Below are 56,561 nucleotides of genomic sequence, written 5' to 3'. Positions count from 1 at the left end.
CTGGCCGGCGAAGTGAAGGGCCGCCGTCTGCCTGACCTGGGCGGCTGTCGAGAAGTGGATGTAGCCGTCCGTAAGGTCGATCGGCGCGCCACGAAAAACGCCGGCTGCCCTCGCCTCCTGCCAGAGCGTTTCCGTCACGATCTTGTAAAGCGTGGGTGTCAGGGTCATGATAACCTCAGAATGGCTGGTCTTTCCCGGGCTTTGCCGCAAAGCGGCGGCGATGTCCACGCCTCGCCGCGAAAAATGCGGTGGCCACCGAGATTTCCGGAGGAAACCATGAGAAATATCGCAATCGGCCTTTTCGCGCTTCTCCTGCCGCTCGGCGTTCATGCCGCTGAAACCGACGCATTGCGCTTTCAATTGGAGCGTAGCGGCGACCACTTCGTGCGGCTCGACAAGCAGACCGGCGCCATGTCGCTTTGCGAGGAGAAGGACGGCGCGCTCGTCTGCAGGATGGCCGCCGATGAGCGGGCGGCCTATGAGCAGGAACTCGACCGGCTTTCGGCCCGCGTCACGGCGCTGGAGAACAAAAGCATCGTCAACAAGGCGCTTCCCTCCGACGAGGAGATCAACCGTTCGATCGGCATCATGGAGCGCTGGATGCGGAGCTTCATGGGGATAGTCAAGGAATTCCGAAGCGAGGAGGAGCGCAACGCCCTTCCGCAAAAGACATGAATTGATATAGTCACCTCCGAATGGAGGCATGTATCGTGCGGAGGCACGAGGCATGTCTCGGCGATCGAACTCTTGGGAGGGAGCTATCGATGCAGGAACAGACAATCATCATTGCCGACGACCACCCGCTTTTCCGGGATGCGCTGCGCCAGGCAGTGATTGGTATGGAAGGCCATCCCGAGATCGTCGAGGCCGGCGATTTTGCCGCAGCGCGCATGGCGGCTGGAGCACATCCCGAAGCGGACCTGATGCTGCTCGATCTATCGATGCCTGGTGTCAGCGGCTTTTCCGGCCTGATGGCGCTTCGCTCCGAATTCGCCGGGCTGCCGATCGTCATCATTTCCGCGACGGATGACGCCACGACGATCCGTCGCGCGCTCGAACTCGGCGCATCCGGCTTCATCTCCAAATCCTCCGGGATCGACGACATTCGCCGCGGTATCCAGACGGTCCTTGCCGGCGATATCGCGACCCCCGAGACTTATCGGGACGGGCAGGAACAGGATCCTGATGTCGCCGACCTGATCCACCGGCTGCACACGCTGACACCGCAGCAGAGCCGTGTGCTGACGATGCTGGCGGAAGGTCTTCTCAACAAGCAGATCGCCTATGAGCTCGGCGTTTCCGAGGCGACGATCAAGGCGCATGTCTCGGCGATCCTGCTCAAGCTCGATGTCGACAGCCGTACGCAGGCGGTGATCCAGCTCGGCAAGATCAACATGGCCTTGGTCGCCTGAGGCGAGACAGGATTTTATTCCTTTCATCTCTTTACTCCCGCTGGGCTTGCGGTTAATATTTCGTCGTTGAACGATGGCGCAGGCGCGCAGGAATCAGGCGACATGCTGTCACACGAGCAGATTTGGGGGGCGATCGACAGGCTTGCCGAACGGCATGACCTGACGCCTTCAGGTCTTGCCCGGCGCGCGGGGCTCGATCCAACCTCCTTCAACAAGTCCAAGCGGCTCTCCGCCGATGGGCGGTTGCGCTGGCCGTCGACGGAATCGATCGCCAAGGTGCTGGATGCAACGGGCGCCAGCATGGAGCAGTTCCTGACGTTCATGCGGCCGGCAGGGAGCTTTTCCAGTCTTCCGGAAGGCGGCTTCCCGCGGCAGGGCAGCTCGATTCCGCTGCTCGGCTTTGCGCAGGCCGGTGCCGGCGGCTTCTTCGATGATGGCGGCTTTCCGGCTGGGCAAGGCTGGGACGTTGTGGAATTCCCGGCCGCACCCTCGCAGAAGGCAGGCGTCTATGCGCTCGAAGTCCAGGGCGAGAGCATGATGCCGCTCTACCGCGACGGCGACGTCTTGATCGTCGAGCCTGGCGCGCAGGTTCGACGCAATGATCGCGTCGTCGTCAAGACGCGCGAAGGCGAAGTGATGGCGAAGGTGCTGTTGCGCCAGAGCCCGCGATCGATCGAATTGATGTCGCTCAACCCGGAGCATCCCAACCGAACAATTGAACTTTCCGACGTGGATTGGATCGCCCGCATCATCTGGGCCAGCCAGTAGGAAGATATTCCATGCGTCCTGCGGCAATTCTGACCGCTGTTGCAGGGATCGGAATTGTCGCCGACCTGATTGCGGCCGGCGGACAGCGGCTTGGCTCGGCCATTGATCCGGCGGAAACGGCAGCGCCGATGGAAGCGCAAGTGCCGCCCCCCGCTCCGACGGCTCAACCGACCTCAAATCCCGAAGCCAGCATGAATGCGCGGCGTGTCGACGAGGCCAGCCAGTTCTACCCTGCGGTCATCGACGGCAAGCCACTCGAGCGCATCGCGCCCGTTGTGCCGGAGCAACCGGCAAACCCTGCCAAAGACAGGGGCGTGAACCTTGTTCGCCCGATCGCGGAAAGCGCCGGTGTCCTGGCGTTTGGCGACCGTCGCCTGCAGCTTGCCGGCATCGACCCAACGCCGGCGGACAAGACATGCATCGACAGCGGGGGCCGTGAGTGGCCATGCGGGATGCTGGCAAAGACCAATCTGCGGCTGCTGCTGCGCCTCAGGGCCGTCCGCTGCGATCTCGACAGTGCGGAATGGACCGGTACCGTCACGGCCGCCTGCAGGATCGGTACGCAGGAAATTTCACAGTGGCTCGTCGAAAACGGCTGGGCAGAGGCGGCGAAGGGATCTGCGCTCGCCGAGGCCGGCGAGAAGGCAAAACAGGCGGGCAAAGGCATCCATGGCAACGACCCTCGCAGCCTCGCAGAAACCAGCGGTCCTGAGGATCTGCCTTCCGATCTGCCGCCCGACGGCTTGTAATGTCGCTGGGCAACTCCTAGACTCTGGCCTCACTTCGAAGGGATCATCGAGACATGAACAAGCCGCTTTCCGCCCATGACGCCTTGATCTACGTGATGGTGATGGCATCCGCCGTCGACAGCACGATGAACGATCGCGAGATGGAGCGCATCGGCCAACTGATCGGCTTCCTGCCGGTCTTCCGTGATTTCGACGACGAAAAGCTGATTTCCATCGCGCGCGATTGCGCGGGACTGCTGGCTGGTCCCGAAGGGCTCGACATCGTGCTCGAAACCGTCAAGGACACGCTGCCGTCGCGCCTCTACGACACGGCCTATGCGCTCGCGGTCGAAATTGCTTCCGCCGATCTCTCGGTGAAGGCGGAAGAGCTGCGCCTTCTCAGCCTGCTTCGCGACCGCCTCGGCCTCGATAAGCTCACTTGCGCCGCCATCGAGCGCAGCGCGATCGCGCGCTTTCGCAAGGGCTAGAGCCTTTCAGGCTTAATACAGGCCGTAAGGGAAGTAGCGCAGGTAGATTTCCTGCAGGCGGCCACTGCGCGACAGCGCTGCCAGCGCGTGATCGAGCGCTGCCGTAAGGACATCGTCCTTCTGACGGAGCATGATCGTCATGCCTTCGCCGAGAAACTGCTCGGAGAGATAAGGCCCGTCGAACAGCGCGCAGCATTTCGCCGAGGCCTCCGACGAAACCCAGAAGGAGAGCTGGAGGGAATCCGCGAAGACGGCCTCCAGCTTGCCATCCTTGAGTGCTGCAAGAAGGGCGTCCTTGCTGTCGAAGGGTACGGCCTTCACCTTCGGGAAATAGGCCGCCAGCATGGCTTCGTGCGCCGTCGCCTTGACGACGCCGACCGGATGATCGGCCAGAGCGCTGGCATTCTCGCCCTTGATGGAAGCCTTTAAGTTTCGAACGAAGCGGGCGGGCAGCATGAGATAGGGGCGCGAAAAGGCGAACTGTCGCCGCAGCTCCTCGCTGACGGCGACGCCGGCAATCACGGCATCGCCCTGCGAGGCCGCGAGCGCGGCATTCAGGTCAGCGAACGGCAGCGCCTGGATCTGGCATTTGCTGGCAATCTCCAGCTCGTTACAGATCTCGCGGGCGAGATCGACGTTGAAACCGGAAAGCTTGCCATTCTGATCGGTAAAATTGAACGGTGGAAAGTCGATCGTCGTCAGGAAACGCAGGCGGACGAGCGACGAAAGATCCGGTTTGGCAAGGCGCTCCCTGGAATCGAAAAGCAGCGGCAAGCCTGGCATCGCCTCCTGCGCCGACAACGAGAGCGGGCAGAAAAACACAATCAAAGACAGCCAAAAGCTGCATAGCCCCTTAAGATTCAGGGATGCCAGTTTAAATTGCATCATTATGATCGACCTCGGGGAAAGCATGCACTGCCATTCTGGAAACGGTGTATCAGAGTCATGCGTGTCGGGGAATATGCGTCGGGCGGGATCGAAGACCGCACGCTCTTGGATGATGGTTCAATACGCCACGGCGCGCCGCCTGCGCGCGCGGTAAACGATTCCTACCAGAGGTTCTGCTGCAACTCGGCATCGGCAGGCCGACAATCGCCCGCCCGATGCAGGTCGCACGCCGCAACGGCGCGAGCATCGAACAGGAACTCATTGCAAGCGGCTCCATCGATGCCGACAGCTACTACGCATCCCTGGCGCGCGGGCTCCGGCTTCCCTTCCTTTCGGCAATCGACAGCTCCCTCCTCAACGATGACAAGGCACTCGACAGCCAGCTTCTGCAGGCTCGCTGCGTCCGGCCGAACTACATCAGCAAAGGCATGCTGGCGATCGTGCCTGAAGCCCGAAACCTGGTGATGCGCGAGCCAGCGCGCCTCCCGCGCGAGATGGGCGTGGGCGGCTTTCTGGTGTTCCAGTTGCTGATCGGAGGAATGCTGTTTTCCTCTCTCACCCATCCCTGGCTGATCATGCTCCTTGTCACCACCGCCGGCTACCTAGCGCTCGGCTTTCCGCCCGCCGGCAGCAGCGAAGGCGCGCTCTTGCTCCTCGATCTTGCCAATATGGCGGCAAGCTGCGGCCTCTTTCTGCTGCTCGGCAGGGTCGCGATGCTGCGTGAGGAAAAACGCACCATCGGCTGGCGCTGGATCTATGTCCCGCTCTATTGCCTGATGATCTCGGTGGGGGCATGGCGCGCCCTTCTCGAGCTGCCGAGAAAGCCCTTCTTCTGGGACAAGACGCCTCATGTCCCTGTCAGCACCAGTGAGAAGTTGCGCCCCGCTTAGCATGACTCGTCCCTAGGCGGCGGGACCCGAAATTTTTTCCGGGGACAGATCCCAAGCGTTAGGGCCACATTAAGCAATGTCCCATTCTATTCGCCAGGACGACGCCGGCTCACGGGCCGAATGCATGATGCGCATGTCGAGCCTTCCGGGCATCCCACCATGCCGTATCCCGCGACATAAAATGCTTCAATAGTCGGCCCGCCCGCGGTCGGGTCAAGCGACTGGACATAGCCATGCTGAAGAACTTGAAAATCCGGACGAAGATCATTTCTGTCGTCGCGCTTCTCGGGGCGATCGCGCTCGGGGGCCTCGTTTATGTCATCACCGAATTCCGCGGTGCCGATGCCACCTACAGCGCCTTCATCGATAACGAGGCACTGGCAGCCATGCAGGCATCCCGCGCCAGCGCCTCGGCAACCGCTGCCGTGCTGCAGGTCACGCTTATCGCCGGCCTCAAGCCGGAGACGCCGGCTTTCAATACGGCGCTCACGACGCCAAGCAAGATGCCTCAAGCGCGCGAACGCCTGGAACAGGCGGCGGCTTTGGTACCTAGCCGCAAGCCGGCGATTGACGACATCCTCGTCGGCATCGCCGAGATGGAAGCGCTTTCCAGCAAGGTCATCGACCTCGCCAAGGCAAAGGACAGTGCCGGCGCGCAGCTTGCAGCAAGCATGCTCAATGCGAAGCTGAACACGGTCACTCCGAAAATGATCGCCAACAATGATGCGCTGATGGCATTGCTGAACGATGGCGGCGACGCGCTCTCCATTAGCGTCAACCAGCGCATCACTCTCAGTTTCGTACTGATCGGGCTCGCTGTCATGGGCGCGATCGGCCTTTCTGTGTGGGTCGCGCAATCGGGGATCACCACGCCCATGGTTCGTCTGCGTGACCGGATGGCTCAGCTTGCCGAGGGAGATACGCACGGCGCCATCGACGGCCTCGACCGTCGTGACGAGGTTGGCCAGATGGCCGGCGCCGTTGCCGTCTTCCGCGACAATGCCGTCGATCGTATCCGGCTTGAGGGCGAGGCCGAAAAGAGCCGCAATCTCAGCGACAGCGAACGCCGAGAACGTGAAGCTCAGCGCGCAACCGAGGCTGCCGATCTCGCGCGCGCGGTCAGCGCGCTTGGCGACGGCTTACGCCGGCTGGCCGCAGGCGACCTCGCATCTCGGATCGATACGGCGTTTGTCGGCGACCTCGATAGTCTGCGACAGGATTTCAACAACTCGATCCTGCGCTTGAACGACACTATGCAGACAGTCGGCGCCAACGCCCGCGCCATCACTGCCGGCGCAACCGAGATCCGCGCCTCGGCGGACGAGCTTTCGAAGCGCACCGAGCAGCAGGCAGCGTCCGTCGAGGAGACGGCAGCGGCCCTCGAGGAGATCACCACCACCGTGAAGGATGCCGCCAAGCGTGCCGAGGAAGCACGTGGGCTCGTGGCACGCACGCGCGCCGGTGCAGAAAAGTCCGGCGAAGTGGTCAGCAAGGCCGTCAACGCCATGCAGCAGATCGCGCAATCCTCCGCGGAGATCGGCAACATCATCGGCGTCATCGACGACATCGCCTTCCAGACCAATCTTCTGGCCCTCAACGCCGGCGTCGAGGCCGCGCGCGCCGGTGAAGCCGGCAAGGGCTTTGCCGTCGTTGCCCAGGAGGTGCGTGAACTTGCACAGCGCTCGGCCAATGCCGCCAGGGAGATCAAGTCGCTGATCACCACATCGGGCGACCATGTGCAGACGGGCGTGTCGCTTGTCGGCGAAACCGGCAAGGCGCTTGATGCGATCGTTCACGAGGTTCAGGAGATCAACCAGCACGTCGACGCGATCGCCGAGGCCGCCCGCGAGCAATCGACCGGCCTGCAGGAGATCAACACGGCGGTGAACTCGATGGACCAGGGAACGCAGAAGAATGCGGCCATGGTCGAGGAAAGCACGGCGGCGAGCCACAAGCTCGCGACGGAAGCGGCGACACTCAACAACCTGCTCGACCAGTTCAAGCTGACCGGCACTGGCAGTTTCAGCGCTAACATTGCCGCGGCAGCGCCGCTGCAGGGCACTCACATCCATTCGGCGCCACGGCCGGCCGCGCCGCCGGTCGCAGCCAGAAAGGCACCCGTCCGCATCGCCACTCCGGGTGTCACCCGCCCCTCTAGCTCGCCGGCTCGGGCGCTTGGGCAGAAACTTGCAAGCGCATTTGGTGCAAGCAGCGCCTCTTCGAGCCCACGCGACAACGCCGATTGGACGGAATTCTGATCCCAGCAAAACGGTACAAAAGCAAAGGGCGGCTCAATGCCGCCCTTTTCGATTATAGACTTTCGACTTCAAACAGCGAGCCATGGCCCGGCTGCCGCACAAGACGGAAGCTAAAAAGGGTGCTCAGGCAAACCCGAGCGGAATTTGCTCGACCTTGCGGCCGCGACCATAATCGCGCTCATAGGAAGCACGATCGTCATCGCGCGCAGACGCAAGAACCACTTCCGGCGCATAGTAGCCGTCAGCGTAAGTGCCGGTATCGCCATTCTCCCGGATCTCGCGCTTCGCCGTGAAAATCTTCAAAAGCATTCTGCAACTCCTCCTGATCATGCCGACAACGACCAAGGGGTCGCCTGCGTTCCCGTGATATCGGAGAATAGTTAAAAATTAACCATGTTTATTAGAGGATTGTCAACTATTTCAATTTCCTTCGAGGCTACCTCTTAAGGGCGTTCTTCCTCGTGGAGTAAGACAGCGAACGACGGCGGCCCACGTGGGCACCACGCTCAGACCACAGTGCGGCTGAAATCCGCTCAGTCCCAGCAAAACCATCTGAACTTGGAGCGGGTGAAGGGAATCGAACCCTCGTATTCAGCTTGGGAAGCTGCTGCTCTACCATTGAGCTACACCCGCGTTGGAGCGAGATTTCCAATAGATGGGTGCCGCTGTCAAGCGGGTATCGGCGTTGTCAGATGCGGAAGTGCTTCGAGAGTTTCAGGCCCTGGGCCTGATAGTTGGAGCCGAGGCCGGAGCCGTAGAGGCTCTCGGGGTGCTCCTGCATATGCTCATAGACGAGGCGACCGACGATCTGGCCGTCCTCGAGGATGAAGGGAACCTCGTGGCTGCGGACCTCGAGCACGGCGCGGCTGCCGCGGCCGCCGGCGGGGACGTGGCCGAAGCCGGGGTCGAAGAAGCCTGCATAATGCACGCGAAATTCGCCAACCAACGGATCGAAGGGGGTCATCTCTGCCGCGTAGTGCGGTGGCACATGGATGGCTTCGCGCGAGACGAGAATATAAAACTCGTCCGGATCCAGGATCAGTTCGTTGCGACCGCGGCTATAGAGAGGTTCCCAGAAGTCATAGATGTCGTGCTGCGCCTTCTTGTCGACATCGACGACTGCAGTGTGGTGCTTACCGCGGTAGCCGATCAGTCCATCCTTGTCGCCGGCCAAATCAATCGACAGGGCAATGCCGCCGCCGGAGACGTTCGGCAGCTTGCTGGCGACCAGCGTTTCGGCATCGTGGAGCGCGAGCAATTCCGGCTCCCCAAGTATCGAATGGCCGACCCGGAAGCGGATCTGCGACAGGCGCGAGCCTCGACGCACGACGATCGGGAAAGTACGCGGACTGATTTCGAGATAGAGCGGGCCGGAGTAGCCAGCCGGGATTTTGTCGAACTCCTGCGCGTAGTCGGTGATGACGCGGGTGAAGATATCGAGACGTCCGGTCGAGCTTTTGGGATTGGCCGAGGCCGACATGTCGGCCGACAGGTCGAGGCGCTCCATCAAGGGAACGATATAGACACAGCCGGTCTCCAGCACGGCGCCTTCGCTGAGGTCGACGACGTGGAGGCTGAGGCGATCGAGCTTATCGGACACCAAATGGGAAGGACCCGGCATGAAGCTCGCGCGAACGCGGAATGCCTTCGCGCCAAGCCTGAGGTCAAGGCTTGCCGGTTGGATCTGGTCGTGGTCCAAATCGCGCTCGCTGGTGAGACGTCCCGCCTCAAAGAGCGCGGCTATCGCGCGATCCGCCAAAATTCCTGTTTCGCGAGCCATCATGCCCCATCCATATTCGCGGGAGACAAAACCAAACTCAAGGAATTGACGCAAGCATAGAACGGCAGTATTGCACTTTTATCCCGTGGTGATTTGGCCGGTCGGCTTGCAGCCACGTTAAACAAGTGGCTAAAAGGACCGGGTGCAAAACCGGTCTGCTTTCGCGGCCGGTTTTTTTGTTGTTTGAAAGTGGTGATTCATGAGCAAGACTTGGCGCCCCGCAACCCAACTCGTTCACGACGGCTCTTTGCGCTCGCAATATGGCGAGACCTCGGAAGCCATCTACCTCACGCAGGGCTTCGTCTATGAGAGCGCGGAAGCGGCCGAAGCGCGCTTCAAGGGCGAAACGGAAGGCTATATCTACGCTCGCTACGGCAGCCCGACAAACGACATGTTCGAGAAGCGCATGTGCGCACTGGAAGGCGCAGAGGAAGCCCGCGCCACGGCCTCCGGCATGGCAGCCGTCACCGCCGCAATCCTCTGCCAGGTGAAGGCCGGCGACCACATCGTTGCCGCCCGCGCCCTCTTCGGCTCCTGCCGCTGGGTCGTCGAGACGCTCGCCCCGAAATACGGTATCGAATGCACGCTGGTCGACGGTCGCTATCTGGAAAACTGGGAAAAGGCGATCCGCCCGAACACCAAGGTGTTCTTCCTGGAAAGCCCGACCAATCCGACACTCGAGGTGATAGACATTGCCGGCGTCGCCAAGCTCGCCAACCAGATCGGCGCCAAGGTCGTGGTCGACAACGTCTTCGCCACGCCGATCTTCCAGAAGCCGCTCGAGCTCGGCGCCCATATCGTCGTCTATTCGGCCACCAAGCACATCGACGGCCAGGGCCGCAGCCTCGGTGGCGTCATCCTCTCCGACCGGGAATGGGTCAACGAGAACCTTCAGGACTACTACCGCCACACCGGCCCGGCCATGTCGCCGTTCACGGCATGGACGCTGCTGAAGGGACTCGAGACGCTGCCGCTGCGCGTCAAGCAGCAGACCGAAAACGCATCGAAGATCGCCGACTTCCTGGCCGATCAGCCGAAGGTCGCCAAGGTCATCTATCCCGGCCGCAACGATCATCCGCAGGCCGACATCGTCGCCAAGCAGATGAAGGGTGGCTCGACACTGGTCGCCATCGAACTCAAGGGCGGCAAGGAAGCAGCTTTCGCGCTCCAAAACGCCTTGCAGGTCGTCAAGATCTCCAACAATCTGGGCGACGCCAAGAGCCTGATCACGCATCCGGCTACGACGACGCACAAGAACCTGACCGACGAAGCACGGGCGGAGCTCGGCATTTCCGGCGGTACCGTTCGTCTTTCCGCCGGCATCGAGGACACGGACGACCTGATCGAGGACTTCGCCCAGGCTCTCGCAAAAGTGAACGCCTGATCAGCCGACATCGGCCGGATCGACGCAAATCCGGCCGACCGCCACATGCTGCTTTGCCCCACCCAAGACAGGTCAAAGTCAGGCTTAAGTGGCGAAACTTCTTGCCTTTACAGGCATTACGGACGTGATCGACTATCGGTTTATTGACGGATCGGCTGTCGTATAAGATACCGGTAACGTATATTGACTATGGTGTAGGCATGTACCGCGCCCTTACACGAGACATTGAAGTCGTCGTCGAACCTTTTTATCTGGAGGAGCAATCCGATCCGGAAGACGATCGCTATGTCTGGGGCTACCGGATCGTCATCAGCAACAATTCCGACAAGTCCGTGCGACTGGTGAACCGCTATTGGAACATCACCGACCAGAACGGCCTCGTCGATGAGGTCACGGGCGCCGGCGTCGTGGGCGAACAGCCGCGGCTCGCGCCCGGCGATACCTATGAATATTCCTCGGGCTGCCCGCTGGATACGCCGTCGGGGCTGATGTTCGGCCACTACCAGATGGAAACGGACGAAGGCGAGCTTTTCAATGTCGAAATACCCGCCTTCTCACTGGATTCGCCAGGGCTGCTGAGAGTCCTGAACTGATCACTCCGCAGGCTCTGCCACCTCTTCCACTTCGAAACGATAGGTCGTCGAGCAGAATTCGCAGGTGACCGAAATTGCGCCGTCTTCCTGACTGGCATCAATTTCCTCCGCCGAGAAGCCCTTCAGCACCCCCTTGATCTTTTCGCGGGAACAGCTGCACCGATCGAAGACCTCGCGCGGTTCGTAGACGCGAACCCCACGCTCGTGGAACAGACGATATAGCAGCCGCTCGGTGCCGACTTGCGGATCCGTCAGTTCGTCGGCGTCGATCGTGTCGACGAGCGAGCGGGCTTCCATCCAGGCATCGTCTTCCTTGTGGGTGCCGCCAGTCCTATCGCCGTCGCCGCCGTGAAGATCCGGCTGGCGCATGCGCTCCGGCGCTTCCGGCAGGAACTGGGCGACAAGACCGCCAGCCCGCCAGCGGTGGCGCGGCTTGCCCGCGTCGTCGCGATCGAAGAGTTCGGCAGCAGCAAGACGCACCCGCGTCGGGATCTGCTCAGACTGGCGGAAATAGGTGCCGGCAATCTCTTCAAGGGTCGCACCGTCGAGCGCAACGATACCCTGGTAGGGTTGGGAAAACTTGCCCTGATCGATCGTAAAGGCCAGCATGCCCTTGCCGAGAAGCTGTTCGGGCTCGATCTGCCCTGCCGCAACGGCCCTGTCGAGGAGGCCCTGGTTGAAGCGTGCGTAGGCACGCACGTTCTCAGGCGTCGAGAAATCGCAAACAAGCAGGTCCACCGGGCCGTCGCCCTTGGTCTGGACCGTGAACTTGCCTTCAAATTTCAGCGACGTGCCGAGCAGCACCGTCAGCACAACGACTTCGGCAAGAAGCCGCGCGACGGGCGCAGGATAGCGATGGCGCTCGAGGATCGCGTCCAGCATCGGCCCGAGCTGGACGGCGCGACCGCGCACATCCAGTCCCTCAACCTGAAACGGAACGACATGATCATCGCCGGCGAAATTGAATTCGCCGAGGGTGGCTGCAGGTTCTGCCATGGTCTTCTCCTAGTCTGAGAGCGGCAGACAAGGGTGTCCATCCGCTCGCACGGCCACCGGGCCTTCCGGCCAAACGTGGCGTCCAGTATGGTTCAGATCGCGCCCAGGCACCAAGCAAGAATCGACTTCTGCGCATGAAGACGGTTTTCCGCTTCATCGAAGACCACGGATTGCGGGCCGTCGATCACCTCGTCCGTAACTTCCTCACCACGATGGGCGGGCAGGCAATGCATGAACAATGCATCCTTGTCGGCCTGCGCCATCAAAGCCGAATTGACCTGATAAGGCTGGAATACGTTGTGACCACGGGCCCGATGTTCCTGATTCATGGAGACCCAGGTATCGGTCACCACACAATCGACGCCGGCGACCGCACGGTCTGCATCATGGTAAAGCATGATTTCGGCGCCCTCATTGCGGGCCCAGTTCAGATAGTGATCCTTTGGCTCGGAACCAAGGGGCACCGCCATATTCATGCGGTAGCCAAAACGCGCGGCTCCTTCGACCAACGAATGCAGCACGTTGTTGCCGTCGCCGGTCCAGGCGATCGTCTTGCCCTTGATCGGGCCGCGGTGCTCTTCGAAGGTCATGACATCAGCCATGATCTGGCAGGGGTGCGTATCATCCGTCAATGCGTTGATGACAGGAACGGTTGCATGCTCGGCGAGCTCCAGCATGCGGGCATGATCAGTCGTGCGGATCATGATCGCGTCGACATAGCGCGACAGCACCTTGGCCGTATCACCGATCGTCTCGGCGCGGCCGAGCTGCATTTCTGTGCCCGACAGGAACAGCGTCTCGCCCCCGAGCTGGCGCATGCCAACGTCGAAGGACACGCGGGTGCGCGTCGAGGGCTTTTCGAAGATCATCGCCAGCATCTTGCCTGATAGCGGCTTGTCGCCCTGCCCGGCCTTGAAGGCCTGTTTGCGCGAGATTGCGTCATCCATGATGAGCCGTAGGTCGGATGCCGCGACGGCGGAGAGATCGAGGAAGTGTTTGGGGGAAGCCATTATCGTTACCTATCACGCCCGCCTTCCGACAGGCACTATTCATTAAGCCGTCTTCTTGACCTTCGCAGCGCGCACGCTTTCGGCGGCGCGTTCGAGGCGGGCAAGGCCCTCGCGGGCTTCGTCAGCAGTGACGACCAGAGGCGGCAGAAGACGAATGACATTGTCGCCAGCGGGTACGCCGAGCAGATGGGCGTCACGGATCGCCTGCAGCAGTTCGGAGGACGGCACGGCGGCCTTGACGCCGAGCAGCAGCCCCTCGCCCTTGATATCCTCGATGATATCAGGATAGCGATCCTTGAGCGAGGCCAGCCCTTGGCGGAATACCAGCGAGACGTCACGCACCTGCTGCAGGAAGCCCTCCGCGAGGATCACGTCGAGCACGGCACTGCCAACTGCCATGGCGAGCGGATTGCCGCCATAAGTGGAGCCATGCGTGCCGGCCTTCATGCCGGAAGCGGCCTCTGCCGTGGCAAGGCAGGCTCCGAGCGGGAAGCCGCCGCCGATGCCCTTGGCAACCGCCATGATATCGGGGGTAGCGCCTGACCACTCATGCGCAAAGAGCTTGCCCGTGCGGCCCATGCCGGTCTGCACTTCATCGAAAATCAGCAGCAGACCATGCTCGTCGCAGATCGCGCGAAGTGCCTTCAGGAACTCGTTCGTCGCCGGGCGGACGCCGCCTTCCCCCTGAATAGGTTCGATGAGGATCGCGGCCGTTTCATTTGTGATGGCGCTGCGGACTGCATCGAGATCACCGAACGGCACCTGATCGAAGCCAGGCGCCTTGGGACCGAAGCCTTCGAGGTATTTCTCCTGGCCACCGGCGGCAATCGTCGCCAGCGTACGGCCATGGAAGGCGCCTTCAAAGGTGATAATATGGAACCGCTCGGGATGGCCCTTGGAAAACTGATAGCGGCGCGCGGTCTTGATCGCGCATTCCAAGGCTTCCGCGCCGGAGTTCGTGAAGAACACCTTATCGGCGAAGGTCGCATCGGTCAGCCGCTTTGCCAGTGTTTCCTGACCCGGGATCTCATAGATGTTGGACAGATGCCAGACCTTGTCGGCCTGCTCCTTCAGCGCGCCAACCACATGCGGATGGCTGTGGCCAACGGAGGTGACGGCAACGCCCGCGCCGAAATCAAGATATCGCTCGCCCGTTTCGCTGATCAGCCACACGCCTTCTCCTCGCTCGAACCGCAGCGGGGCACGAGAGTAGGTGTCGTAAAGCGCGGCTTCAGCCATGGCGCGATCTCCTATCAGCAATCATCAGCAGCCGGACTCCGGCTAAGGAAAGCAGGTCCGGAAAATTAAAAATGCCGCCTTTCGGCGGCGAGCAGCACTATTTACTTTTCGCACTGCAATGTCAACAAAACTGAGGTTTCGCTGCATGCGTCAAGCAGCCATCCCGAGGCGCTCGACCTATCAACAACTATGTTGCATAAATGACTCTCACGCCCAGCAAGTTGGGGAAAACTTGAAAATCGATTCCCCGAGATTCAACCGACTCTTGTCACGGAGTCGGCCTCACACTAGGTTAAAACTCAATTACTAGGCTGCATGCGGCGGAACTAGTCACCAAAATTTGAGTAAGCGTTTCTTGCCTCGGATACGTCCGTGGCAACGGTGAAGGATTCTGCCTACACCAACGCTAATAAGGCGGAGACAGGGGCATGAACTGGACAGACGAGCGCGTTGAAAAACTGAAGAAGCTGTGGTCCGAAGGCCTGAGCGCCAGCCAGATCGCAGCACAACTTGGCGGTGTAAGTCGTAACGCCGTCATTGGTAAAGTCCATCGTTTGAGTCTGCCCGGCCGTGCCAAGGCCGGCGGTTCGACGACCACCGTCAGAACCCCCAAGCGCACGACTTCGGCGCCCCGCGCCACGAACTACGCCTCGCGGATCACCACACGCACCGTTACCCGCCAACAGGGCGCGACGATGCTCAAGGAAGAGATCGAAATCGATACGGTGGAGGAAGTCCGCTTCCGTCCGGCCGCAAATGTAATCGTTCCGATTTCTCGCCGCCTTGGCCTCACCGAGCTCACCGAGCGCACCTGCAAGTGGCCGGTCGGCGATCCGCTCAATGACGACTTCCACTTCTGCGGTTGCGAGTCCCCGGACTCTTCCCCGTATTGCACGTATCATCAGCGCATGGCCTACCAGCCGGTCAACGAGCGCCGCAAGGCCGCTAACCGGGTCGCCTGACCCGGAAGCCGGATAAGGAATAAAGAAAACGGGCCCTCGCGGGCCCGTTTTTCGTTGTAAGGGAAAGACCTCTCAGGCTCTCGCCTGAAAGGATCAGGCTTCCATCGAATAGCCGGCACCGCGCACGGTGCGGATGACGTCCTGCATGTTGGAAAAGTTCAAAGCCTTGCGCAGGCGGCCGACATGGACGTCAACAGTACGCTCGTCGACATAGATGTCGTGACCCCAGACGCCGTCGAGCAACTGCGAGCGCGAGAAGACGCGGCCGGGCGATGCCATCAAGAACTCGAGAAGGCGGAATTCGGTCGGGCCGAGGCGGACTTCGCGGCTCTTGCGGTGAACGCGGTGCGTCTCGCGATCCAGCTCGATATCGCCGCACTTCAGCAGCGTCGAGAGCACCTCGGGCTTGGCACGACGCAGCATCGCCTTGACGCGAGCGACAAGCTCCGGCGTCGAGAACGGCTTGACGACGTAATCGTCAGCACCGGTCGAGAGGCCGCGAACCCGTTCGCTTTCCTCGCCACGGGCGGTCAGCATGATGATCGGCAGGCGCTCGGTTTCCGGCCGCATGCGCAGGCGGCGGCAGAGCTCGATGCCAGACACGCCCGGCAACATCCAATCGAGGATGAGAAGGTCCGGCGTGCGTTCCTGAAGCCGGATCTCGGCCTCGTCGCCGCGCAGGATGGTATCGACCTCAAAGCCTTCGGCCTCAAGGTTATAGCGGAGAAGCACGCTCAGCGCTTCTTCGTCTTCAACGACAGCTACTTTAGGGATCATTCGTTTCGGTCTCCTGGGGGCGCGGTCGCGGAATGACTATTCAGTGACTGCGCCGACGGTGTTGGCGGTATCGTCCTTCGGACGTTCGCCTTCCGGCTGGGCACCGGTGGCCATGTAGTAGATCGTTTCGGCAATGTTGGTGGCGTGGTCGCCGATGCGCTCGATGTTCTTGGCGCAGAACAGAAGATGCGTGCAGCTGGTGATGTTGCGCGGATCTTCCATCATGTAGGTGAGCATTTCACGGAACAGCGAGGTGTACATCGCGTCGATTTCCTCGTCGCGCTCACGGACCGATTTTGCTTTGTCGGCAGCACGGCTCGTGTAGACGTCGAGGACTTCCTTGAGTTGGACGAGGGCGAGCTCGGACAGGTGCTCGAGGCCGCGGGCGAGCTTGCGCGGCACGCCGGCGCTCTGTACGGCAATGACGCGCTTGGCAGTGTTCTTGCCCAGGTCGCCGACGCGCTCCAGGTCTGCCGCGATGCGGATGGAGCCCATGATCTCGCGAAGATCGGCCGCCATCGGCTGGCGGCGGGCGATCGTGACGATCGCCTTGTCGCCGATCTCGCGCTCCGCGTGGTCGAGGATCACATCGTCCGAGATGACCTTCTGGGCAAGAGCCGTATCGCCGTTTACGAGCGCGCGTACGGCATCCGAGACCATCTGCTCGGCCAAGCCGCCCATTTCCGAGATACGGCGGGACAGGAACTTCAAATCATCGTCGTAGGCAGAAAAGATATGTGTCGATGCCATAGGGCTCATCCTTGAATATCGTAAGTGCTACCGAGACGGCCGATCAACCGAAGCGGCCCATGATGTAGTCCTGGGTGCGCGGATCGTCCGGGTTGGTGAACATCTTGTCGGTGTCATTCTCCTCGACGAGGTTGCCAAGGTGGAACATGGCTGTGCGCTGCGAAACACGGGCGGCCTGCTGCATCGAGTGCGTCACGATGACAATCGTGTAGTTCTCGCGGAGCTCGTGGATGAGCTCCTCGACCTTGGCCGTTGCAATCGGATCGAGTGCCGAGCATGGCTCGTCCATCAGGATGACTTCGGGGCTGACGGCGACGGCGCGGGCGATGCAGAGGCGCTGCTGCTGACCACCGGAAAGACCGGTGCCGGCTTCGTGAACGCGATCCTTCACCTCATTCCAGAGGCCGGCGCGCTGCAGGCTGTGTTCGACGATCTGGTCCATGTCGGCCTTCGACTTGGCGAGCCCATGGATACGCGGACCGTAGGCGACGTTTTCGTAGATCGTCTTCGGGAACGGGTTGGGCTTCTGGAACACCATGCCTACACGCGCGCGAAGCTCCACAACGTCGATATCCGGATCGTAGATATCTTCGCCATCGAGCGTGATCTTGCCAGTGACGCGGCAACCGTCGATCGTGTCGTTCATGCGGTTCAGGCTGCGCAGGAAGGTGGACTTGCCGCAACCGGATGGGCCAATCAGGGCGGTCACCGTGTTTTCACGGATGTTCAGCTTCACGTCGAACAGCGCGCGCTTCTCGCCGTAGTAAACGGAGACGTCCTGGCCGATCATCTTGTAGGGAATGGCGTTCATCTTCTGATCAACCGCTTTCTCAACTGCTGCTTCCGTCAACATGTTCATAATGTCTACTCCGTTTACCAGCGGCGCTCAAAGCGACGACGCAAGAGGATGGCTCCGAGGTTCATGAGGATCAGGAATAGGAGCAGGACGATAATGGCGCCGGAGGTCCGCTCGACGAAGGCGCGCTCGGCTTCATTGGCCCACATGTAGACCTGCACCGGCAGGGCCGTCGAAGGCTCCATGGGCGTCGCCGGAGCATTCGCGACGAAAGCGACCATGCCGATCAAAAGCAGCGGCGCCGTCTCCCCGAGCGCGTGCGCCAGACCGATAATCGTGCCGGTCAGGATACCGGGCATCGCAAGCGGCAGGACGTGGTGGAAGACCATCTGCATCTTGGAGGCGCCGAGGCCGAGCGCGGCCGAGCGGATCGATGGCGGGACGGCGCGAAGCGCTGCGCGGGTCGCGATGATGATCGTGGGCAAGGTCATCAGGGTCAGTACCAGACCACCAACCAGCGACGCTGAACGCGGCAGGCCGGCGAAGTTGATGAAAACAGCAAGACCGAGCAGACCGTAGACGATGGAGGGAACCGCCGCGAGGTTGTTGATGTTGACCTCGATCAGGTCCGTCAGCTTGTTCTTCGGTGCAAATTCCTCGAGGTAAATCGAAGCGGCAACGCCGATCGGCAGGGAAAGGACGAGCACGATCAACATCAGATAAAGCGAGCCAACCAGGGCGACACCAAGACCGGCGGCCTCGGGACGGCTGGAGTTGCCGTTGACGAAGAGCCCGGTGTTGAATTTCTTGTGCAGCGCACCGGTTTCCGCCAGCTGGTTCATCCAGCCAACCTGCCTGTCGTTCACCTTGCGGTTCTTCTCGTCGACCTTGAGGTCAATCTGACCCTTGTTGGCGGAGTCAACGTTGGCGTCTGCAAGCAGGGTGATGTTGACTGTCCTGCCGATGAGCGACGGATCGGCAACGACCATGTCGCGCAGCTGGATCGGCGCGCCCTTGGAGATCATAGCGGTCGCGTCACGCACCTCGGGACGGCTCGATGCATTGAGGTTCAGCGTCTTGACCATCGCGTCGCGGATGAGAACCGAATAATTGGCCGCGATCAGCACGGACGGATCCGTTGCGCGCTTGTTGTTCGGGTCGATGGTTTTCTCGCTGAACTCGATCGGCAGCGTGATCGCCGTCTGCAGGAAGGCCGTGTAGCCCTTGCTGACGACGCTCGTCAGCAAAACCGCCAGGAAGATCAAGCCAAAGGAGATCGCAGCGATGCCATAGATGCGGAACCGGCGCTCGGCGGCATAGCGGCGCTTGAGGCCGATGTCGCGACGTTCAGGCGCCTTCGAAACGACAACGCCCTGACCCGGAGAAACAATATCCGTCATTCGTACTGCTCCCGGTATTTGCGCACGATATAGAGCGCGTAGATGTTGAGGCAAAGCGTGATGAAGAACAGCGTGATACCAAGCGCGAAGGCAACCAGCGTCTGCGGCGAGGTGAACTCCAGATCACCAGTGAGCTGATTGACTATCTTGACAGTGACTGTCGTCATTGGCTCGAACGGGTTGACCTGGATGCGCGCTGCGACACCCGCCGCCAGCACTACGATCATGGTTTCGCCGATGGCGCGCGATGCAGTCATCAGAAGCGCGCCGACGATGCCGGGCAGCGCCGCGGGAAGCACCACCTTCTTGATTGTCTCCGAACGCGTCGCACCGAGACCGAGCGAACCATCGCGGAGCGCACGCGGCACAGCGGTGATGATATCGTCGGAGAGCGACGAAACGTATGGGATCAGCATGATGCCCATGACGATACCCGCTGTCAGAACGCTCTGCGCCTGAATAAAGTTCGCATAATTGCCGGTAAGGAGGCCGTTTACCTGCGAAGACAGGTCGCGGAGGAAGGGGCCGACCGTGACGAGGGCGAAAAAGCCGTAAACAATCGTCGGAATACCAGCGAGCACTTCGAGCAGCGGCTTTGCGATCGATCGCACCGCGGGGGCCGCGTATTCCGCCATGTAGATCGCCGCGAACAGGCCGACAGGCACCGCCACCAGCATCGCAACGAAGCCGATGTAAAGCGTGCCTAGCAGCAGCGGTATCAGGCCGAATTGCCCGAAGGACGAGCCGCCGGCACCAGCAAAGCGCGGATCCCAGACCGTACCGAAGAAGAAGTCTGCAGCAGGAACGACCGCGAAGAAATGCGCGGCTTCCGTCAGCATTGACAGAACGATACCGATCGTCGTCAGGATGGCGATCGAGGACGCCAGGAGCAGGCCCCAAAGCATGACACGTTCGACGCGGTTGCGTGCACGGAATCGCGGAGCGACTTCACGAAGCGCATAGAATGCGCCGGCAACGGCAAGGATGAGGACGACCGCCGTCATGACGAGGCGGCTGGAAGCCGATTCTTCGTTCAGCTTTTGCGCTGCGTCGATCATGTATGGCTGCGGCTGGCCGGCCAGCGGAACGCCCTTTGCAGCAAGCTTTGCCTGGAGGCCAGCCGGATCGCTGGCAGCACCGCTGATCTCCTCTGGGGTGAGGAGCGGCAAGCCGCGCGCAATCGCGCTGACCATCCCGTAATTCAGGTTCTGCTGCGCGGCCGGCTGCGCCTTGACGTCATCCGGGAAAGTGCCACGGACGGAAGACTCAATGATCGAAGGGCTGATCGCCAGCCAGGCGCACAGCACGATAAGTGCCGGCAGCACCGCCCAGATGGCGGCATAGGCGCCATAGTAGCCCGGTCGCGAATGCAGCGCGGAGGACTTGCCCCCGGCAAGTGCCGTAGCACGGCTGCGCGCTGCGATGAAAGCAACGGCGCCAAGCACCACGAGACACAAGAGTATGATGGATGTACCCATTCGATTAGGTCCCAGGCCCTTTGACCCCAAAAGCGGAAACGGCAGGCGGACCGATCCGGCTCTCAAACTTGCAGAAGTTCAGACCCCGTCCCGACTTGGCGGAACAAGGCAAAGCCGGCGCGATCTGGTGATCGCGCCGGCAAGGTCATTACATAGTCTTGCCGTCTTCAACGCCCTTGCGGATCGCGTCGCGCTCACCGTCCGGAGCGGCAACGAGGCCGTACTCGACGAGCGGGCTGTCCGGTCCGATCATCTGTTCGGATACGAAGAAGTTGACGTATTCCTTCAGGCCCGGGATGACGCCGAGGTGTGCCTTCTTGACGTAGAAGAACAGCGGACGGGAAACCGGGTACGTGCCGTCGGAGATGGTTTCGGTCGACGGAACGATACCGTTGACGGTCGCAACCTTCAGCTTGTCGGCGTTGTTTTCATAGAAGGAAAGGCCGAAGACGCCAACGCCGGTCTTGTTGGCAGCGATGCGTGCCAGCGTTTCCGGATAGTCACCGTCGATGTCGACAGCAGCGCCGTCCTTACGGACTGCGACGCAAGCCTTGGTCTGAGCGGCGGCGTCAGAGATCGAAGCCTTGATGACGTCGAGAGCGCCGGAAGCCTTGCAGCCAGCAGCAAGAACGTTCTGTTCGAAGACTTCGCGGGTGCCGTGCTTTTCGCCCGGGATGTAGGCAGCAATGTCAACAGCCGGGAGTGCCGGGTTGACTTCCGACCACTTCTTGTAAGGGTTGGCGACGAGCTTGCCGTCAACAACGACCTGGGCAGCCAGAGCCTTATAGATGTCGGCCGGGACGTAGGCGACATCAGGGTTTGACGAGTCGGTCGCGAAGACGATGCCGTCATAGCCGATCTTCACTTCCTGGATGTCGGTCACGCCGGCTGCCTTGCAGGCGTCCAGTTCCTTGGCGTTGATCGGACGCGAAGCGTTGGCAACGTCGATGGTGTCCGGGCCGACGCCCTTGCAGAATTCCTTGAGGCCAGCGCCCGTGCCGCCGGATTCAACGACCGGCGTCTTGAAGTCCTTGAAGGTTTCGCCGAAGGTTTCGGCTACGATCTTGGCGTAAGGCAGGACGGTGGACGAGCCAGCAACCTGAACCTGGTCGCGAGCAACGGCCGCGCCAGCGAAAGCGGCGGAAGCGGCAAGTGCTGCGACCGTGAGTTTAAAAGCGTTCATAACAATCTCCCGGGCATATAGCGGTCTGAGTGCGGCCTTGAGCGGCCTTTGCAGTGCCGTCTTCATCAGCGGCCCGCTCTCTTTAGCCCCTGATGCCCAGAGCTTTTATGTCATTTTCACGAAACATTTGTGACAGATTAAATATATGAAATCATTATACAAAGAATGCGATCCCGCACGATTTATCGCAGTTTTATGTCAAAACCGCACGGTGAAGCTCGTTCCCTTGCCGACTTCCGACTTGACGATCAAGCGCGCGCGGTGCCGCGTCAGGATATGCTTGACGATGGCAAGGCCCAACCCCGTGCCTTTCTTCGAGCGGCTGTCCTCGATGCTCACACGGTAGAAACGCTCGGTCAGTCGCGGCACATGCTCGGCCGGAATTCCCGGTCCCTTGTCGACAACCGTGACCTCCACCGGCTCGCCCGGCGCATTCTTCAGGAACACATCGACGGTCTTGCCCTCCTGCCCATATTTGCAGGCATTTTCCATCAGGTTTTCAAAAACCTGGACCAGTTCGTCGCGGTCGCCAAGCACCTCTGCCTTGCCCAGCGGAAGATGCAGCACGATCTCAACGCCGACATCGTTTGCGAGTGGTGCCAGCGAGTCCCTCACATGGCCGAGAAGTGGAACGAGATCGACCTTCTGATCCGGGGCGATGTGTGACTTGAGTTCCAACCGCGACAAGGACAGGAGGTCGTCGACAAGACGGCTCATACGAGTGGCCTGATCCAGCATGATGCCGAGAAAGCGCTCCTGCGCCTTGCCGTCATTCTTCGCCGGGCCCTGGATAGTCTCTATGAAGCCGCGCAGGGACGCGAGTGGCGTGCGCAACTCGTGGCTGGCATTGGCGACGAAATCGGAGCGCATGCGGTCGATGCGGCGAACCTCGGAAATGTCCCGGAAGGAGAGCACGAAGAAACGCTCATCAGCCGGCTGCTGTTCGTCAAACTCCACGGGGGCGCTGCGGACGATGTAAACGCGCTCGGATGGCAGGCGTTCGGAGTGCTCGATCTGGTTCGGCGCGTTGGTTGCAATCGTTTCGCTGACCATGTCGAGGATGCCAGGCGAGCGCAGGCGAGCGGAAATATGCGCACCAATGGCGGCCTCGCCGAAAGCCTTTTCGGCCGCGCGGTTCTGGTAAAGCACCGAGGCATCACCGGAAAGCACCATGACGGGGATGTCGAGCGCGGCAAGCGCCGCGGCAACCTCGGCCAAGCGGTTGCCGGGCGCTTCGATAGTCTCGGGAACTGGTTCCAGCTGGACTTTCGGGAGGGCCGCCGGAACCGTGTGCCACAACGCCGTGATGATCATTAGCAACAGAAGACCGAGCACGACCCACTTGTTTGCGCCTGCAGCCAGAGCAATCAGGGCAATCAGCAGAGCCACGAGCAGGACGGGACGCTCCTGCCGAATGCGTGCAATCAGGCTTCGTGTCCATGGCGCTTTGTCTTCCAACTGCCCCTCGCGGTTTTCGGCTCGTACTCTTATCTTCAAACTCTGCCTGATAGCCGTGATTCATGACAGAAGTTTTCGCCTGCACACGACACGCGGAAAGCCTTTGCTGCGAACACACAGAAATTTCCACGATCCGTAAGACATTTGATTTTCAACAGGAAATATGGTCGCCTGTATGCGACGAAGTTCACCGGAGAAGAAGCCATGGCCGATGATGTCGAAAGCAGAGCCGTCGAACTGGACATCCGCGGAGAGAAGCGCGTCTTTGATGTCGACAATGCCGTGCTGCCGGACTGGGTTGACAAGGCGGCTTTGGAATCCGGCGGCTATCCATACGACAAACACCTCAAGGAAGAACAATACCTTGAAGAACTCAAAAAGCTGCAAATCGAGTTGGTCAAGGTGCAGTTCTGGCTGCAGGCCACCGGCAAGCGGGTCATGGCGCTTTTCGAGGGACGGGATGCGGCGGGCAAGGGCGGCGCGATTTCCGCCTCATCGGCGCACATGAATCCCCGCCTTGCCCGGGCGGTCGCATTGGCCAAGCCCACCGATCGTGAGGCCGGGCAATGGTATTTCCAGCGCTATGTCGCGCAATTCCCGACCGCGGGCGAGTTCGTGCTCTTCGACCGGTCCTGGTACAATCGTGCCGGCGTCGAGCCCGTCATGGGCTTCTGCACGCACAAGCAATACGAAGATTTCCTGAACCAGGCGCCTCAGCTTGAGAAGGTCATCGCGCACGAGGGTATCTTCTTCTTCAAGTTCTATCTCGATATCGGCCGCGAGATGCAACTGAAGCGCTTCCACGATCGGCGCCACGACCCGCTCAAGGTCTGGAAACTGTCGTCGATGGACATCGCAGCGCTGACGAAATGGGGCGACTACAGCGAGAAACGCGACCGGATGCTGAAAGAGACACATACGGAATTCGCGCCCTGGACGGTCATTCGTGCCAATGACAAGCGTCGCGCCCGGCTAAACCTGATCCGGCACATGCTGAAGACGATGGATTATGACGGCAAGGACAAGGATGCCATCGGCAAACTCGATGACAAGATCATCGGCTCGGGTCCGCATTTCCTGAAATAGCCTATTGCCCCGGCAGGATTCGGATAGCGTAGAGGTTGATGCCGCGCGCCTTGCCGTCGACATCGCTGTTGATGATCAGACGTCCGGCGGCGTTCGGCGCCAGCGAGCGATCGAAGCGGACCTGGAGAAGCACATCCGACTTCTGCCGGGTGACCGAGAAACGGTGACGGGCGCAGTCGCCGAGCGACTGGAAATCGCATTCCACCGTAACCTGAGTTGGTTCGTCGGACGTCGATTGCAGCGTGATTGCAATCGTCGAGGACTTGCCGGCCAACTGCTGAAGGACATCGGCGGGAACGCTGATGCTGATATTGCCGTCGCTGTCGTTGCTCTGCGAGATCAGGCGGACCGCGGTGCCCTCGTTTTCCGCAACATTCTGAATTTCCGCCCGTGCACCGGTCTTGATCTTGTCCGCATTGGACGGCTTGAAAACCTCAATCCAGTCGGCGGAGAAGGAGTTCTGCGGGTCGATCGCAACCGGCGCCGCATTGCCGCCTGCGGCACCGCTGTCGCCACTGTTGTCCGCGCCGTCGAAGTCTTCCGGTTGAGTGCTCGCCGGCGGATTGGCAACGCTTGTATCTCGTTCCGCAGCGGTCTTAAGCACGCCCGAGGTGTATACCCACCACGCACCCATGCCGATGAAGGCCAGGAGCACGCAGGCGACAAGCAGTCGGGAGAAAAACTTGCGCGGCTTGCGTCGAACCGCGGCGCGCTCCGGCCGGAAATCCATCTGCGTGGGCTTCCGCTCCGCCGCTGGCGATTCAGCGACCGGCTCGGCGCCAAGATGATTGCCGCTCCCGGCATGGACGCCGGCGAGGCTGGATTCATCGTCGAAGCGTGGGTCGGTAACCGAATGCTCACGGGTCTCGCCGCCAATCGAAACGTTCGCGACTTCTTCCTCTGCCACATGATCAGCCGGCCTTGGTACTTCCACCACGGGGGGAACAGCAACTTCCGGCGGCCCCTGGCGCGGATGAAGGCGTTCGCGCTCCTCCGCTTCGATCATATGGATCGTCGTTTCGAGCCTGTGGCGATGATAGGCGACCGCTTCCGTCTCGGTGATGTCCTGCTTGCGGAGACCGGCTTCAAGAGCCTGACGCGCGGACTGATAAATCTTTGCACGGACTTCGGGATTGTCGCGATCGGCATTGCTGAGCGCCGTTTTGATAGCCGTTTCTAATCCGCTCACGTCCGGTCCTTTACTCTGAGACTGGGCTTTGTACTTAACAATTCGTAAATGCGGTAGCCGCTGCCGCCGCAAATCGCAAGCCTCACCCGGTGTCCGGGTTCGCATCGGCAGGGGATAACGCAGGAGACCCTGACCGTCCTATGTCCTTGCAACAATAGCCGATATTTGAGGAATCGATAGAGCGCACTTTTCCTCTGTCAAAGTCTCTGCTATCACATTGACGTTTTCGTAAACGTCAATTCCTACGGTGTCCCATGGCCCTGCCTCCGATCCTGACCCAGAATCTCAGATTGCCGGTCGTCGCCTCCCCGCTCTTCATCATTTCGCACCCGGCACTGACGCTGGCGCAGTGCAAGGCTGGAATCGTTGGCGCCTTCCCGGCCCTGAATGCGCGGCCGGAAAGCCAGCTCGACGAATGGCTCGCCATTATCACCGAGGATCTCGCCGCGCACAACGCCGCGAACCCCGAACGGCCAGCGGCTCCGTTTGCCGTCAACCAGATCGTCCATATGTCGAACAAGCGGCTGGAGCACGATCTGAGGCTCTGCGTCAAATATAAGGTGCCGGTTGTCATCTCGTCACTCGGCGCCGTGCCGGAAGTGAACGCCGCGGTGCACTCCTACGGCGGCATCGTGCTTCACGACGTCATCAACAATCGCCATGCGAACTCAGCCATCCGCAAGGGCGCGGACGGGCTGATTGCCGTCGCAGCCGGTGCCGGCGGCCATGCCGGCACGCTTTCGCCGTTCGCGCTTGTCCAGGAAATCCGCGAATGGTTCGACGGGCCGCTGCTGCTTGCCGGCGCGATAGCCAATGGCGGTGCCATCCTCGCGGCGCAAGCGATGGGCGCCGACATGGCCTATATCGGCACGCCCTTCATCGCGACCGAAGAGGCCCGCGCCTCAGACGCCTACAAGCAGGCGATTGTCGACGGCATGGCGAACGACATCGTCTATTCCAACTACTTCACCGGCGTGCATGGCAATTATCTCAAACCGTCGGTGAAGGCCGTCGGCCTCGACCCCGACAATCTGCCGGTCGCCGATCCCTCGAAAATGGATTTCGAACAGGCCGTCGGCGGTGCCAAGGCATGGAAGGACATTTGGGGCAGCGGACAAGGCATCGGCGTCATCAAGGCGATCGAACCAGTCGGCAAGCTCGTCGACCGGCTGGAAGCCGAATATGCGGCTGCCCGGACGCGCCTGTCACTCTAGAGATCGGCGGCGGATTTCCACAGCACCGTTCTTTTTTGCCGAAGAGCCGACAGGGCGCTTGAAATCTTCAAACAATGCCTGTATCAGCCCATGCAAATCGCGGGCCGCATGGTTCGGCCGCAGGGATTGCCGCTTTAGCTCAGTCGGTAGAGCACATCATTCGTAATGATGGGGTCACGTGTTCGAGTCACGTAAGCGGCACCATTCTTTCCTCGATAAATCAAATAGTTATCAAGGGTCGCGCTCCACCAAGCCCGTTGCAATTCATCGCTGTCACACCACGGTCACAGCATGAAGTTTTGCAATGGCGACCATCCGTAGGCGCAATGGAAAGTATCAGGTGCAGGTCCGCGTTCAGGGCTGCGCCCCACTCTCCAAGATATACAGCCGCCTCGAAGACGCAAAGACTTGGGCACAGCTCACGGAGGTTGAGGCCGAGCAAATCGGCTTGCCCGCCGATCCCCGCACCGCCGGAACCCGATCCCGTCGACCTTATGAAGCCCTTTCCGGCCGGAGTCATGAAGATGTGGCCCGTCGGCAGAAAGGTCGGCTTGCCGAGGAACGACACGCCCGACGCCTTGACGAGATTGATCCAGATCCAGAACCAACAATGGTCTAGCTGGCCTCAAATGGGCGGCATAGCTGGGCCGAAGCCGCAGGATCGGGAGAGAAGCTCAGGCGTTGCCTCCGAAGAGCTAAGCTTCTCTCCCTCTGGCATTCGAGATTTCGTCCTGTACAGGATGCTCGGTCCCCGCTGCGCCCTGTTTAAGCCGCACCGTTCGGTTTGCCATGCGGGAACATTAGCGATCCCGGAAATAATTGAAACAAGTTTCTGAGGTGCGTGAAGGACGACTCCTACGGCAGTGACGGCGGAGGTTGACGCACTGCCAGATCGAGGAGGCTGAAGATATGGTTGACCTGCCGAACTGGCAGTACATCATAGGCCATGTTTGTCGGTGCTTTACGAGGATGTGAGCAATGACCCCTGCCCGTTTCACGGAATGCCTTCTTCATATCCGGTGGACGCCGATCAATCTGGCATCGGCCCTGCAATGCGACCTTTCATGGGTGGAAGCGCTGGAGGCCGGGAACGCTGAAGTTCCAGCTGGCTTGGCCTCGTGGCTCGAAACGCTTGCTCAAGCTCACGAGGCGCTTCCTCCGCCGACCACATATCGCGGCAAACACTCGGAATGACCCGCTACCCTGCAAAGCATTAAGTTCGCGGACGACGTCGGCTGACCGAAGATCAACTGGCAACCGTCCCGCGGCGGGCGTATGATAATCGTGTTACCCGTGGGAGCGTACACCGGCGGGTTGCTCGGCGGTGGCCCTGAGGTTTATGGCAGCCCACCAGCACGGCCCCAGGGTCTTCGCTGAGTGTCGAACCAGCAGTGGGGCCCTTTTCTTTAGTATTAGTCATTCCTAAATACTAAATTAACCCTGAACTCTTAGCTTCTGGCACGTTGCTTTTGGAGCCAGGACCCCAGCCCCTCCAGAGCAATGGGGTGTGCGGTTGGGGCTCAAGGCGAATTTGCTTCGACCGCGCGCCCTCAATGCTCTTGTCCGAGCTGTCATCGAAATCGACCATGATGCCGTGACTCGTTTCCAGGGGGATAGAACCCCGGATCTCTCCACTACGCCCCGTACCACGTCGATATTCAGGTAAAGTGCCATGGCTGCGGGACACAGCGACCATTCGACAGAAACAGGCCTGCCGGATCGATTGAGGCAGGCGTATATTGATGAGATCCAACCTCGGTTGAAGTGCTCCGTGTGTGGAGCGAATGGCGGGGAAATGCTGTTCGGGCAATACGCAGTGAGGAAGAGCCGTGAACCGCTTCGAGATCCCCAGCATGATATTCGCCTTCCTCCTCGTCGTCGGCGCTTTAGCCTTGATCTGGATAGCCTTCTGGATGCTGGGAGCGTGGGTGTTTGGATGTCTTCGCCCGCGCCAGCCCCGAGCACAAGCTCAGGCTCGTGAAGGCAATCCAAGCCAATCGTCAGATCGTCGCCATGACCGGAGACGGCGTCAACGATGCGCCGGCGCTGAAGAAGGCCGATATTGGAGTGGCGATGGGCATCAAGGGCACGGAGGTGACGAAAGAGGCCGCGGAGATGATCCTCGCCGACGACAATTTCGCCTCGATCTCGGCGGCCGTAAAGGAGGGCCGCACGGTCTACAACAACATCGAGAAGGCGATGCTCTTCCTGCTGCCCACCAATATCGCCAAGGGCGCGGTGATCGCGATCGCAATCCTGTTCGCCTTCACGCTGCCGATCACGGCGCCACAGGTGCTGTGGGTGAACATGGTCACGTCGGTCGCGCTCGGTCTTGTCATTTCGTTCGAGCCCCATGAGGCGGACGTGATGACGCGCCCTCCCCGCTCGATCGACCGGCCGATCGTCACCGGTTTCGGTATCTGGCGCATTCTCTTCGTGGGCGCGGCGCTTGTCCTTTATACGCTGGTGGTCTTCTTCTGGATGAAGGGGCAAGGCGCTTCGGACCAGATGGCGCGCACGGCTGCCGTCAACGCGATCACGCTCGGGCAGCTCTACTACCTTTCAACAGCCGTTACCTGCTCGATTCGTCTTTGTCCGTGCGTGCCCATCTGGCCAATCCCTATCTTTGGTACGGCATAGCCGCGGTCGTGGTGCTGCAGATCCTCTTCACTTATGCACCGCCGCTCCACGCCGTGTTCGACACCGAGGTCTTGCCCCCTTCAGTCTGGCTCTGGCTCATCTTGGGCGGGCTCGCCTTCTTCCTCGTCGTGGAGATCAAAAAACTCGTCATTCGCTCTACGCCCGCGTTGAAAGACGCAGCGACCCGTCGGTAACGCGCACAAGAAGTTGGGTTGCATGGCGGCGCGGACGCGCAGTCGCCGGGCGAACGGATTTGCCCGGCGAACGCTTGGGTCAGGCGGCGCGCTTGCGATCCGCTGGATCCTGCAGCCGAAAGCCGATTGCCAGGCGGTTCCAGGCATTGATCATTGCGATGCCGATCGAGAGCGCCACGAGTTCATCCTTCGAGAAGGCGTTTTGCGCGACCTCATAGTCCGAATCCGCGCATGGCCTTCAGCGACATTGGTCAGCGCCTCGGCCCATGTCAGTGCCGCCCGTTCGCGATCCGTATAGAGCTCCGATTCATGCCAGGCGTTTAACAAGAGCATCCGCCCTTCTGTCTCGCCCAGCTTCAACGCGTCCTGACGATGCATGTGCAGGCAATTGGCGCATCCGTTTATCTGGGACCCGCGCACCTTGACGAGCTCCATCAGCGTGGGATCGAAGCTCTTGGCAATCCAGGCCTCCACGGCAACGAGGCCTTCTATGCCTCCGTTCTTCCTGGCCAGTATGTTCAAACGCTTGGTCATCATGCTCTCCGTGACATGAGTGATCGGGACGTTGCGCCCGGACAGGAGGTATCCCCGACATCGTGGACCATCCATCTGGCCGGTCGATGCGCCCGGCCTAACGCGGAATTCAGCAGACGCCCGCCGATCGATCAGGCCTTCCACCGTTCGGGACACCCCTTCCTATACTTCGGCAGTAGGTGAGCGCGTCCCCGGTAGAATGGTTCAAGACGGGGATCCAACGCATTGTCCCGCCATCGGAGCCGCATCCGGGCGTGGCTTTCGCTGATCCCACACACGGAATGCTGACACTGGCGGGTTTCAATCAAGATCCGGGCACATGACCCAAGAAGGAGACTAGGCATGAAAATCGTTGTCATTGGCGGCACCGGACTGATCGGCTCGAAGACCGTCGAACGGCTGCGGAAAAAGGGCCACGAGGTCCTCGCAGCATCCCCAAATACGGGTGTCGACACTCTCACCGGCAAGGGCCTGGACGACGCGCTGGCTGGCGCGAAGGTGGTGATCGACCTCGCCAATTCGCCCTCGTTCGAGGACAAGGCGGTGATGGAATTCTTCCAGACCGCGGGACGTAACCTCCTCAAGGCAGCCGCCGTGGCAGGCGTCGAACATCATATCGCCCTTTCCATTGTCGGCGTGGAGCGGCTCGAGGGCAGCGGCTACATGCGCGCCAAGATGGCCCAGGAAGCGCTGATCCGTGCTTCTGGCATTCCCTACACGATCGTGCATTCGACGCAGTTCCTGGAATTCATTCCGGGCATCGTGCAGTCAGGCACGGTCGACCAGACGGTGCATCTGTCCTCCGCCTATGTGCAGCCGATCTCGTCGGAGGATGTCGCCGACGCCATGGCCGACGTGGCCCTCGGTAAACCCCTAAATGGCATCATCGAGATTGCCGGTCCGGAGAAATTTCGCCTCAACGAGATCGCGGCGCAGTTCCTGAAGTCGACCGGCGATTCCCGCCAGGTCGTCGCTGATCCGCATGCGCCTTATTTCGGCACCGAGCTCGCCGAGGGCTCGCTCGTGCCGATCGGCGACGCCCGGCTTGGCCGCGTCAGCTTCCAGGACTGGCTCAGCCACTACCAGCCGAGAACGTAACCCCTTCGGAGGGGCGCGGCGCATCCGGCAAGACCCAGGCTGCCCCTTCCATGCACAATCACGACAGGAGAACGACATGTTCCGGACCTTTATGGCGGCAACCGCATTGACGGCCGTCCTCGGCGGCGCCGCCGTCGCGCATGACACTTCCGCCGGTGACGCGAAAGTCACCATCGTTTACGACCAGAAGCTTCCCAACGTGCCCGGCAAGAGCATGAAGGGCGTGCTGGTCGAGTATGCGCCGGGCGGCACCTCGCCTGCCCACACGCATCCGAACTCAGCCTTCATCTATGCAACGGTCCTCGAAGGCGCAATCCGCAGTCAGGTCAATAGCGGCCCGGTCACGACCTACCATGCCGGCGAAAGCTTCTCGGAGTTTCCGGGCGATCACCACGCCGTCAGCGAGAATGCAAGCAAGACCGAGCCGGCGCGCCTGCTTGCGGTCTTCGTCGTCGATACCGACGAGAAGAACATAACGATCGACGACAAGTGAGACAAACCTCTGCGATGCCCGGCCAATGCCTGACATCGCAGCCCTCACCCGCCGATATTTCGAGAGACTCAGATCAACAAGGCTTGGGCCCATGAGCGCGACAGCAATGCGAACACTTGCCGGAATTTCGGTCCCCCAGACGCCGCTCGTCGAGCGCGCGCTGGAGCATGCGCGCCAGGCATGTGAGCCGTACCTCTTCAACCACGTTGTCCGCTCCTGGCTGTTTGCCGAGCGGATCGGGCAGCTTCATGCCATCGAGCACGACGCGGAAGTCTTGGCCGTCGGCACGCTGCTGCACGACATAACGCTCAACGAGAGATTTGCGGGGCCGCGGCGCTTCGAGGTGGAGGCCGCGGATCTGGCGCGCGGATTTGCGACGGAAGCCGGGCTCGACAAGTATCGAGCCCAACAGATCTGGGATTGCGTCGCTCTCAACTCGACGCCGTCGATCGGCCTCTACAAGGAAGCCGAGGTCGCACTCTGCACCGCCGGCATCTGCCTCGACGTCGTCGGCCTGCAATACAGTTCCATTCCCTCGGCTGAGATGAAGGCGATCGTCGCCGAATTTCCGCGGCTTGGGATGAAGCGGCAGATGACCCTGTGCTTTTGCCACATCGCCGCGACACAGCCGGAAACGACTTACGACAACTTCGCGCGGGATTTCGGGGAGCGCCTGGTTCCTGGCTATAAAGTGCCGACCTCCTCGGTCGATCTGGTGGCAAATGCGCCCTTCGATGAATGATCGCCATGTTCGATGCGATGGACGTGCACTTCGAACAGGAAGAGCTGCAAGGGCCTGCACTCACCACTACATCGCAGGCCCCCTATCGGTAACCCCCACCGCACATAGACAAGCAAGAAAACGCGCGCTTCATCAGCGCGTGTTTTGCGTCGTGAACGCCTCGGTGCGAGCAACCGCCCTAATCGTTCGATGCGGTCACCTAGACTTTCGCACAGTCCCCAGATGCTTCCGCCCAATGGTTTTCCGGGCCGCCGGTCGCCATCCTCCGTCGCATGTCAATCACCGCGAAGGATAGAAAATGCGCAATATTTCAAACCCATCGACTGTCAGTGTCTCACGTCGCGACGCCCTGCTCGGCAGCCTCACCGCCGGGATCGCCGTGGGCTTGCCGGCGGTTGCCTCCGCAAAGACGCCGAAGCAGCCTCTCCCCGCCACCAGCAACCACGGAAAGCAAGCCATGAGCACGATCACCACCAAGGACGGCACGGAAATCTACTACAAGGATTGGGGCACCGGTCCAGTCGTCACCTTCTCGCATGGCTGGCCGTTGAACTCCGACGCCTGGGACGGCCAGATGCTCTTTCTCGCCCAGCACGGCTTCCGCGTCGTGGCGCACGATCGCCGCGGCCACGGACGATCCAGCCAGCCGACATCCGGAAACGATATGAACGGATACGCCGACGATCTGGCCGCCCTGATCGAGGCGCTTGACCTCAAGGACGTGACGCTGGTCGGCCACTCCACCGGCGGCGGCGAAGTCGCCCGCTATATCGGCCGGCACGGCACGAAGCGTGTCGCCAAGGCTGTGCTCATCGCCGCCGTGCCGCCGGTCATGGTGAAATCAGAGGCCAATCCGGAAGGCCTGCCGATCGAAGCGTTCGACGCGATCCGCGCTGGCCTCGTCAAGGATCGCTCGCAATTCTACCGCGACCTTGCCCCGCAATTTTATGGCGCCAATCGACCGGGCTCAAACGTCTCCCAGGGCACACTCGACCAGTTCTGGCTCTGGAGCATGCAGGCTGGCCTGCTGAACGCCTATGAATGCGTCAAGGCATTCTCGGAAACCGACTTCACCGAAGACCTGAAGAAGTTCGACGTGCCGACGCTCGTCCTGCACGGGGAGGATGACCAGATCGTTCCGGTCAAGGATTCCGCCGTCAAGTCCGCCCGGCTGATCAAGGGCGCCAAGGACATCTACTATCCCGGCGCGCCGCACGGCATCACCGCCACACATCAGGACCAGGTCAACGCCGACCTGCTCGCCTTCCTCAAGGCCTGACGCTCGTAACTTGGACCATCGGTGGCGCGGCAAGGCCGCGCCATTTCCATTCAAGCCCTTTCCATCATCGCCCTTTAAGGAAATCCAACATGTCGAAGACCTGGCTCATAACCGGCAGCGCCAGCGGGATCGGCCTGAGCACGGCCGAACTCGTCCTCGCGCGCGGCGAAAACCTCGTTGCGACGGCCCGAAACGTCGACCGCCTTCTCAACCTTGCGCGCCGCTACAGCCAGCAGGTGGAACTCATCGAGCTCGATGTGACGGATGCGCCAGCAGCACGCCGCGTAGTCGACACCGCGATGGAACGGTTCGGTCGCCTCGACGTGCTGCTGAACAATGCCGGCTATGCGCATCTCAGTCCCTTCGAACAGGTTTCGGAAGATGATTTCAAGGCGGAGATCGACACCAATTTCTACGGTGTGGTCAATCTCACGCGCGCGGCGCTCCCCTTGATGCGCCGTCAAAAATCAGGGCATATCATCAATATTTCGTCCAGCTCGGCGCGCTTCGGCAGTCCTGGGTCGACCGCCTATACTGCCGCCAAATGGGCGGTGAGCGGTTTCACCGCTTCGCTTGCCAAGGAGGTCAAGCCGTTCGGCGTCAAGGCCATCGCCATCGAACCTGGCAGCATCCGCACGAACTGGACGCGGGTTGCCCGTGGGCACGTCCCGCCGCTGTTGCCGGAATACGAACCGACCATCGGCGCGATCATGAGGATAACTGAAGGCTATGCCGGCACCGAGCCCGGCGACCCGGACAAGGTGGCCGTCGTCATCTTCGATCTTTCGCGCCAGGATGATCTGCCAGAACAACTCGTCCTCGGAAGCGATGCCCTGGGACGGATTGCCCAAAGCGATGCGGTTCGATCCGCAGCCGCTCTCTATTGGGACAAGATCAGCCGGTCGACGGACTTCGACGAGCCGACCACTCCCCTCCCACTTCTGGACTGAGACCGGAACCGTTACAGGGTTTTCGATGCGGCATTTCCTTCCCGCATAGGATTTGCCTGGGGGGCTCGGCTGGCACATCTTGCTGCCGGCCCTCACGTCTTGCGCATTCTTCTGGACCTGGTCTCCTTCGGCTCTGCGGCAGCATCGCCACCAACATATGGATTTCCATAAGTTGCGGCGGTGCGGTGGCGCGATTAGGGTGCGGCATAGCTTCGCCAGCACCGGGATTGACAACGAGTTCAATACGAAAGGCTGACGATCCCGGACTATTGTACCTTGCAGGAGCCCCAATGACGCGCGTCTGGTCGTATCGCCCGCAACTCCTGCATCTCGGCCTCTTTATTCTGGCTTATGTCCTGGGCTGCGGATTCGCTCAGGCGCTCGCAATCGTGCCCGGAACGGGCATCTCCATCTGGCCTCCAAGCGGACTGTTCATTGCGACTCTAATCCTCGCTCCCATGTGGAGCTGGCCGTGGTGGGTGCTGGCGGGCGGTCTGGCGGAACTGCTTGGCAATATCCTATGGTTCCATAGTCCCTTGCCCGTAGCCCTCCTTATCTATTCCGGCAACGCGCTCGAAGCCACCATCGGTGCATGGCTCGTGAACCGTACTTTGAAGCGGTCGGTTCGATTGGAAACCTTGCAGGAGGTTGTCGCATTCGTCGTCGTCGGCGCAGGGATTGCGCCGATGCTGAGCGCGACGGTCGGAAGTGCCACGCTGGTCTGGTTCAGCATGTCTTCGCAAACCTTCCTGGACGCCTGGGCTCTGTGGTGGATCGGGGATGCCACCGGGGTCCTGATCGTGGCGCCGCTCGCACTTGTCGTGTTCCAGAGTTGGGGTGGCAAGGCCGAGTTTTCGGCAGCGCGGTGGGCGGAGGCTTGCGTTCTGGGGGTAATCCTGCTCGGCGTCGCCACCCTTTCGCTGAGTGGCTTTCTGCCCTTCGCCTACATCATCATGCCGCCACTTCTTTGGGCCTCGGTGCGCTTCGAATTCAAGGGTGCCGCCGTTACGCTGGCCCTTCTTGCACTGATCACGGCGACATTCACGATATCCGGCGCTATCCAATTTGCCGGCGATGCCGAGACCCAGCGCCACAACCAGATCATGCTGCAGCTCTTCCTGGCGATCTCGGCATTTTCCGCGCTCATCGTTGCTGCCATATCCCGGCAGCATCAGCTGACGCTGCAGAGCCTGCGCGACCGGGAGCGGGAGCTCTTGCAAATCGTGAACATGGTCCCGGTCCACATCAGGCGGCTGACGCCGGAAGGCGAACCGACCTTCTTCAACAAGCGTCTGGTGGATTTTTTCGGGATTGACCTGGATCAGTTGAACAAGCCGGGCACGAGCCGGCTGGCGACGAACATAGAAACCCTGGTCCACGAGGATGATGCTCCCGTCCTACTGCAAGCGGTCCGTCGTTCCGTCGCCACCGGAGAGCCCTATTCCTTGAAGTATCGCATGCGCCGTGCGGATGGCGTCTATCGCTGGGTCGATGGCCGAGCAGAACCGCTACGCGACGAAAACGGCGCGATTGTGCAATGGTTCGCCATCTCCATCGACATCGACGACGAAGTGCGCGCCCAAGACGCGTTGCGGCACAGGGAGCGGCAGCTGCAGCAGCTGATCGACGCCGTGCCCGCCATGATTTGGACCACGACCCCTGAAGGAACGCCGACCTACCTCAACAAGTGGTACACGGACGTAACTGGCGCCACTCTTGAGGACTTTACCGCCAACGGCGGGACGCCGGCGTTCCCTTTAAACGTCATCCATCCGGACGACAGGGCCATGAGGGCGCAGGTGCGCACCCACGCATTCGAGACCGGCACGCCCTATTTTGTGCACTATCGCCACATACGGCGCGACGGCTCCTATCGCTGGACAGAGAGTCGCGCAGAGCCTTTGCGCGACGAGTCAGGCGCCATCCTCGCTTGGTACGCGGTAAGCGTCGACATACATGATCTGGTGACCGCGCGAGAGGCATTGCGCGACCGGGAACGGGAGCTCTCGCAGCTCGTCGACATGGTGCCGAGCCTGCTTTGGAGACTTAATCCAAGCGGCGAGCCGAGTTTCTTCAACAAGCGCATGATGGATTTCCTCGGTGTGGATAGGCCCGACGCCGGCAAGCTTGATACGAGCCAGATGGCAGCGATCCTCAACGCCGCTATCCACCCCGATGACGCACCCGGGCTCGCCAAGTCACTCAGTGACAGCCTTGCGACCGGCAACCATTTCGCGATGGACTACCGCCTGCGTCGCGCAGACGGCGTCTATCGATGGATGTCAGGCCGGGCCGAGCCGATGCGGGACGAAAAGGGACAGATCATCCAGTGGTACGGCCTTTCACACGACATAGACGATCAGACGCGCCTCTACAGCGACATAGCCGAGCGCGAAGCCAGAATCCGGCGACTGATAGATTCAGACATTATCGGGATCGTCATATGGGATCTGGACGGAACAGTCATCGACGCCAATGACGCGTTTCTCCGTATGATCCAGTACGAACGGGAGGATGTGCAGGCCGGCCTTCGGTGGTTCGATATAACGCCTCCCAAATGGCAGACCGTGCATGCCCGCGAAGAGGCGGAAGAACTTGCGTTGACGGGCAAGATGCAAGCCCGGGAGAAGGAGTATTTCAGGAGGGATGGCAGTCGAGTGCCGGTCTTGATCGGGGCGGCCTGCTTCGAAGGGCAGTCTCGACAAGGGGTTGCGTACATTCTCGATCTGACCGAACACAAGCGTGCGGAAGCTGCATTACGCAGCCGGGAACAGGAACTGTCGCTCCTCGTGGACATGGTCCCGAGTTATCTCTGGCGGATCTCACCAGACGGCCAGCCCGTCTTTTTCAACAAAAGACTTGTCGACTACCTGGGCCTGGATGTCGCGGGCCTGGACAAGCCGGACATCAGCCGGCTCGACGCATTTATCGAGACCGCGATTCATCCCGATGATGCCGTTGAGGTTGCGGACGCGTTCCAACGCTCCCTGGCGAGTGGTGAGCCACTCTCCATGAAATGGCGAATGCGTCGAGCTGACGGCACGTATCGGTGGATGGCGACAAGCGCCGAAGCGATGCGCGATCAGGACGGTAGCATCGCCCAATGGTACGGTCTCTGCCACGACATCGATGATCAGTTGCAGAGTGAAGAGGCGCTGCGCAACAGCAAGCGGCAACTGGAGCAGATGATCGACGCAGTGCCCATCAACATCCTGAGCTACGATCCCGAGGGCAAGCTCACCTCCGCCAGCAAGCGATATCTGGACAATGTTGGAGCGGTGCCGGATCACGTCACGGATTTTGAGGGGCTGGCCCGGCATCTGGCTCACCCTGACGATCTCCCGGTCATACTGCGGAGGGCGTTGGATGGCTTTGCGACAGGAACACCTTTCGTGAATCGTTTTCGGCGGCGTACCAAGGACGGCGCCTATCCCTGGATCGAGGCCCGCGCGCAGCCTTTGCGCGATGCGTCTGGCGCGATCGTGCAATGGTACCAGGTTTCGATCGATATCGAAGATGAGATGCGGGCACAGGAAGCTCTTCGGGAGAGCGAGTCGCAGCTGAGACGGCTCGTGGATGCCCTCCCGGTACAGATCTGGGCAGCGGCGGCCGATGGCGAGCCGTCTTACCTGAACAGGCGATTGGCCGAGTATGTCGGCCTGACATTGACCGATCTCAATTCTCCTGAAGCCACCCGGTTGCAGATGGCGATCCAGAATTCCGTCCATCCGGATGATGCCCCCGCTGTCGGGCAGGCTTTGTTACATTCGTTTACAACAGGCAGCACCTTCGCCCTGAAATACCGGCAACGACGGGCCGACGGCGTCTATCGCTGGATCAACGGGCGCGCCGAGCCGCTTCGCGATGCGAACGGCAGCATATTGCAGTGGTACGGCGTGAGCTTCGACATCGATGACGACGTGCGCACCCAGGAGGAATTGCGCCGGACGCAGGAGAGGCTGGCGGTCGCTTCGCAGGCGGCAAGCCTTGCGGAGCTCTCGGCATCGATCGCCCATGAGGTGAACCAACCGCTGGCCGCCATCGTCGCCAACTCGCATGCCTGCCATCGCTGGCTGTCGTTCGAGCCTCCGAACGTGGCACGCGCCAACACCGTGATCGAGCGCCTGATCCGTGACGCGAACGCCGCCGCCGATGTCGTGAGCCGCATTCGGGCCCTGTTCAAGCAATCCACGGAGACGAGGAGCCGCGCGACGCTCTCGAGCGTCATAGCCGAAGCGCGTGGCCTGATGGCCGAGGAGGCCGCCCGACGCCGCATTCGCATGGAGTTTCATGTCGATGCCGACCTTCCTGCCGTCACACTGGATTCCATCCAAATTCAACAGGTCCTCATCAATCTCTTCCGCAACGGCATGGATGCGATGGATCTCGTTGAAGGCGAAAAAGTCCTTGAGGTGCATGCGCATCGCGCGGGCAGCGAGGTTCAGACGGAAATCAGCGATCGTGGACGCGGCGTCGAATCTCCCGATCGTGTGTTCGAGCCCTTCTTCACGACGAAGCAGCACGGGATGGGTATGGGACTGGCCATCAGTCGATCGATCGTCGAGGCGCATGGCGGGCGTTTGTGGACCGAGAAGAATGAACCGTGCGGCGCGCGGTTCATTTTCACCTTACCAATTGCAGCGAAAGAGACCTCATGACGACGGACGACCATGTTGTTTTCATCGTGGACGATGATGAAAGCATTCGGGAGGCGCTCGGCGAACTCCTCGAGACCCACGGCATACACACCATCGCCTTCGGGTCGGCGGGCGAATATGTCGGCGGTAAGAAACCGGATGTTCCTGCCTGCCTTATCCTCGACGTCGAACTCCCCGATATCAACGGCCTCGAACTGCAGCGGCAGATCGCCGAAGGCGATCATCCGCCGATCGTTTTCATCACCGGGCACGGCGATATTCCGTCTTCGGTGCGGGCGATCAAGCATGGCGCGGTGGACTTCCTCACCAAGCCCTTCAGCGATGCGGACCTCATGGCAGCGGTCCACACGGCGATTTCCCAGGATCGGGAAAAGCGGTCGGAGCGGGCCGAACTGAGCCAGCTCAGACAACGATACCTGGAGCTGACCCCACGGGAGCGCGAGGTGCTGCCGCTCGTGGTCAGTGGTCTCCTCAACAAGCAGGCAGCATCGGAACTGGGGATCAGCGAAGTCACGCTGCAAATTCATCGAAGGAATGTAATGCAGAAAATGGGAACAGCATCGCTCGCCGATCTCGTGCGTATTGCGGAGAGGTTGGAGATACCTGTCACCCACTCGCGCCGCGCGGGAGGAAATTAGTCATGGAGAGAACAAGACCGACCATCGCGGTCATCGATGACGATCCGAGGCTGCTCGAATCGCTGGAGGAACTGCTGGAATCCGCTGGCTATACGGCTTGCTGCTTCCGCTCGGCCGGGCACTTGCTCGTTCGCGGACTCTCGGACCTCGACCTTCTCATAACGGACATCGGCATGCCCGGTACGGACGGTTTCGAACTTCGCGACATCGTGAAGAAGGCGCGTCCGGAACTGCCGGTTTTCCTGATCACCGGCCGCCATGAAATCGCGGACCACGGCCGCGCCCAAGGCATCAGCGGTTTTTTCCGCAAGCCTTTCGACGCCCCTGCCCTGCTCGTAGCCATCGCAGACGCTTTGCAAAAATCGAAAAATGGAGGGTGACATGAGAGTTGAACAACTGCCGCGGAAATCGGCGCCGCTGTTACCACAGCACAAGAATGATGCCGAGCAGCCAATCGTCATCATCGTCGATGACGACGCGGCTGTCCGCGAGGCTTTGTCTGAGTTGATTCTTTCGGCGGGTTTCCGGTCAGTCGATTTCGCCTCAACCCAAGAAGTGCTCGACGCCGACATATTGGACAGCCCAGGTTGCCTGATCCTCGATGTGCGCATGCCGGGAGCAAGCGGGCTTCATCTGCAGCACCATCTGGCGCAAAACGGCAATCTCAAGCCAATCATTTTCCTCACCGGACACGGCGACATCCCGATGACGGTGCAGGCCATGAAGGCCGGCGCGGTGGACTTTCTCACCAAACCGGTGCGGGATCAGACGCTGCTTGATGCGGTGATCGCCGGGATTGAGCTCGATGTGGCGCGGCGCGCGGAGGCTGTTGTCGTCAAGCGCAATCTCGAGCGCTTGGAGACACTGACGCACCGGGAGCGCGAAATCCTGCGCGAAGTCGCACGTGGGCGCCTGAACAAGCAGATCGCCTTCGACCTCAGCATCAGCGAGGTGACCGTGAAGCTGCATCGCGCCAATGTCATGCGCAAGATGGGGGCCGGCTCCATCGGCGAACTGATCAGGGCATGGGAAACGTTGCCGACAGCGATGCGGGAGGCTGGCGGCTCGAAATTTTGAGTTGGCTGAACAGATGCCGGCATTGGCGATGATGCGCCATTGGTTAGATAGCTTCGATGGCTTTTGCCTCGCGGGCCATGAAGTCACAGAATAACCTTACGCGCAGCGGCACCGTGCGGCCAAACGCGTGCAGCGCGTTGAATGGAAGCTTGGGAAACCCCATCCCCGACGCGACGGCGACAAGCGCACCGGATTCTAGTTCTTTGGCGACCAGGCATCGCAGAACATAGGCGGCCCCCAACCCGCCGAGCGCAGCTTGAATGAGCGCCGCTCCCGAGTCGCAATCCACGCGCCCTGACGGAGTAAAGCTCTTCCCATCCGCCAGGGGCAAAGGCTGTATCACGCCGCCCGGCGCATATCGGGCAAAAGGCATCGCTGCCAGGGCTTCGTCGCTGGTGGGATTGCCCCAGGCTTCAAGAAGAGCCGGAGATGCGACGATCGCCATCCGCAGGTCGGCGAGATGGCGCACGATCAGATCACCCTCCAGGGGTCTACCTGCACGCAGCACGACGTCATAGTCCTCCCTGATCAGATCGACAAACCGATCCGTGAGACCGATATCGAGATGAAGGTTCGGATGGTCGGCTGCAAAGCTGGAAAGCAGGCGCGGGAGCAGAAGAGGCGCCAGTTCGCTGGGCATGCTGATGCGCAAACGACCCGAAGGCGAGGCATCGGACCTGATCGCCTCGTCACTCGAATCCAGATCCCGCAATAGCGGCGCAACGCGGTCGAAGAAAACCTGACCGTCCTGGGTCAGCGTGAGGGCACGGGTGGAGCGCAGGAATAGGCGGGTACCGATCTTCTTTTCCAGCCGCGCCACGCTCTTCGACACCGCGGACGGCGTCGTGGCCAGGTCACGCGCGGCGGCGCTGAACGAGCCAGCCTCCACGGTCCGTACGAAGGCCATCAATCCCGACGTCTCGTTCAGCAGGTTTGCCACTTGCACCTCCGCGGCACAGATCATGTGCCCGCCCATGATCTAATGACGCCGGGAGGCAACGTCTATCTCATCTCTTGTTGAAAAGGAGATAAGCAATGCAACACCTTAAAGACAAGGTCGCCATCATCACCGGCGGCAATAGCGGCATCGGCAAAGCGATCGCACAGCTCTTCGCGGAAGAGGGAGCGCAGGTCATCATCACTGGCCGGAGGCAGGATGTCGTCGATCGGGCCGTGCAGGACATCGGCCATTCAGCCGTTGGTTTCGTGGGCGATGTTGCCGACCTCGAAGATCACCGCAAGTTGGCAGATATCGTGAACAGGAGCTTCGGCGGAATCGACATCTACGTGGCCAATGCCGGTGTTATCAACCTTACCGCGTCTGCCGATGTCACGCCCGAAGACTATGACCGGCACTTCGCCATCAATACGCGCGGCGTATTCTTCGGCGTGCAGACAATCTCGCCGCTGATCCGCGACGGCGGCAGCATCATCGTGACGAGCTCGCTCGCGGCCACGAAGATCCTCCCAAATCATACGGTCTATGCCGGGTCGAAGGCCGCCGTCGCCGCCTTTGCCAGGAACTGGGCGATCGAATTCAAGTCGCGGCGGATCCGCGTCAACATCCTGAGCCCGGGGCCGGTCGAGACCGAAATCCTCGGCAAGCTCGGCGTATCGGAAGCAGAGCGCCCGGCATTCGAAGACTACATGGCCTCCCTTATTCCGGCAGGCCGGCTGGGGCGGACGGAGGAGCTCGCGCGCGCCGCACTGTTTCTCGCCTCCGATGCAGGAAGCTTCGTCAATGGGATCGAGCTTCACGTCGACGGCGGCATGACCCTGGCTTGAAAGGATTGGAAAAATGCAAAAGCCATACACAACCCCGAGATCATCGCCTTCATCAACCGCCTGGCGGAGCAGGCAGCAACTGTCGGATGGAAGAGATGGAGGATCTCGCATACGTGCCGTTCTTTACAAATCGCTTATATCGAACCATTGTAAAGCGTATGTCGTCGCGCGATTTGTCGCACGAGCCGAACCTCTTCGGAACTATAGTTCTCCAACCTATTTTTCTGGCAAGTATCACTATTGACATAGCTGCGAATACACTTGCCACCTCCCACATCACTAAGCGACACCATGTTCCTTGGCTGAAGCAGGGAAATTCCCCATTCCGTTAGGCAAGCTTTGAAACCCTCGCGCGAATGGCGATGCGGTAGTGTCTCTCAACCGTCAATTCCGGCGGGAGGAAGAGGAGAGATACAATGAAAATCAAGGGCCTAGTAATTGCAACCGTGTTTGCTCTTTCGTCAATCTCCGGCGCGTTCGCCGCGGATAATATAGCCCAGACGTTTCAAAGCGGTTGGGGCAACGTCGCCGGCACGGCCCAGAACGGCTTCCGGAACTTCAGCATTACCGGCCAATCCGGTATTGCGAATCACTCGGCAACCGTTCAGTTCGGTGCCTACAACGCATCCGGTACAGCCCAATTCGGCGTCGCCAACCACTCAACTACCGTACAAGGTGGCCTAGGAAACGTCTCCGCTACCATCCAGTCCGGTTTCGGCAACAACTCGCTCACCGTTCAGTCCGGTGTCGGCAACAGCTCCACGACCATCCAGCATTAGTCGAGTATATCTTTAGGTCAGCGGCCTTGCCGCTGACCTCCTTTGCTACGGAGTCCTACAATGATTGCTGCCCTCCCCCCCGTCCATTGCATCATCGAGCATCATCAGGGGACTGGCGGCGCCATGACCCTGGTCCCGACCATTGAAAGCGATGGTCGCGGCGAAGGAAGTTATCAATTCGAAATCTTCTCGAATTCCAATGGCAACACCTCAAGCAACGTTCAAGGCGGCGATTTCCAGAAGGATAACCCGGGACGGCTTGCGCTTTCACGGTCAACGATCTCCGTGTCGCCGAACGGATGGAGCGCCCGGCTGACTGTCTATGGTCCAAACGGCGAAAAGATCTGCGTGGTGTCGGTGCCGTGATATTTGTGCACCGTTCGTACGATCTTCCCACGACGCGAAACGACCGCTAATTGATTGTATACTAAATTATAATAGTAATAGACCTCAGTGCGTCGCGTCGGTGTGTGCCGGCGGCTATCTTGGGGTGATGAGGGAATGCAGATCTGCCTGGCCGTTCGGTCGCACAAACTGGCTGTTGGCCTCGTTGCAGCCTTGGCAAGCACAACCTCCATTGCGGCTGCGGATGACACCAAGCCAGCGCCCGTAGCGCGGAACGAGGAAGCTGCTCTAACCTTGCAGATCGGGGCTGGCATCAACTGGCTAAGCTTGCCAAGCTGGGGTTCGCGTCGACCCGATTTCTTCGGAAGCGGCGACAGTAGGGTCGTTGACGACGGCCTCAATCTAGGCTTCAACCTGGGTCTTCCGCTTGGGTGGATAGGATCGCAGCCGCTTATCCTGGAGTGGAACGGCAGCATCTCTGACCTTTCTTCCAGCTCCACTGACCGGACGAGCCTAGCCGGGCAGAATTCGCTGAACCTGGTCTATGGTAATTCCGCAAACGGCAACATCAGCACGCTATTCGCGTCACCCGCCGGCACCCTACCAGCGGTTGCAACGGTTGATGTTACAGTCAACGACAGCGCAGGCGGGACAGTCGGCACACTTATTTCAAGCTCCTCACCGGTGGGCGGACGTGTGACGCAGTTTGCCTCGAATAGCGCGATAACCGGCGGCACCTTTGCCGCGCTCCTCACGAACGGCGATACCCAAAGCGCCGCGGCCTATGCTGCCTATGCCGACAACACTGGGATGACCCTTCGAGCTACCGGCGACCTCAGTAACAGCTCAATCGTCGATGAGCGCAGCGAGGACGCCACGGTCATCGATCAGACACTACTGCTTGGCGCTCCGATCGACCTTCAAGGCGGCTGGACGATCACGCCCAAGTTTGGTCCGATGTATAGGTCCATCGATCGCGACGTGGATTTTCGTCGCACGCTCCAAATTACCGCGAACTACCCGGGTGTCGTGGTTCCGCAGGTCAGCGTCGCGCAGGACGACGAACTCGATGCGCGTTATGTCGGGGCGTTGGCTGAGCTCTCGGTAGCCAAGGCATTGCAACCGGATCTCAGCGTCTCGTTCGATGCGAGATTTGGCGGCGCTTACCTGCATTCCCACTATCGAAGCCATTATTCCGCAGTTCTGCCGAGCGTATCGACGGGCGCCTTCGACTTTGTCTCCCAGACGCGCGACGACGCCAGCTTGCTTGCCGGCGTTGGCGCCGGGCTGCGCTACGCGCCCACGGAGAATCTGCAGGTCGGCCTGGACGCCGGCGTGAACTACATTAACAAGGTACCGACGATCAACTATGTCGCAGATGCGGGCGGCGTATCGCCCACGATAGGCATGAGTCATGCCATCGATTACAACGTCTCCGTCAGCGTTACCTGGCGGTTCTAAGCAGCACGATCAGCACATCGCGGAGAGCATGGAAAGGCAGTGCAGAAACTGCGTCTGCCGGTTCACGCCCACGCGTGCCATCGCGGAGGCAAGCTGATTATGGACTGTATTTTTCGAGACACCGCGTTGCCGCGCGATTTCGGATGCCGTTTCTCCCCGCAAGAGGCAATAGGCAAGATCGGCCTCCGTCGGTGTCAGGCCGAAGATTGACTTGATGGTGTCAGGCGCCAGCAGGCTGTTTCCGCCGAGCTCGCGTATCGTGAGCATGTAAACGCGCTCGTTGGTCGCAAAGACGTTCTTGAACTGCGAGCCGAGGCCGACACGTCCCGACAGCGCATCGACGCTGATGAGCCATTTAACGTTCTTCACCTTGTCCTCAACCCAGGCAACGTGTCGAACACGTCCATGCGACGACGCCATACCGATCAGCCGTGCAACCTCGTCCTGAAGTGCCGTGTCGACGAAATCGATCACGGAGTCGCTATATTCGACTAGCAGATGCGACGCTTCGACAAATTTCTCGAAGCTCCCATTCGCCAGGCGAACCTGATAGTCTTCCGTAATAATCGCAGAGGGTGCGGACGAACTGAAGAAGGCGCTCTCCATATGTGCGGATTTCTCACGCTCCAAGAGCGTGGTCTTCTGGATTGCAAAGGCCGTCTGAAAGTGCGGCAGCAATTTCATCAGCGCTTCGGCCGCTCTATCTGTTTCACTCCGACCCGGGCGATCGAAATGAAGCATCAATGCAATCCTGCGTCCGCCTTCCTTGACGAGAACGAGTATCAGAAGGCTGCCCTCGACACCAAAGCACTCGTGCACGGGCTTGTCCCATTGCGGATTGAGCTTGGCCTTCAGGTCGATCGTCAGGAACGCCCCCTGTCCCAAGGTGAGCGTCGCCGCGTGCAGTGCAGCGATCATCTGCGGATTGCAGAGCGCGGCTTTCGGGACGCCCTTTGCAAACACGCTCGCGCGCCGATCCTCCGCCCCCTTGAAGCCCACGACTGCCCCGGCGGCAGCCTTGGTGGCATTGATCAGCTCCGCTATGACCTTCTCCCATTCGGGAGGGCTTACAACGGTTTCGTAGATTAGTTGTACCAAAGGCAAGTAAGTGTCTTCACCAAAGCTATTGATCATCGGACCCACTCCAACGCTTGGCGAATTTCCAAGATTTTTAGGCCCGGCCGCGTCGTTTCAGAACGCTGCCGCTCGATATCGCCTACTGCGGCACCATTGCCGCGCATTCGCCTCATGAGTGTTTTCAGGCTACCTTGATCCCGGTCCGACCATGCGGTCGAAGGTGGTTCCCAGCCACTTGCCTGTCGGCTTCACGCCCTCAGCGGCCTCAAGAGAAGCCGATGAAAAGCCAAGGCTCTTTATGAAACATCGGATGCCTCCTCAAGATTGAGTCTTTTTGTCCTCAACTTGCTCGGCCGATGCCGATCACAAGCCAAAAGCGCTCATTTGGCCTTTCAAGCACCAAACAGCGCTGAAAATGCACGCCGTGCCGAGAATAGTCTCGCCACGTGTCCCTAAACTAGAGATTCTAAGAATAGCATGCGCTTTCTTGTTGTAAAATGTAAAATGACGCGAGTTTATTACAACAATAGGGGTATATATTATTGCAACCGATAGAGAGACTATTAACATCCGGTAATTGAACTTCAAGCCAATTGAGGTGGCAGAGGCGCCGCGCATACCGCATGTGTCGTCTTGCTTTCTTGACGCCCAACTCGCCCTAAGCGTGCGCCATCCAGATGCGACTCCCGCGCGGAAGCCGCACTCGTAACCAAACGGATAATAATTGACGCCTTCCGGTCGGCGGCCTAGAACCGGTGCTACACTCCGCGCCAGCCCGCCTAGCCGACTTGCCGGCCATTTTTTGGCACTTCGCGGAGCACCCGGAGAAGATCTCATGTCCCATACAGCTCTGCGCTCGAACCGCGCGCTCGTCGTCGCCATTATCATGCTCGCGACTTTCATGGTCGCGATCGAGGCCACGATCGTCGCGACCGCCATGCCGAAGATCGTTGGGCAGTTGGGTGGCTTTACCTATTACAGCTGGGTCTTCTCGGCTTTTCTTCTGGCCCAGTCGACGACAACCGTCATTTACGGCAAGCTTTCGGACATCTTCGGGCGCAAACCGGTGCTGATTTCGGGCATCCTGATCTTTCTCTTCGGTTCCCTACTCTGCGGGCTGGCATGGTCGATGGCTTCGCTGATCGTTTTCCGCCTGCTGCAAGGGCTTGGCGCCGGGGCTATCCAGCCGGTAACAATGACAATCATCGGCGACCTCTTCACACTCGAGGAGCGAGGCCGCGTGCAGGGTGTCATGGCGACAGTGTGGGCCACATCGGCGGTTGTCGGGCCGCTCGCCGGGGGTGTGATCGTCGATACCATCTCCTGGGCCTGGATTTTCTGGATCAACCTGCCGATCGGAATCGTGTCGATCGCCGCTTTCTCCCTCTTCCTCAAGGAATCGGTCGCGCACAAGCAGGCGAAGATCGATTATCTCGGCGCCATCCTGTTTTCGATCGCCGTCATTGCGCTGCTCGTCATCCTGACTGAAGCTGCGGATGCCAAGGCGTGGGTATTGGCGTTGCTCGCCCTGGTGTTCGCCGTCGCCGCCGTCCTTTTCCTGCTGCAGGAGAAGCGGGCGGCCGAGCCGATCATTTCCATTGCTCTCTGGAGCCGCCGGCTGGTCGCGACCAGCAACGCCGCAACACTGCTTGCCGGCATGGCGCTGATCGGGCTTTCGACCGTATTGCCCATGTACGTCCAAGGCGTCCTCGGACGGTCGTCGATCGTCGCGGGCTTCACGTTGACCATGCTGGTCGTCGGGTGGCCACTGGCTGTGATGCTCTCCAGCCGCTTGTTCAGGGCGTTCGGCATCCGACGCACGCTACGGGTTGGAAGCCTGATGTTTCCCTTCGGAGCTTCCTTCCTGCTCTTCCTGACACCGGACAGCCACCCCGCGCTCGCGGGAGCAGGCTCGTTCTTCATGGGCTTCGGCATGGGGCTGATCAGCCTCACCAGTATCGCGCTTGTACAGGACAGTGTCGAATGGTCGATGCGCGGCAGCGCCACAGCGTCGATCATCTTCGCCCGCAGCCTCGGCAATACCCTCGGAGCAACCGTGCTCGGTGCCATTCTCAACGCCGGCATCAGCCACTATGCCGCCGGGGACGCAGCAAGCTCGCTGCATGATGTTCTGAACCAGCCAACCGGGCTTTCCGAATTGGCCGCCGATCCCGCAATCCGCACCGTCTTCGATGCATCGCTTCACTGGACGTTCTGGGGCGTGGCGGTGGTTGCCGTTCTCACGTTCCTGTCGGCCTGGCTCATTCCTGTGGGACGCGAGCAAGGCCGGGCATCGGTGACGTCAGCCGCCACCGAAGCGTCGCACTAAACCTTCAACCTGGACCACATGTGATGCTCGAAAGAGGATCGTCAGGCCAACCTGCGCGTCATTTCTTAAGGAACCAGGTCTGTTCTCCTTCGTTTGTCTTTCAGCAGGGAAGGAGAATTGAGATGCGAAGGACCCTTATGAATTGCACTGCTGCAGCTATGGCGCTCTGTTCGTTCGTCGCTCCCGCAATGGCTGACAGCGTGTCCATAATGCGCGAACGGAGCTACGACGACGAGTACGATCGTGTGCGTCCCGGAATTACCATCAACGAGCACGGCATCCGAGTTGGTGCGGTTGGCGATCGTGACCGCTATTATCGCGATGGCTGCTACACCAAGACCGTCAGAACGATGACCGACGATGGCGATGAGGTCACCAAGACAGTACGCCGCTGCCGATAACGTTGAATGGTGAGCAGGCCTTTCTAAGCCCCAAAATAACACGCGAAGGAATTGCCTCTATCGAGGTGAAGAGGAGGATTTTGTCGCTGACGACGCAAATGACTGCCTGCGGAACGTGCGCTCCCCTTCGCCGGTAGAGGGAGCAAAAGTCGCGCCTGATAGAAAGCAGGCGTGAAATAGAACTTAGCCCGGTTCCGGCCGGGTTTTCTCTCAAGATTGGCCTTCCACCAGAACCTCGTCGGAGGGCGTCAGTGGAATTGATTGCAGCAGGGTCTGGCGCGCCGAGCGCAAGTGCAGACGGCAGGCGGAATCGATCGCTGCCTGATCACGAGACTCCAGCGCGGCGATATAATCCAGATGCTCATGAATGGCACGTTCGTTGCGCTCGCGAGCGAAAGCCTTGTTCCACTGGTAGTGATAGTGAAAGATGATCGCGATAGCATCGTAGAAATCGGCAATGAAGCGGTTCCGCGAAGCCGCGTGGATGAGCAGATGGAAGCGCTCGTCGAGAGTGGAGAAATCCTTGTAGCGCGTGTCGAGATCACGCAGCATCGCCTGATGATCCGCCTTGATGTCAGACAGCGCGCGCCACGCGTCGCTCTCTGGCGGAAGTTTGCCGAATTCCGCCGCCGAATGCAGCTCGAACATCTCGCGCACGTCTGCGAGCTCAAGCGCAAAATCGCGTGTGAAGCCCTTGAGAATCCAGTGGCTGTTCGGCCGTTTCTCGATCAAGCCAAACCGCGAGAAGCGGATCAAGAATTCGCGGACACTCGTGGTGCCGGTACCGATCTCGCGCGCGAGCTCCAATTCGTTGATCTGCATGCCCGGTGCGGCATCATCCGACAAGATGCGCTGCATGAAGCTTCGCTCGATGATGTCGTGAAGTGAGTTGGTCTCTTCTGATGGAAAGAAATCGGCTTCGGTCGGCTGCCTGAGGACGATCTTCTGACGCTTGTTCCAACGAATAATGCCGGCATCGCTGAGCCGTGTCAGAATCGCGCGCGCAGTGCTGCGACTGATGCCGAGCTGCGCCGCTATTTCGGGCTCCGAGGGCAATGCCGCATCCGTCCGCAAAGCGGCGGCATAGCGGTTGTACGCTTCCTTGAAGACTGTATTCTGCCTTGCCATGCACACCCCGCCCTTTTGCCTCGGCAACACGGATCGGACGGCCACGAAGTTGCGGCGCGAAGCGTGGCAGAAGCTTATCTGTCAGCAATCCTTATCTTATTTTGGATTGCATGCGGCTGTTTGCCTCCCTCGTCCACAGGATGAATAATCCCGTTGACTTGAAAATGTTTATTGTAGATAAAAAACAAAATCAATGAACATTCGCCGACGAAGCGAGTGTTTCCCCTAGGGAGAAGAATGTTGACCAAGGACCCCTGGATCATCCTGTCTGCCGGCGACAACGTTGCGGTTGCGACGGCGGCGATCCCATCCGGCGCGACGGTCGCCGGCATCCAGACCCGCGAGAAGATCGACCCCGGTCACAAGATCGCACTCGCCGATATTCCGCTTGGCCAGCCCATCATCAAATACGGGCAGGCGATCGGGCGGACGACGGCGGACGTGAAGGCCGGCGACCATATTCACAGTCACAATCTGCACTTCGAGAACGACCGTCTTGCCGCGACCGCCAACTCGGCGCCTGAGGAAGCAACTGCAGCGGATCGTGCGCGCACGTTTATGGGCTATCGTCGTGCCGACGGCCGCTCGGCGACGCGCAACTACATCGGCATCATTGCCAGCGTGAACTGTTCCACCACCGTTTGTCGGGCGATCGCCGACGAGGCCAACAAGACGATCCTGCCGCATTTCGACGGTATTGACGGTTTCGTGCCGATCGTCCATGACCAGGGCTGCGGCATGAGTTCCACAGGTGACGGCATGGCCGTGTTGCACCGGACCCTTGCCGGCTATACCAGGCATGTGAACTTCGGCGGCGTGCTGATGATCGGCCTCGGTTGCGAAGTCAACCAGCTGACACTCTACGGCCAAAGCGGCGCCGGGAACTCCAAGCGTCACTTCAACATTCAGGATGCCGGCGGCTCGCGACGCGCCGTCGAGCGCGCCATGGGCATGCTGCGTGAAATTGCGCAGGATGTCGGCAAGGAAAAGCGCGTGGCGCTGCCGATCAGCGATATCATCATCGGCCTGCAGTGCGGCGGCTCGGACGGCTTTTCCGGCATCACCGCCAACCCCGCGCTCGGCGTTGCAGCCGACCTGCTGGCAGCTGCCGGCGGCACGGCGATCCTCTCCGAAACCTCCGAGATCTACGGTGCCGAGCACCTTCTGCGCAGCCGCGCCGTCAGCGACGAGGTTGCCCGCAAGCTCGACGACAAGATCGCCTGGTGGGAGAAGTACGTGGCGATGCACGGGGCATCGCTCGACAATAATCCGTCGCCCGGCAACAAGCGCGGGGGCCTGACGACGATCCTTGAAAAATCACTCGGAGCCGTCGCCAAGGGCGGACGCTCGCCTCTGACAGCCGTCTATGGTTATGCCGAGCGCGTCAGCGCACCGGGCCTCGTCTTCATGGACACCCCCGGTTACGACCCCGTCTCCGCAACTGGTCAGGTAGCCGGCGGCGCGAACATGATCGCCTTCACCACCGGCCGCGGCAGCTGCTTCGGCTGCCGCCCGGCGCCCTCGATCAAGCTTTCCAGCAATTCGGCTCTCTATGCCTCGATGGAAGAGGACATGGATATCGACTGCGGCACGATCGCGACAGGCGATGCGACGATCAGCGCCAAGGGCCGCGAGATCTTCGACCTGATCATCGACACGGCATCCGGCAAGAAGACGAAGAGCGAGGAATTCGGCTACGGCGACAATGAGTTTGTGCCGTGGCATTTGGGTGCGACACTCTAAATCAGATGCATATCAAGTCTTCAGGGGAGGAATAATGAAGACGAGGAGGATCGGCAGCACGGCGCTGGAGGTGACCGAAGTAAGCTTCGGCGGCGCCGCTCTCGGCGGCCTGTATCGCGCCTGCCCGCGCGAACAGGCTATGGAGACGCTTGAGGCTGCATGGGACAGCGGCATTCGCTATTTCGATGTCGCACCGTGGTATGGCCTCGGTCTCGCCGAGCGTCGTTTCGGCGACTTCCTGCGCGACAAGCCGGAAAAGGAGTGGGTGCTCTCGACCAAGGTTGGTCGGCTGCTGCGCCCGGTGCCGACGGGAACCGTTCCAGACTATAGCTATGTCGACCCGCTCTCCTTTGATGCCGACTACGACTATTCCTACGATGGCATCATGCGCTCGGTGGAATTCAGCTATGCCCGTCTCGGACTGAACCGGATCGACATACTCTACGTTCACGACCTTGGCGGATACACCCACGGCGCGGCGAAGAACGCTGTCCTGCAGAAGCAGTTCCTGGACACCGGCATCAAGGCGCTCGAGGAACTGAAGTCCTCCGGAGCGATCAATGCCTTCGGACTCGGTGTCAACGAGATTCCGGTCTGCCTCGACGTGATGCGCAATGCCGACATCGACTGCATCCTGATGGCCGGGCGCTATACGCTGCTCGACCGGTCGGCGGTTGCCGAACTGCTGCCGCTTTGCCGGGAAAAGGGCACCTCGCTCGTTGTTGGCGGCGTCTTCAATTCCGGCATCCTTGCGACGGGCCCCGTGCCCGGCTCGCATTTCGACTACATGCCGGCGACAGACGATGTCCTCGCCAAGGTCGGGGGCATGGAGAGGATCGCTGCCAAGCACGGTGTATCTCTGGCTGCCCCGGCGCTCCAGTTCCCGCTCCGCGATCCGCTCGTCTCCTCGGTCCTGATCGGCACGGCCAAGGCATCGAGCCTGACACGCAACATGGAGCTTTTCGAGCCAGCCTTGCCGGACTCGATCTTCCCGGAATTCGACTCTCTGACGCTCGTCGCACCGCCGCTCGGCGAAGACGCCGTGCGTGTATAAGGACGGACCATGCTTAGAGGTATCCACCCCATCCTCAATCCCGACCTGCTGCGTGCGATCGCCCGCATGGGGCACGGCGACGATATCGTCATCGCCGACGCCAACTTTCCCTCGAGCACAATGGGTCCGGAAGTCATTCGTGCCGATGGCGTCAGCGCCACCGACATGGCCGAGGCGATCCTAACGCATTTTCCGCTCGATACGTTCGTGCCGGAAACGGCGTGGCGCATGCAAGTTGTCGGCGACCCGACCGCAGTGCCCGACGTTTGCGCCGAATTTCAGGAAATCGTTTCGAGGCGCGCCGGCGACTTCAAGATCGCATCCCTCGAACGCTTCGCCTTTTATGAGCGTGCCCGCACGGCCGCCTATATTGTTGCGACGACAGAATTCCGGCTCTACGGTAACCTGATTTTGAAGAAAGGTGTTGTTCGCCCGGACGAAGTCTATCGCGGCTGACAGCACTTTAGACTGCGGATGAACGATTGGAAAAACAATTACTTGCGATAGATAACGAAACAATGAGCGAGCCGCTTGCAGTACTTGCAATTTGACTTTCGCTCGGCTAGCTTCTCGTGGTAACTGTTTTTTATCGATAAAAATCGCCCGCCTGCGTTCAGCGGTACGGTTTCTTGGAGGAGAACGCACCTAGGAGGAGAACTACATGCGCATGAAATCCATTCTGTCGCGCCGAGCCTTCACGGCTCTCGCGGGTGCTGCCGCTATCGCCACCGCAATGCCGGTAACGTCGTTTGCAGCTGACGTGACGATTCCGATCATCGTCAAGGACACGACCTCTTTCTACTGGCAGATCGTTCTGGCCGGCGCCCGCGCTGCCGGTAAGGATCTAGGTGTCAACGTTCCGGAACTCGGCGCACAGGCCGAATCCGACATCAACGGCCAGATCAGCATTCTTGAAAACGCCGTTGCCGGTAAGCCGGCTGCAATCGTGATCTCGCCGACCGAGTTCAAGGCGCTTGGCAAGCCGATCGATGAAGCTGCAAAGTCCGTTCCGATCATCGGCATCGACTCGGCCGCCGATTCCAAGGCTTTCAAGTCGTTCCTGACGACTGACAACGTCCAGGGCGGCCGCATCGCGGCTGACGGCCTTGCTGCCGCCATTAAGGAAATGACCGGCAAGGAGGAGGGCGAAGTCGTCATCCTCACCAACCTGCCGGGCGTCGGCTCGCTCGAGCAGCGCCGTGAAGGTTTCCTGGATCAGATCAAGACGAAGCATCCCGGCCTTAAGGTCATTGCTGACAAGTACGGCGACGGCCAGGCCACGACCGGTCTCAACATGATGACCGATCTGATCACGGCTAACCCGAACCTTGTTGGCGCCTTCGCCTCGAACCTCATCTTGGGACAGGGCGTCGGCCAGGCAATCGCGGAGAACAAGCTCGGCGACAAGATCAAGGTCATCGCTTTCGATAGCGACGACAAGACGGTCGGCTTCCTCAAGGACGGCTCGCTCGCAGGTCTCGTCGTGCAGGATCCCTACCGCATGGGCTATGACGGCGTGAAGACGGCGCTCGCCGTATCCAAGGGCGAGAAGGTCGAGGCCAACGTCGACACCGGCGCAAACCTGGTCACCAAGGCCAACATGAGCGACCCGAAGATCGACGCTCTGCTGAACCCCAAGATCAAGTAAATCACACGACGTGGCCGCGCGAGAGAAATCCCGCGCGGCCTTTCCTTCACCTGTGTTATCGTCCGCATGAGGAGCGCGGACTGCTGGTGGAGAGACGGCAATTCGCGAGGAGGAGACGCCCATGAGCCTGGAAGAGGTCAGTCATCGCCACGATGACAGCGCCACGCTGACGGAGGCAAGCCGCATTCCTGCGGGCGCCCCGATCCTCGAACTTAAAGGACTTCAAAAGAATTACGGCTACGTCCAGGCGCTGAAGCCGGCGACGATGACGTTCCTGGCCGGCGAGATCCACGCGATCGTCGGCGAGAATGGGGCTGGCAAGTCGACCCTGATCAAGCTTCTGACCGGTGTGATTGCCAGAACGGCGGGCGAGATTCTCTGGTGCGGCCACCCCGTCGCCCTGGCAACGCCCAACGAAGCGATAGCGCGCGGCATCAACGCCGTCCACCAGGAAGTCGTTCTCTGCCCGCACTTGACGGTAGCGGCCAACCTCTTTCTCGGCGACGAGGTCAATCAATACGGGCTGATGCGCAAGAAAGAGATGGAGAAGATGGCGCAGGCCGTCCTCGACGATCTCGGCTTCGGATTGCCTGCCGGCGTGCCTCTCGCCGATTTGACGATCGGCCAACAACAACTCGTTGCGACTGCGCGCGCGGCCATGCGCGGCACGCAATTCCTGATCTTCGACGAGCCAACAGCCTACCTGACCCGCCAGGAATCGGCGCAGCTTTTCAAGCTGATCCGCCGCCTTCAAAGCGAAGGCGTCACGATCGTCTACATCAGTCATCGCATGGAAGAAGTGTTCGAACTCGCGGACCGCGTTTCGGTGCTGCGCGACGGCACGCATGTCGGCACACGCACCATCGGCGAGACGAATGAAGCCGAGCTGATCGCGTTGATGATCAACCGCTCGATCGAGCAGATTTATCACAAGGAAGAGATCCCGATCGGAGACACGATCCTTGACGTGCGCGGGCTTTCCGGACCGGGCTTCGAGAACGTCTCGCTCTCGGTCAAGGCCGGCCAGATCGTGGGCCTCTATGGCCTGATCGGCGCAGGGCGCAGCGAATTCGCTCTTGGCCTGTTCGGGCGGGAAAAGACCACGGCCGGCGAGATCCACTGGATGGGCAAGAAGGTCGATATCACCAACGAGCGCACTGCAATGGAACTCGGGATCGCGCTGGCGCCGGAAAGCCGCCGCGACCAGGGACTTTGCCTCAACCTGCCGATCGGACTGAATATCAATCTTCCGGTCTTCAAACGGCTGAGCAAGGGCCCTGTCATCAGCCACAGCGAGGAATCGCAGAATGCCGACCAACAGATCCGTGACCTGGCGATCAAGACGCCGAGCCGGCGTGTCCTGGTTTCGGCCATGTCGGGCGGGAACCAGCAGAAAGTCGTCATCGGCAAATGGCTGAGCTACGGCGCTCGCCTCTTCATCTTCGATGAGCCGACGGTGGGCGTCGACGTCGGTACGAAGGCGGAAATCTACCGGCTGTTTGCAAAGCTTCTCAAGCAAGGCGCGGGTATCATCCTGATCTCCTCCTATCTGCCTGAGGTTTATGAGCTCGCCGACAGGCTGCACGTCTTCCGCCGCGGCCAGCTTGTTGCAAGCCACGACTTCCACGCGGCAACACATGAAGAAGTGCTCAGCGAAGCGATCGGTGTCTAAAAGAAAAAGAGGGAGAGAGAACCAATGACCGTAACCCCCACCGATATCGCCGCGCCGCCGCCGCGCCGAAAAGTCAATATCCTATTCGGCCTGACCCTCATCGGTCTCC

At 60.4% G+C, this 56,561-nt stretch carries 54 protein-coding genes, 2 tRNA genes, 2 pseudogenes and 1 riboswitch (2 of these 59 cut by a window edge); of the genes and pseudogenes, 38 read left to right on the top strand and 20 right to left on the bottom strand.

Features of this window, described 5'->3' with window-relative positions:
* A protein-coding gene (locus tag IB248_RS04170; RefSeq protein WP_192240370.1) for a DUF952 domain-containing protein crosses the window boundary here: on the bottom strand, positions 1-168 show its 5' end (the start). 186 nt of this gene lie to the left of the window's left edge; 168 of the gene's 354 nt are visible here — the first part of the coding sequence; its start codon is at positions 166-168; its stop codon lies beyond the left edge, outside the window.
* A gap of 108 nt (positions 169-276) precedes the next feature.
* On the opposite strand from IB248_RS04170, the gene IB248_RS04165 reads away from it, so the two are divergent.
* The 5 genes from IB248_RS04165 (at position 277) to IB248_RS04145 (ending at position 3,396) form a co-directional block, all read left to right on the top strand.
* Positions 277-675 carry a hypothetical protein gene (locus tag IB248_RS04165; protein ID WP_018858609.1) on the top strand — a complete coding sequence of 133 codons (399 nt, stop codon included), beginning with the start codon at positions 277-279 and terminating at the stop codon, positions 673-675.
* An 89-nt stretch (positions 676-764) separates the two neighbouring features.
* Entirely contained in the window at positions 765-1,412 is a 648-nt protein-coding gene (locus tag IB248_RS04160; RefSeq protein ID WP_192240369.1) for a response regulator transcription factor, read from the top strand.
* Between the two features lie 102 nt (positions 1,413-1,514).
* Positions 1,515-2,180 carry a helix-turn-helix transcriptional regulator gene (locus IB248_RS04155; RefSeq protein ID WP_018858611.1) on the top strand — a complete coding sequence of 222 codons (666 nt, stop codon included), beginning with the start codon at positions 1,515-1,517 and terminating at the stop codon, positions 2,178-2,180.
* An 11-nt stretch (positions 2,181-2,191) separates the two neighbouring features.
* Positions 2,192-2,929 carry a thermonuclease family protein gene (locus IB248_RS04150; protein WP_169683759.1) on the top strand — a complete coding sequence of 246 codons (738 nt, stop codon included), beginning with the start codon at positions 2,192-2,194 and terminating at the stop codon, positions 2,927-2,929.
* A 53-nt stretch (positions 2,930-2,982) separates the two neighbouring features.
* Positions 2,983-3,396 carry a tellurite resistance TerB family protein gene (locus IB248_RS04145; RefSeq protein WP_018858613.1) on the top strand — a complete coding sequence of 138 codons (414 nt, stop codon included), beginning with the start codon at positions 2,983-2,985 and terminating at the stop codon, positions 3,394-3,396.
* A 12-nt stretch (positions 3,397-3,408) separates the two neighbouring features.
* On the opposite strand, the gene IB248_RS04140 is transcribed toward IB248_RS04145, so the two are convergent.
* Positions 3,409-4,284 carry a transporter substrate-binding domain-containing protein gene (locus IB248_RS04140; protein WP_025660379.1) on the bottom strand — a complete coding sequence of 292 codons (876 nt, stop codon included), beginning with the start codon at positions 4,282-4,284 and terminating at the stop codon, positions 3,409-3,411.
* 215 nt (positions 4,285-4,499) lie between these two features.
* Between IB248_RS04140 and IB248_RS04135 the strand changes: the two genes are divergently transcribed.
* Together IB248_RS04135 and IB248_RS04130 are read left to right on the top strand one after the other, a co-directional pair.
* Complete coding sequence (locus IB248_RS04135) at positions 4,500-5,174, top strand: hypothetical protein (protein WP_192240368.1); 675 nt, start codon at positions 4,500-4,502, stop codon at positions 5,172-5,174.
* 233 nt (positions 5,175-5,407) lie between these two features.
* On the top strand, positions 5,408-7,432 hold the full coding sequence (locus IB248_RS04130) for a methyl-accepting chemotaxis protein (protein ID WP_192240367.1): 2,025 nt from the start codon (positions 5,408-5,410) through the stop codon (positions 7,430-7,432).
* Between the two features lie 123 nt (positions 7,433-7,555).
* Here the strand turns inward: IB248_RS04130 and IB248_RS04125 are convergent, their stop codons facing one another.
* The 3 genes from IB248_RS04125 to IB248_RS04115 form a co-directional block, all read right to left on the bottom strand.
* The gene (locus tag IB248_RS04125) at positions 7,556-7,741 is read right to left on the bottom strand and encodes a hypothetical protein (RefSeq protein ID WP_018857618.1); all 186 of its coding nucleotides are present in this window, start codon (positions 7,739-7,741) and stop codon (positions 7,556-7,558) included.
* A gap of 250 nt (positions 7,742-7,991) precedes the next feature.
* Positions 7,992-8,065, bottom strand: a tRNA-Gly gene (locus IB248_RS04120).
* 55 nt (positions 8,066-8,120) lie between these two features.
* The gene (locus IB248_RS04115) at positions 8,121-9,215 is read right to left on the bottom strand and encodes a 2'-deoxycytidine 5'-triphosphate deaminase (RefSeq protein WP_025660383.1); all 1,095 of its coding nucleotides are present in this window, start codon (positions 9,213-9,215) and stop codon (positions 8,121-8,123) included.
* Between the two features lie 72 nt (positions 9,216-9,287).
* A riboswitch (SAM riboswitch) is annotated at positions 9,288-9,366 on the top strand.
* A gap of 45 nt (positions 9,367-9,411) precedes the next feature.
* Between IB248_RS04115 and IB248_RS04110 the strand changes: the two genes are divergently transcribed.
* Both IB248_RS04110 and apaG read left to right on the top strand, forming a co-directional pair.
* Positions 9,412-10,596, top strand: a complete 1,185-nt coding sequence (locus IB248_RS04110; RefSeq protein WP_113161029.1) for an O-succinylhomoserine sulfhydrylase — start codon at positions 9,412-9,414, stop codon at positions 10,594-10,596.
* A 200-nt stretch (positions 10,597-10,796) separates the two neighbouring features.
* A complete protein-coding gene (gene apaG / locus IB248_RS04105; RefSeq protein WP_018857621.1) occupies positions 10,797-11,189 on the top strand; it encodes a Co2+/Mg2+ efflux protein ApaG in 393 nt (130 codons plus the stop codon).
* Here apaG and IB248_RS04100 read toward each other — a convergent pair whose 3' ends face one another.
* From IB248_RS04100 to IB248_RS04090, 3 genes are all read right to left on the bottom strand, one after another.
* Entirely contained in the window at positions 11,190-12,185 is a 996-nt protein-coding gene (locus IB248_RS04100) for an Hsp33 family molecular chaperone (RefSeq protein ID WP_018857622.1), read from the bottom strand.
* Positions 12,186-12,277: 92 nt separating this feature from the next.
* Positions 12,278-13,195 carry an ornithine carbamoyltransferase gene (gene argF / locus IB248_RS04095; RefSeq protein WP_025660384.1) on the bottom strand — a complete coding sequence of 306 codons (918 nt, stop codon included), beginning with the start codon at positions 13,193-13,195 and terminating at the stop codon, positions 12,278-12,280.
* Positions 13,196-13,237: 42 nt separating this feature from the next.
* Positions 13,238-14,434 carry an aspartate aminotransferase family protein gene (locus IB248_RS04090; protein WP_025660385.1) on the bottom strand — a complete coding sequence of 399 codons (1,197 nt, stop codon included), beginning with the start codon at positions 14,432-14,434 and terminating at the stop codon, positions 13,238-13,240.
* Between the two features lie 428 nt (positions 14,435-14,862).
* Between IB248_RS04090 and IB248_RS04085 the strand changes: the two genes are divergently transcribed.
* Complete coding sequence (locus tag IB248_RS04085) at positions 14,863-15,396, top strand: GcrA family cell cycle regulator (protein ID WP_018857625.1); 534 nt, start codon at positions 14,863-14,865, stop codon at positions 15,394-15,396.
* Positions 15,397-15,489: 93 nt separating this feature from the next.
* Here the strand turns inward: IB248_RS04085 and phoB are convergent, their stop codons facing one another.
* The 7 genes from phoB to phoR all read right to left on the bottom strand — a co-directional run bounded on the left by phoB (position 15,490) and on the right by phoR (position 23,205).
* Complete coding sequence (phoB, locus tag IB248_RS04080; RefSeq protein ID WP_007529789.1) at positions 15,490-16,173, bottom strand: phosphate regulon transcriptional regulator PhoB; 684 nt, start codon at positions 16,171-16,173, stop codon at positions 15,490-15,492.
* 36 nt (positions 16,174-16,209) lie between these two features.
* Positions 16,210-16,923 carry a phosphate signaling complex protein PhoU gene (phoU, locus tag IB248_RS04075; RefSeq protein ID WP_025658811.1) on the bottom strand — a complete coding sequence of 238 codons (714 nt, stop codon included), beginning with the start codon at positions 16,921-16,923 and terminating at the stop codon, positions 16,210-16,212.
* A gap of 43 nt (positions 16,924-16,966) precedes the next feature.
* On the bottom strand, positions 16,967-17,782 hold the full coding sequence (gene pstB, locus IB248_RS04070; RefSeq protein ID WP_025658810.1) for a phosphate ABC transporter ATP-binding protein PstB: 816 nt from the start codon (positions 17,780-17,782) through the stop codon (positions 16,967-16,969).
* A gap of 14 nt (positions 17,783-17,796) precedes the next feature.
* On the bottom strand, positions 17,797-19,119 hold the full coding sequence (gene pstA / locus IB248_RS04065; protein WP_018857628.1) for a phosphate ABC transporter permease PstA: 1,323 nt from the start codon (positions 19,117-19,119) through the stop codon (positions 17,797-17,799).
* On the bottom strand, positions 19,116-20,597 hold the full coding sequence (gene pstC / locus IB248_RS04060; RefSeq protein ID WP_192240366.1) for a phosphate ABC transporter permease subunit PstC: 1,482 nt from the start codon (positions 20,595-20,597) through the stop codon (positions 19,116-19,118). The genes pstA and pstC overlap by 4 nt, the downstream gene beginning before the upstream one ends.
* Positions 20,598-20,745: 148 nt before the next feature.
* A complete protein-coding gene (locus tag IB248_RS04055; RefSeq protein ID WP_025658808.1) occupies positions 20,746-21,780 on the bottom strand; it encodes a substrate-binding domain-containing protein in 1,035 nt (344 codons plus the stop codon).
* Between the two features lie 198 nt (positions 21,781-21,978).
* Entirely contained in the window at positions 21,979-23,205 is a 1,227-nt protein-coding gene (gene phoR / locus IB248_RS04050) for a phosphate regulon sensor histidine kinase PhoR (RefSeq protein WP_025658807.1), read from the bottom strand.
* A gap of 237 nt (positions 23,206-23,442) precedes the next feature.
* Between phoR and ppk2 the strand changes: the two genes are divergently transcribed.
* A complete protein-coding gene (ppk2, locus tag IB248_RS04045) occupies positions 23,443-24,324 on the top strand; it encodes a polyphosphate kinase 2 (protein WP_169679090.1) in 882 nt (293 codons plus the stop codon).
* Between the two features lies 1 nt (position 24,325).
* Here the strand turns inward: ppk2 and IB248_RS04040 are convergent, their stop codons facing one another.
* On the bottom strand, positions 24,326-25,513 hold the full coding sequence (locus IB248_RS04040) for a hypothetical protein (RefSeq protein WP_169679094.1): 1,188 nt from the start codon (positions 25,511-25,513) through the stop codon (positions 24,326-24,328).
* Positions 25,514-25,767: 254 nt separating this feature from the next.
* Between IB248_RS04040 and IB248_RS04035 the strand changes: the two genes are divergently transcribed.
* The 6 genes and pseudogenes from IB248_RS04035 (at position 25,768) to IB248_RS31540 (ending at position 29,561) form a co-directional block, all read left to right on the top strand.
* Entirely contained in the window at positions 25,768-26,727 is a 960-nt protein-coding gene (locus IB248_RS04035) for a nitronate monooxygenase family protein (RefSeq protein ID WP_112665862.1), read from the top strand.
* 128 nt (positions 26,728-26,855) lie between these two features.
* Positions 26,856-26,931 (top strand) — tRNA-Thr (locus IB248_RS04030).
* A 266-nt stretch (positions 26,932-27,197) separates the two neighbouring features.
* Positions 27,198-27,346, top strand: a pseudogene (locus tag IB248_RS31555) (SOS response-associated peptidase); the annotation flags it as partial.
* 359 nt (positions 27,347-27,705) lie between these two features.
* Complete coding sequence (locus tag IB248_RS04025) at positions 27,706-27,921, top strand: hypothetical protein (RefSeq protein WP_018857635.1); 216 nt, start codon at positions 27,706-27,708, stop codon at positions 27,919-27,921.
* Between the two features lie 738 nt (positions 27,922-28,659).
* The gene (locus tag IB248_RS32175) at positions 28,660-29,367 is read left to right on the top strand and encodes an HAD-IC family P-type ATPase (protein ID WP_281419704.1); all 708 of its coding nucleotides are present in this window, start codon (positions 28,660-28,662) and stop codon (positions 29,365-29,367) included.
* Positions 29,325-29,561, top strand: coding sequence for a cation transporting ATPase C-terminal domain-containing protein (locus IB248_RS31540; RefSeq protein WP_348648515.1), 237 nt, complete (start codon positions 29,325-29,327; stop codon positions 29,559-29,561). The genes IB248_RS32175 and IB248_RS31540 overlap by 43 nt, the downstream gene beginning before the upstream one ends.
* Positions 29,562-29,640: 79 nt before the next feature.
* On the opposite strand, the pseudogene IB248_RS04015 reads toward IB248_RS31540, so the two are convergent.
* A pseudogene (locus tag IB248_RS04015) lies at positions 29,641-30,095 on the bottom strand (carboxymuconolactone decarboxylase family protein).
* Positions 30,096-30,437: 342 nt separating this feature from the next.
* Here IB248_RS04015 and IB248_RS04010 point away from each other — a divergent pair.
* The 9 genes from IB248_RS04010 to IB248_RS03970 all read left to right on the top strand — a co-directional run bounded on the left by IB248_RS04010 (position 30,438) and on the right by IB248_RS03970 (position 41,030).
* Complete coding sequence (locus tag IB248_RS04010) at positions 30,438-31,193, top strand: SDR family oxidoreductase (RefSeq protein ID WP_192240365.1); 756 nt, start codon at positions 30,438-30,440, stop codon at positions 31,191-31,193.
* A 76-nt stretch (positions 31,194-31,269) separates the two neighbouring features.
* Complete coding sequence (locus IB248_RS04005; RefSeq protein WP_192240364.1) at positions 31,270-31,686, top strand: cupin domain-containing protein; 417 nt, start codon at positions 31,270-31,272, stop codon at positions 31,684-31,686.
* Positions 31,687-31,777: 91 nt separating this feature from the next.
* Positions 31,778-32,428 (top strand): hypothetical protein, encoded by a 651-nt coding sequence (locus IB248_RS04000; RefSeq protein WP_192240363.1) that lies wholly within the window; start codon positions 31,778-31,780, stop codon positions 32,426-32,428.
* Positions 32,429-32,726: 298 nt separating this feature from the next.
* Positions 32,727-33,707 (top strand): alpha/beta hydrolase, encoded by a 981-nt coding sequence (locus IB248_RS03995; protein ID WP_113470601.1) that lies wholly within the window; start codon positions 32,727-32,729, stop codon positions 33,705-33,707.
* A gap of 89 nt (positions 33,708-33,796) precedes the next feature.
* Positions 33,797-34,657 (top strand): SDR family oxidoreductase, encoded by an 861-nt coding sequence (locus IB248_RS03990; RefSeq protein ID WP_192240362.1) that lies wholly within the window; start codon positions 33,797-33,799, stop codon positions 34,655-34,657.
* A gap of 290 nt (positions 34,658-34,947) precedes the next feature.
* Positions 34,948-39,315, top strand: a complete 4,368-nt coding sequence (locus IB248_RS03985; RefSeq protein ID WP_192240361.1) for a PAS domain-containing protein — start codon at positions 34,948-34,950, stop codon at positions 39,313-39,315.
* Positions 39,312-39,953 carry a response regulator gene (locus IB248_RS03980; RefSeq protein WP_018857648.1) on the top strand — a complete coding sequence of 214 codons (642 nt, stop codon included), beginning with the start codon at positions 39,312-39,314 and terminating at the stop codon, positions 39,951-39,953. The genes IB248_RS03985 and IB248_RS03980 overlap by 4 nt, the downstream gene beginning before the upstream one ends.
* 2 nt (positions 39,954-39,955) lie before the next feature.
* Positions 39,956-40,333, top strand: a complete 378-nt coding sequence (locus tag IB248_RS03975; RefSeq protein WP_062373386.1) for a response regulator — start codon at positions 39,956-39,958, stop codon at positions 40,331-40,333.
* Position 40,334: 1 nt separating this feature from the next.
* Positions 40,335-41,030, top strand: a complete 696-nt coding sequence (locus tag IB248_RS03970; RefSeq protein WP_018857650.1) for a response regulator transcription factor — start codon at positions 40,335-40,337, stop codon at positions 41,028-41,030.
* 43 nt (positions 41,031-41,073) lie between these two features.
* Here IB248_RS03970 and IB248_RS03965 read toward each other — a convergent pair whose 3' ends face one another.
* Positions 41,074-42,006 (bottom strand): LysR family transcriptional regulator, encoded by a 933-nt coding sequence (locus IB248_RS03965; RefSeq protein ID WP_192240360.1) that lies wholly within the window; start codon positions 42,004-42,006, stop codon positions 41,074-41,076.
* Between the two features lie 59 nt (positions 42,007-42,065).
* Between IB248_RS03965 and IB248_RS03960 the strand changes: the two genes are divergently transcribed.
* The 4 genes from IB248_RS03960 to IB248_RS03945 all read left to right on the top strand — a co-directional run bounded on the left by IB248_RS03960 (position 42,066) and on the right by IB248_RS03945 (position 45,400).
* Complete coding sequence (locus IB248_RS03960) at positions 42,066-42,815, top strand: glucose 1-dehydrogenase (RefSeq protein ID WP_192240359.1); 750 nt, start codon at positions 42,066-42,068, stop codon at positions 42,813-42,815.
* Positions 42,816-43,231: 416 nt separating this feature from the next.
* The gene (locus IB248_RS03955; protein WP_112647167.1) at positions 43,232-43,594 is read left to right on the top strand and encodes a hypothetical protein; all 363 of its coding nucleotides are present in this window, start codon (positions 43,232-43,234) and stop codon (positions 43,592-43,594) included.
* A 60-nt stretch (positions 43,595-43,654) separates the two neighbouring features.
* Positions 43,655-43,960, top strand: a complete 306-nt coding sequence (gene csgH, locus IB248_RS03950) for a curli-like amyloid fiber formation chaperone CsgH (protein ID WP_112647169.1) — start codon at positions 43,655-43,657, stop codon at positions 43,958-43,960.
* A 135-nt stretch (positions 43,961-44,095) separates the two neighbouring features.
* Positions 44,096-45,400, top strand: coding sequence for a hypothetical protein (locus tag IB248_RS03945; RefSeq protein ID WP_192240358.1), 1,305 nt, complete (start codon positions 44,096-44,098; stop codon positions 45,398-45,400).
* Between the two features lie 9 nt (positions 45,401-45,409).
* Here the strand turns inward: IB248_RS03945 and IB248_RS03940 are convergent, their stop codons facing one another.
* Positions 45,410-46,534 (bottom strand): helix-turn-helix transcriptional regulator, encoded by a 1,125-nt coding sequence (locus IB248_RS03940; protein ID WP_062373418.1) that lies wholly within the window; start codon positions 46,532-46,534, stop codon positions 45,410-45,412.
* Between the two features lie 778 nt (positions 46,535-47,312).
* Between IB248_RS03940 and IB248_RS03935 the strand changes: the two genes are divergently transcribed.
* Together IB248_RS03935 and IB248_RS03930 are read left to right on the top strand one after the other, a co-directional pair.
* Positions 47,313-48,806: an MDR family MFS transporter gene (locus tag IB248_RS03935; RefSeq protein WP_192240357.1), complete on the top strand. Its 1,494-nt coding sequence runs from the start codon at positions 47,313-47,315 to the stop codon at positions 48,804-48,806.
* 122 nt (positions 48,807-48,928) lie between these two features.
* Entirely contained in the window at positions 48,929-49,207 is a 279-nt protein-coding gene (locus IB248_RS03930) for a hypothetical protein (RefSeq protein ID WP_192240356.1), read from the top strand.
* Between the two features lie 210 nt (positions 49,208-49,417).
* Here IB248_RS03930 and IB248_RS03925 read toward each other — a convergent pair whose 3' ends face one another.
* Positions 49,418-50,335: a GntR family transcriptional regulator gene (locus IB248_RS03925; RefSeq protein ID WP_192240355.1), complete on the bottom strand. Its 918-nt coding sequence runs from the start codon at positions 50,333-50,335 to the stop codon at positions 49,418-49,420.
* Positions 50,336-50,575: 240 nt separating this feature from the next.
* Between IB248_RS03925 and IB248_RS03920 the strand changes: the two genes are divergently transcribed.
* From IB248_RS03920 to IB248_RS03895, 6 genes are all read left to right on the top strand, one after another.
* Complete coding sequence (locus IB248_RS03920; protein WP_025658786.1) at positions 50,576-52,078, top strand: altronate dehydratase family protein; 1,503 nt, start codon at positions 50,576-50,578, stop codon at positions 52,076-52,078.
* 34 nt (positions 52,079-52,112) lie between these two features.
* Positions 52,113-53,132 (top strand): aldo/keto reductase, encoded by a 1,020-nt coding sequence (locus IB248_RS03915; RefSeq protein ID WP_192240354.1) that lies wholly within the window; start codon positions 52,113-52,115, stop codon positions 53,130-53,132.
* A 9-nt stretch (positions 53,133-53,141) separates the two neighbouring features.
* Positions 53,142-53,588, top strand: a complete 447-nt coding sequence (locus IB248_RS03910; protein WP_025658784.1) for an RbsD/FucU domain-containing protein — start codon at positions 53,142-53,144, stop codon at positions 53,586-53,588.
* A gap of 205 nt (positions 53,589-53,793) precedes the next feature.
* A complete protein-coding gene (locus tag IB248_RS03905; protein ID WP_062373436.1) occupies positions 53,794-54,780 on the top strand; it encodes an ABC transporter substrate-binding protein in 987 nt (328 codons plus the stop codon).
* 121 nt (positions 54,781-54,901) lie between these two features.
* Positions 54,902-56,452, top strand: a complete 1,551-nt coding sequence (locus IB248_RS03900) for a sugar ABC transporter ATP-binding protein (RefSeq protein ID WP_062373439.1) — start codon at positions 54,902-54,904, stop codon at positions 56,450-56,452.
* A 24-nt stretch (positions 56,453-56,476) separates the two neighbouring features.
* Positions 56,477-56,561, top strand: partial view of an ABC transporter permease gene (locus IB248_RS03895; RefSeq protein WP_018857666.1) — the beginning only. 890 nt of this gene lie beyond the right edge of the window; the window shows 85 of its 975 coding nt (coding positions 1-85); the start codon lies at positions 56,477-56,479; the stop codon falls past the right edge of the window.

It is taken from the genome of Rhizobium sp. RHZ01 (assembly GCF_014851595.1).
GTDB classification, from domain to species: domain Bacteria; phylum Pseudomonadota; class Alphaproteobacteria; order Rhizobiales; family Rhizobiaceae; genus Rhizobium; species Rhizobium altiplani.
The sequence above is the reverse complement of the archived record's forward strand: the minus strand, read 5'-3'. Positions and strand labels throughout refer to the sequence as shown.

Excerpts from the sequence above, each read along its gene's own strand:
- IB248_RS03955 (WP_112647167.1), top strand. The coding sequence starts at position 43,232 with ATGAAAATCAAGGGCCTAGTAATTGCAACCGTGTTTGCTCTTTCGTCA.
- IB248_RS04110 (WP_113161029.1), top strand. The coding sequence starts at position 9,412 with ATGAGCAAGACTTGGCGCCCCGCAACCCAACTCGTTCACGACGGCTCT.
- IB248_RS04025 (WP_018857635.1), top strand. The coding sequence starts at position 27,706 with ATGACCCCTGCCCGTTTCACGGAATGCCTTCTTCATATCCGGTGGACG.
- IB248_RS04140 (WP_025660379.1), bottom strand. The coding sequence starts at position 4,284 with ATGATGCAATTTAAACTGGCATCCCTGAATCTTAAGGGGCTATGCAGC.
- IB248_RS04055 (WP_025658808.1), bottom strand. The coding sequence starts at position 21,780 with ATGAACGCTTTTAAACTCACGGTCGCAGCACTTGCCGCTTCCGCCGCT.
- IB248_RS03930 (WP_192240356.1), top strand. The coding sequence starts at position 48,929 with ATGCGAAGGACCCTTATGAATTGCACTGCTGCAGCTATGGCGCTCTGT.
- IB248_RS03915 (WP_192240354.1), top strand. The coding sequence starts at position 52,113 with ATGAAGACGAGGAGGATCGGCAGCACGGCGCTGGAGGTGACCGAAGTA.
- IB248_RS03995 (WP_113470601.1), top strand. The coding sequence starts at position 32,727 with ATGCGCAATATTTCAAACCCATCGACTGTCAGTGTCTCACGTCGCGAC.
- IB248_RS04100 (WP_018857622.1), bottom strand. The coding sequence starts at position 12,185 with ATGGCAGAACCTGCAGCCACCCTCGGCGAATTCAATTTCGCCGGCGAT.
- IB248_RS03925 (WP_192240355.1), bottom strand. The coding sequence starts at position 50,335 with ATGGCAAGGCAGAATACAGTCTTCAAGGAAGCGTACAACCGCTATGCC.
- IB248_RS04115 (WP_025660383.1), bottom strand. The coding sequence starts at position 9,215 with ATGATGGCTCGCGAAACAGGAATTTTGGCGGATCGCGCGATAGCCGCG.
- IB248_RS03900 (WP_062373439.1), top strand. The coding sequence starts at position 54,902 with ATGAGCCTGGAAGAGGTCAGTCATCGCCACGATGACAGCGCCACGCTG.
- IB248_RS03970 (WP_018857650.1), top strand. The coding sequence starts at position 40,335 with ATGAGAGTTGAACAACTGCCGCGGAAATCGGCGCCGCTGTTACCACAG.
- pstA (WP_018857628.1), bottom strand. The coding sequence starts at position 19,119 with ATGACGGATATTGTTTCTCCGGGTCAGGGCGTTGTCGTTTCGAAGGCG.
- IB248_RS03940 (WP_062373418.1), bottom strand. The coding sequence starts at position 46,534 with ATGATCAATAGCTTTGGTGAAGACACTTACTTGCCTTTGGTACAACTA.
- argF (WP_025660384.1), bottom strand. The coding sequence starts at position 13,195 with ATGGCTTCCCCCAAACACTTCCTCGATCTCTCCGCCGTCGCGGCATCC.
- IB248_RS03960 (WP_192240359.1), top strand. The coding sequence starts at position 42,066 with ATGCAACACCTTAAAGACAAGGTCGCCATCATCACCGGCGGCAATAGC.
- IB248_RS03910 (WP_025658784.1), top strand. The coding sequence starts at position 53,142 with ATGCTTAGAGGTATCCACCCCATCCTCAATCCCGACCTGCTGCGTGCG.
- IB248_RS03990 (WP_192240362.1), top strand. The coding sequence starts at position 33,797 with ATGTCGAAGACCTGGCTCATAACCGGCAGCGCCAGCGGGATCGGCCTG.
- IB248_RS03975 (WP_062373386.1), top strand. The coding sequence starts at position 39,956 with ATGGAGAGAACAAGACCGACCATCGCGGTCATCGATGACGATCCGAGG.
- apaG (WP_018857621.1), top strand. The coding sequence starts at position 10,797 with ATGTACCGCGCCCTTACACGAGACATTGAAGTCGTCGTCGAACCTTTT.
- IB248_RS03985 (WP_192240361.1), top strand. The coding sequence starts at position 34,948 with ATGACGCGCGTCTGGTCGTATCGCCCGCAACTCCTGCATCTCGGCCTC.
- phoU (WP_025658811.1), bottom strand. The coding sequence starts at position 16,923 with ATGGCATCGACACATATCTTTTCTGCCTACGACGATGATTTGAAGTTC.
- IB248_RS04085 (WP_018857625.1), top strand. The coding sequence starts at position 14,863 with ATGAACTGGACAGACGAGCGCGTTGAAAAACTGAAGAAGCTGTGGTCC.
- IB248_RS04135 (WP_192240368.1), top strand. The coding sequence starts at position 4,500 with ATGCAGGTCGCACGCCGCAACGGCGCGAGCATCGAACAGGAACTCATT.
- pstB (WP_025658810.1), bottom strand. The coding sequence starts at position 17,782 with ATGAACATGTTGACGGAAGCAGCAGTTGAGAAAGCGGTTGATCAGAAG.
- IB248_RS04160 (WP_192240369.1), top strand. The coding sequence starts at position 765 with ATGCAGGAACAGACAATCATCATTGCCGACGACCACCCGCTTTTCCGG.
- phoB (WP_007529789.1), bottom strand. The coding sequence starts at position 16,173 with ATGATCCCTAAAGTAGCTGTCGTTGAAGACGAAGAAGCGCTGAGCGTG.
- IB248_RS04090 (WP_025660385.1), bottom strand. The coding sequence starts at position 14,434 with ATGGCTGAAGCCGCGCTTTACGACACCTACTCTCGTGCCCCGCTGCGG.
- IB248_RS04145 (WP_018858613.1), top strand. The coding sequence starts at position 2,983 with ATGAACAAGCCGCTTTCCGCCCATGACGCCTTGATCTACGTGATGGTG.
- IB248_RS03935 (WP_192240357.1), top strand. The coding sequence starts at position 47,313 with ATGTCCCATACAGCTCTGCGCTCGAACCGCGCGCTCGTCGTCGCCATT.
- IB248_RS04035 (WP_112665862.1), top strand. The coding sequence starts at position 25,768 with ATGGCCCTGCCTCCGATCCTGACCCAGAATCTCAGATTGCCGGTCGTC.
- IB248_RS04125 (WP_018857618.1), bottom strand. The coding sequence starts at position 7,741 with ATGCTTTTGAAGATTTTCACGGCGAAGCGCGAGATCCGGGAGAATGGC.
- csgH (WP_112647169.1), top strand. The coding sequence starts at position 43,655 with ATGATTGCTGCCCTCCCCCCCGTCCATTGCATCATCGAGCATCATCAG.
- IB248_RS04130 (WP_192240367.1), top strand. The coding sequence starts at position 5,408 with ATGCTGAAGAACTTGAAAATCCGGACGAAGATCATTTCTGTCGTCGCG.
- IB248_RS04005 (WP_192240364.1), top strand. The coding sequence starts at position 31,270 with ATGTTCCGGACCTTTATGGCGGCAACCGCATTGACGGCCGTCCTCGGC.
- IB248_RS04010 (WP_192240365.1), top strand. The coding sequence starts at position 30,438 with ATGAAAATCGTTGTCATTGGCGGCACCGGACTGATCGGCTCGAAGACC.
- IB248_RS04150 (WP_169683759.1), top strand. The coding sequence starts at position 2,192 with ATGCGTCCTGCGGCAATTCTGACCGCTGTTGCAGGGATCGGAATTGTC.
- IB248_RS03945 (WP_192240358.1), top strand. The coding sequence starts at position 44,096 with ATGCAGATCTGCCTGGCCGTTCGGTCGCACAAACTGGCTGTTGGCCTC.
- IB248_RS03965 (WP_192240360.1), bottom strand. The coding sequence starts at position 42,006 with ATGGGCGGGCACATGATCTGTGCCGCGGAGGTGCAAGTGGCAAACCTG.
- IB248_RS04155 (WP_018858611.1), top strand. The coding sequence starts at position 1,515 with ATGCTGTCACACGAGCAGATTTGGGGGGCGATCGACAGGCTTGCCGAA.
- IB248_RS04165 (WP_018858609.1), top strand. The coding sequence starts at position 277 with ATGAGAAATATCGCAATCGGCCTTTTCGCGCTTCTCCTGCCGCTCGGC.
- IB248_RS03905 (WP_062373436.1), top strand. The coding sequence starts at position 53,794 with ATGCGCATGAAATCCATTCTGTCGCGCCGAGCCTTCACGGCTCTCGCG.
- ppk2 (WP_169679090.1), top strand. The coding sequence starts at position 23,443 with ATGGCCGATGATGTCGAAAGCAGAGCCGTCGAACTGGACATCCGCGGA.
- IB248_RS04000 (WP_192240363.1), top strand. The coding sequence starts at position 31,778 with ATGAGCGCGACAGCAATGCGAACACTTGCCGGAATTTCGGTCCCCCAG.
- pstC (WP_192240366.1), bottom strand. The coding sequence starts at position 20,597 with ATGGGTACATCCATCATACTCTTGTGTCTCGTGGTGCTTGGCGCCGTT.
- IB248_RS03980 (WP_018857648.1), top strand. The coding sequence starts at position 39,312 with ATGACGACGGACGACCATGTTGTTTTCATCGTGGACGATGATGAAAGC.